We start from the raw sequence: 57,671 nt of genomic DNA, 5'->3' as shown, positions 1-57,671 counted from the left end.
TTACGTTCTTTAACCACAACCGGAATTCAAGAAGGACACATGAAAATGCACATCAATAATATCATTAATCAATTTGCTGCCAATGATGATGAACGTCTTTTAATTAAAAATCATTTTAAAAGCCACACTATATCTCATAGTGCAGTAGTTGAATTCATTGAAAACTTAAGAAAATAATACGAAGCTATTCCCGCTGTACACTATATCTTTATGTTTTTAAAGAAAAAACACAAAGGATATCGCTTCCATCGGGGCTAAAAATAAATGCATGAAAACAACTTTTTACAGTAACGGAAAACTTTTAATAACTGGAGAATATTTAGTATTAGATGGCGCAAAAGCATTTGCATTACCAACAAAATTTGGACAAAATTTAGTTGTTGCCAAAGGAGAAAACCAAGAAATACAATGGAAAAGTTACGATGCCGATACTAGTATTTGGTTTGAGGATACAATAACTTTTGCCGAAATAACAAACAATCCTGAACCTGAAACCGAAACAATAAAAACAACATTAATAAATATTCTACATGAAGCTTATTTATTAAATCCAGAGTTTCTAACCCAATCAGAAGGATACCAAATAAGCACACAGCTTACATTTCCTAAAAATTGGGGCCTAGGCACATCATCGACATTATTAAACAATATTGCTCAATGGACAAAAATTGATGCTTTTACGCTTCTTAAAAACAGTTTTGGAGGTAGTGGTTACGATATTGCTTGCGCACAAAATAACACTCCTATATTATATCACTTACAACAAAATCTACCAACTGTAGAAACGGTAAACTTTAAACCTGAATTTAGCCAGAACCTAAACTTTGTATACTTAAACAAAAAACAAAGCAGTAAAGCAGCAATAACCGCTTATTACAACAACAAAAACAGTCATCTGTCAAAGATAATTGCTAATAACGATAAAATAACACAAACTGTTATACAAGCCAAAACAGGAAAAGAATTTGCTAAAGCATTAGCAATTCATGAAGCTGAAATGAGCAATATCCTAGAAATGCAAACCATCAAAGAAAGACTATTTCCAGATTTTGAAGGCGTAATTAAAAGTCTTGGTGCATGGGGAGGCGATTTTGTAATGGTAATATCAAAAGACAACCCAACCGAATATTTTACAGCCAAAGGGTATAAAACGATAATTCCTTACAACGAAATGATATTGACTTAATCAAAACTTCTAATCTTTGTAACTAACAAAAAACCTTGCTAAACTCTAGCAAGGTTTTTTGTTGTTATCTTATAAAAAACACAAACACCCTTCACCTAACTCTTGGGACTTTTATTTTTATCAGGGTAAGCGGATTCGAAACCCACGTAACTACAAAAGGTTTTAAACCCTTTTAGCATCAAAATACAATTAAGCAAAATCTCAAAACTTCTTGAACAAAAAAAATCCTGAAATATAAATATTTCAGGATTTTTAAATTTTATGTTTTATCTAAATCTTGATAAACTAGTAGCTAAAGTGAGCTCTATTATCAACGATCTTAGCATTGTCTTTTAATGCAGGAAGAATTCTGTTTACATCCTGAGCACTTTGTGCTTTTACTTTCTCAACATAAGGAGCATGGTTTGGTAAAGCTGGTGCTTTTACTGTGCTTATGTTTTTAACAACATAAACTCCAGTATTTCCTTCAATTGGAGCAGAAAGTTTACCCGCTGCCAAAGCAAATGCATTACCAACAACTTTTGGCTCTTGACCAACACCACCAGGTAAAGTTGGGTTGTCCATAGTAACATCTGTTGCTTGTTGTACAGCTACACCAGCGCTTTTAGCAATTGCTTCGATAGTAGTACCATTCATTTTAGCTTTAAGGATTTCAGCTTTTTTCTTGTTTTTAAGAATTGGCTCAACATAAGGTCTTGCAACATCTACTGAAACTAAACCTGTTTTGTTTATGCTCTTAAGTTGTGCAATTACGTGACCAACATTAGCTACCTCAAAACGCTTAACATCACCTTTGCTTGTTCCTTTTTCAAAAGCCCATCTTACGATAGTTCTTTGATTTCCTAATGGACCGAAATTTTCATCCATTGCTTTAACTGTAACTGCAGGAGAAACTGTTAATTTCATTTCAGCTGCAACTTTATTGAAGTCTTTGTCAGCAGCATCCATTTCAAATTTAGTTGCTTGAGTAAATACTCTATCAGAAGTTGCTTCTGAAGCTTCGATTTTTTGAGCTATAGTTGCTAAACGAACACCATCTTGTTTGTCTGTAATTTTGATAATATGGAAACCAAAAGGAGTTTCTACCAATCCTACTTTTCCAATTGGGTTATTGAAAACAAAATCATTGAATGGTTTCACCATTTGGTTTTGTCCAAAATATCCTAAATCTCCACCTTGTTGTGCAGATGAATCATCTGAAGCCGTAAAAGCTAACATTAAGAAACTATCTGGATTTGCATTAACTTGAGCCAAAATTTCTTCTGCTTTAGCTTTTGCTTGTTCTTTAGTTCTTCTTTCTTTTTGGTTTGGAACTTGAGCTCCTTCATAACTAATTAAGATATGACTTGCTTTTGCATTAACTCCTGCTTTTGATCCTAAAGATTTAGAAATACAGTAGTAGTTACCAAAAACATAAGGCCCATAAATTTCACCTGGAGCTAGGCTAAATAATTTATCAGCATCTACAGCTGGTAAATCTTTCTTAGCTACATAAGTTGAATCGTAAGGTACATCTGAATTTGAATTCACAAAGTCAGCAACATTCTTAGCAGATCTAAATCCAGGTAAAGTATCGTTTTTACCTGTTTTTTGGTTGTAAACAACACTTCCTGATAATAGAGAAGTAATTTTTGCTTTAATTTCTGCCTCATCTTCTTTTGAAGCTTTATCTTCAATTAAAACATACTGAACCTCACGAGTTTCATCTGCTTTAAATTTCTTTTCGTCTTTTTTCATGAAATCTACGATTTCTGAATCAGATACTTTTACATCGCTATCCTTGATAGAAGAATATAAACCAGCTACAAAAGCAAAATTAACTTTGTTTGCTTCCATTTCATATTTCAACTTCCCTTCAGCAACAGTTGTATAAAGACCTGCTTTAATCAACGTATTGTATATTTGGTATTTTGCATTCAAATCTGCATCTTTCTCTCTATCTTTTAAATATTGAGCTTGCTCTGGATTTGCTTTAAAATATTCTTTAAATTTTGCTACATCAAAAACCCCTGCTGCATTTAAGAACATTGGATTTCTTCCGATATTTTGGTCTGCTTTTAAAACTTCAAGTAAATGTTTTTCACCAACTCTTAATCCTAATTTATCAAACTCTGATGATAACAAAGCAATAGAAACCTCTTGATCCCATACTCTGTTTGCAGCTTCAGTGGAAGTTATTCCTTGCCCACTTTTTTCAACATTACTAACTTTGATTCTAAAATCTTCAAATGAAATATCTTTCCCATTGATGCTTCCTACGTCTTTTGAACTCTCACCAAAATTTCCACTACTGAAAAGATCTTGAATGATAAATGCAAATAATGCAAGTGCAATAGCGCCTATCAATAAAGCGGAACGTTGTCTAATTTTTGCTAAAACTGCCATTTTTATTGTTGTTAATTTTATATTCAGTTTGCGAAAATACAATTATCTAGCTAATAATAATACTAGTAGCAATTTATTTTCTAAGAATTTTTATTTTTCTAAAAAAAATCACTCTTTTATAGTCAATTTTACCAATTCTATTTTCTTATTTGTTGCCTCTTCTATCACAAAATGATAGTTCCCTATAGTGATTTCTTCTCCTATTTGAGGGATTTCTTTAGTATGATCTACAATAAAACCACCTAAAGTACCATAAGAATCACTTTCTGGGATATCTAATTTATAAGCCTCATTTAAATACTCAACATCAAATCGAGTCGAGAAAATATACCTACCTTCTCCCAATTCTTTTTCTATCAATTCCTCATCCGAATCATGCTCATCTTCTATCTCACCAAACAATTCCTCGACAATATCTTCAACAGTTATAATTCCAGAAGTACCACCGTATTCGTCTAAAACTACTGCTACGCTTTTTCGTTTCTTGGTAAGCAAGTTCAAAACATCTTTTATATAAACTGTTTCTGGAACAAACTCAACAGGAATCAATACTGATTTTATCGTATCTGGCTTTTTAAACAAATCAAACGAATGAACATAACCTAGAATATCATCCAATGAGTTTTGATAAACAAGAATCTTTGAATAGCCTGTTTCTACAAATAAAGCTTTAAGTTCATCTACAGCATCAAAAAGTTCTACAGCATCAATTTCGGTCCGAGGAGTCATTATATCCCTTGCTTTTACTCCCGAAAATTCTAATGCATTCTGAAATATCTGTATCTCCGAATCAACTTCTTCATCATCTTCTACTGTACTCATTTGCTCAGAAATATAATTTCCAAGCTCTGCTTTACTAAAAAAAAACTGTACCTGATCTCCCTCTGTTTTAAAAAATCTTCTTAAAATAAAATCCGAAATCCAGATAAAAAAAGTAGAGATATAATAAAAAAGCCAATAAAAAAAATACGCTGGAAGTGCAAAAAACTTAATTAAAGAATTCGCATAAATTTGAAAAAACACCTTCGGAAAAAACTCTGCAGTGATTAAAATAAAAAAAGTAGAAATCAAAGTTTGAATAAGTAAACTGGCAACATCCGAAAAATGATACCCAAACTTAACAAGTGCACCTAAAAGCAAATCACCCATAAAAAAACTATAAACAACTATAGCAATATTGTTTCCAATAAGCATAGCAGCTATAAATTTCGACGGTTTTTGAGTAAGCTTAGTAAGGATTCTAGACAAGAAGTTTTCTTGTTTCTTCTCGATCTCTAGATATATCTTATTCGAGGATATGAAAGCAATTTCCATACCCGAAAAAAAGGCCGATAGTATTAAACATAGTATTATAATACTAATCTCCATTTTGGTTATTTTTTATTACGATTTTCCATTTTGTTCGCAAATTTCCTTCTAAAGAAGAACATAAAAATCCCCACTCCTGCAATTAAAAAGCTCAACCAAGGAGTCGGTTCACCAGCGCTCATTTTCATTATTGCTTCATAAATAAAAAGAATTGCAACTATCAGATAAGCGTATTGTGTATATTTTAAGTAACCCATAATTATTATTTTTATTCTTCAGTTTCTATCTCTCCAGTTATTCGTTGAGAGTTTATTATTTTAAAATCTTTACTAAAATCAAGTCCTTGCCCATACGAAACTCCTTTTGCATCTGTAAATTTAAACTTTCTTTCGGTATAAAACCATTCGTTTTTTTGATCAAAATACAATTGTTCCGTTTCTAACATCTGCCCATCATCTGTAGTAATTTTCACCTTTCCTTGTAAATCTATAACAGACGTTTGCTTATAAGAAATAGCATAATTAGCTACTACATAGGTGCGCTTACGCTTTTTATCATACAAAGTAACATCTATGCCTTTTGGAAAATCGGTAAAAGGAAAACTAACATTGGAATAATCCAACATTTTAGGACTTATTAAAATTCCCGAAATAAGGCCTGAATCAGTATACTTTATATTAACATTATCAGCATCACTGGCAGGAACAAACTCTATGAAATTACTTCTTTGTACATCTTTAAAATTACTTTCACATCCTAGAAAAAACATCGCAATAAAAATTACGAGTCCAAGAATTACACTATATTTTTTCAGTAAATTCATTCGTTAAATAAGGTATTAAACTCTAAAATAGAGTTTACAATCGGGAAATTAATTAAACTTACTTCTTTCGAACCATTTATCGTTTAATGAAAAACCTAGACTAATATTAACATAATTCTCTTGAATTAAGCCAGCCGATGTTGTTCCTCTTTTTCCAAACTCCATTCCTAAATTGACTTTTGAAAATGATCCAGGAATTGGAAGTCCTGCACCAAGTGTAAAACCAATATCATTTATACGCTCTGAATTAATTATTAAAGCAGTTTTTTCATATTTAATACCAGCTCTATAAGTAACTCTATTAAAATATCCTGAAAAAGAACTATAATTAGGAATATAATACCCTCCTATACTTGCACTTGCTGCTTTTCCATATCCTACGTTTGAAGCATTATTATATATAATTGACTGATTAACCGCATTTTGATACGAAAACTTTCCTCCAATTAACCATTTTTTAGATTCTCCAACACCTGCACTTAATGCTAGTTTGAATGGCATTTTTACATCAAGGTCACTTTTTACATCTTCTCCAAGATCTATAACACTAAAATAAAGCCCTGAACCAAGCATTCCTGTAGATATATTTCTTGTGTTTTCAGAATTCAATTTACCCTGAACCGTATATGTTGCACTACTAAAGAAAGATAATTTTTTATTTATCTTATACTGATACATTGCTCCAAAATTAAAATTAATTCCAGATAAATAATTAGTATTTAACTCTCTTGTTCCAACTGGCACATCGGGAACAAACTCATAACCAGTCGTTTCAATTTTACCAAAATCATATTGAACATCTGCTCCAATACTAAAATTAGGTTTGATTTTGTATCCAATCCCAAGATAAACTTTATTTAATCCGCCTGAACCATCAAATCTTTTATTATTACCTCCTGTATTTATCGAAAGAGATTCAATTTGATACCCTACAGATGAATAAGGAATCAATCCAAAACCTACTCCAAACTTTTTCCCCAAAGGCAAACCTACAGCAATATAATCTAAAGTTGTTCTTTGCGCTTTTGCCGATTGGCTATCTGTTTTTAATGTAGCCGAACTAAATGTACCTCCTACTGAGAAAGTTGTAAGCTTTAAATTTGCATAACTAGCAGGGTTTTCAATATTAATATGAATACTATCTTGCTCTATTGCAACACCCGCCATTGAACGAGTTTCGACAGTTCCTTTAAACCTTACATCACCAATTCCGTAAAAAGAATAAGGAGAAGACGTTCCTTGCTGAGCAAAAGAAACGAATGACAAAAGTAAGCAAGCGCTTATTATAATTTTTTTAATCATTGTTGATTTTATATTGAAATGTTTGGTTCAAACTTTCTAATAAGAAATTTGAATTGGCAAATATGGTATTTTTTAATCGTTTAGCCAAAAAAAGTGCATCCCCACCCGTTAAAATTATTATAAAATTTTGGCGGTCTGCTTTGTATTGATCGATAAAACCATCTATTTCATAGACGAATCCATTGACAACCCCTGAATGCATTGATTCGGGAGTTGAATTACCAATATAAGATTGAGGCTCTTTAAATGTTAATAACGGAAGTTTTGCTGTATAATTATGCAGTGCTTCATATCTTAATCGTAACCCTGGAGATATAGCTCCCCCTAAATAATTATCATTTTCATCTACAAAATCATAAGTAATGCAAGTTCCAGCATCAATAATTAATCTATTTTGATTCGGATATTGCAATGTAGCTCCACTAGCAAGTACCATTCTATCTATTCCTAATGTTTTTGGTGTAGCATACTTATTCTTAAACGGAAATCGATCTTCATTTGTCAAAAAACAAACACTTACATTATTATTAAAACTCAAAAACAATTCTTTTTCTACATTTCCAACTGATGCAACAACCAAACTTGTTACTTTTTCATAGTTTTTTAAAATTTTTTTAATTTTTATTTCAAGTTCATTCTTATCAAAAACAAAAAATTCCAAAACAGTATTATTCTCAAAAACAGCACCTTTAATACGTGTGTTACCAACATCGATTGTTAAAACCATAGTTACTTATTTACTGATGCGAAGATACGAATTGATTTTTTTCTAAAATTGTTTTGAAGAAACTAAAAAACATTCTATATTTGCACCCGCGTCAAGCACGGTACCTTAGCTCAGATGGTAGAGCAATGGACTGAAAATCCATGTGTCCCTGGTTCGATCCCTGGAGGTACCACAAAACCCACTCAAACGAGTGGGTTTTTTGTTTTTTCTTGATAAATAGAATTCTTTCTTTAAATTTACCTTGGATAATCTAAAAAACATTCTATATTTGCACCCGCAATAAGCACGGTACCTTAGCTCAGATGGTAGAGCAATGGACTGAAAATCCATGTGTCCCTGGTTCGATCCCTGGAGGTACCACAAAACCCACTCAAACGAGTGGGTTTTGTGTTTTTATCCCCTAGCTTATTGTTTTCTTACAACGATTTTGGTTTTTCTCTATTCACAAGATTGACGAGTTCCTTTGCATACTTCTTCTTTCTTCAGAAAGACAAGTTTTACCAATGTTTACGATAAATAAGTAAGCTTTTAAGAAAACCAATACAATCGACACCTTGATTTCCAAACTACTTTATGCATTTTACTTAGTCAGTTAAGCTATCATTTAAGCTCCATCCCTAAAAAAGGCGGCTTTCACTTTCTACCTCCTAATATTACTCACAAAAAAACAGGAAATAATAAATCAATTTGTTTTTGTTAAAAAAATATAAAATAATACGATTTTTATATTCTATTTTAGTAAAATAATAATCATATTGATTTTTACACAATACATCAATAGAATACGGATACATGAGTAATACATCTACAAAAGGAATCTGGAAAGTTATTTCAGCCTCCTCCATGGGAACAATGATTGAGTGGTACGATTTTTATATTTTTGGAAGTTTAGCTGTGGTAATCTCTACTAAATTTTTCCCATTAGACAATCCGACAGCATCTTTCTTAGCTACTTTAGCCACTTTTGCGGCAGGATTTGTTGTTAGGCCATTTGGAGCTTTATTCTTTGGACGCCTCGGGGATTTAATTGGAAGAAAATATACCTTTATGGCAACCTTGTTATTAATGGGATGCTCTACTTTTTTAATAGGATGTATTCCGAGCTATGAAACAATTGGTTACTTCGCCCCCATATTAGTCTTGATTTTACGCTTACTACAAGGGCTAGCTCTTGGTGGGGAATACGGAGGCGCCGCAACTTATGTAGCTGAACATGCCCCTGTAGGCCAACGTGGCTATTGGACATCATGGATTCAAACTACCGCAACGATTGGCCTTTTTATTTCTTTAATGGTCATATTAATTACAAAAAATTCTCTTTCAGCAGAATCATTTGATTCTTGGGGCTGGCGTGTTCCTTTTTGGGTATCTATTGTAATGGTCGGTGTTTCTTACTTAATTCGAAAAAACATGGACGAGTCTCCTGTTTTTGCTAAAGCAAAAAAAGAAGGAAGCATAAGTACAAAACCTCTAAAAGAAAGCTTCGGAAATAGATATAATCTAAAATTTGTTTTACTTGCTTTATTTGGCGCAACAATGGGACAAGGTGTAGTTTGGTACACGGGACAATTTTACGCCATGAGTTTTATGAAAACAGTAATGAATATCGAATCTTCTCAAGTAGATGGCTTACTCGGTATTGCATTATTGCTTGGAACACCATTTTTTATCTTTTTTGGATGGCTAAGTGATAAAATTGGAAGAAAATATATTATGATGGGTGGCATGTTACTTGCCATCTTGCTCTACAGACCGATTTACAAACAAATGTATGAAACTGTAAATCTTAACAATAAAAGCATTTCTAAAACATATAAAACTGAATCAAAAAATAATGACAAAAAAGAATATTACGTTATTACTAATAACGAATATTCTGACGGCACCTTTGCCACTAAAAAACAAATAAACCATACTGAAACTGGGAAAGCTGATTCAGAATTACAAACATTAATTACTATTAACTTTAATGATAAATGGACTTTGATTTTTCTAGTTTTTATTCAAGTTTTATTTGTCACAATGGTTTACGGCCCTATAGCAGCATTTTTAGTTGAAATGTTTCCGGCAAAAATCAGATATACATCCATGTCATTACCCTATCACGTTGGAAATGGAATCTTCGGGGGGTTACTTCCTGCGATATCAACTTATTTTGTAACCCATTCTAAAGAAGTTGGCAAAGCTGATTTTTACCTTGATGGACTCTGGTACCCAATCATTATATCTACGATATGCTTTGTTATCGGAATGATCTACATTGACAATAAAAGCAAAAACACTCACATATAATCCTTCAACGATGAACTTACTAAAACGAATATTGGGAATACTATGGATAATATTATCCATCGCTGCAGCTTACTTTTGCATTTTCGAATTTGGATTACCTAAACTTGTATCAGACAAACAAGAAGATATCGTTTTTGGAATTATAATTCTGTTTATTCTCACTCCGCTAATTGTTTTAGGACTAGGAGCATTTGGATATTTTTCGTTGGTAGGAGAATACGACAAAAGAAAATAAACCTTTCTTTTTCTATTTCATCTATTTGAATTAAAACAAAAAAACTGCCTGTTATAACAACAGACAGCTTTTCACACTAACTAACCAATAATTTATTTTTTCAAGAACTTCAATACTTCTGTATTATTGTTTTCATCTGTTGCTTTTACGAAATACAAACCTGAGTTTAGTTCACTAACAGAGTATTCTGAACTCAAATTTCCGTTACCTGTAAAACTCTTTACCAATTGCCCAGACAATGAATAAATGGCTACTTTTGAAACCGATGCATTCAAAGTAAAATAATCAGTTACTGGATTTGGATATAAAGTAATCCCGTTTGGTTTTTCGAAATCTTCTATAGCCAACAACGCTCTCTTATTTCCGTAAATTCGAAATTCTCCAGCTGGAATTGTTATTGTCGTGGCTACATTGGTAATATTAATCGATGTATTATCCATTAAATCATACCAAACACCTGCATAAGGAAAACCCGTTGCTACAGCTTTATCTGTAACATCAAAATTTGCCAGAATCAACACATCTCTTAACTCGGTTGCTGGCAAAGTACTGTTTGTGATTTTTATATTTGGAGATAATGAATTTGTATTAGAAACTGTTACTGTTCCTGAGAAAACAGGTTCAACAGTTTTCATTGTAATCATTTTTGCCCAATCGTTATATATTTTACTTCTACCAGAATTCCCTAACCAATCTCCTGCCCATTGTGGTTGCTGTTTAGTATCTAACTTACAATCCCCAGAAATTGTTCCCGACTCATCATTTACAACACCGTTTTTACATGCAAAAATAGAAGCGTCCCAACCCAAATCACCAAAATGCCATATCATTTTAGGACCAGGAATCAATAAAGACACCGCCCCAATAGCTGACATCCTAGACAATCCTACATTTAAATTCTTTACATTATGATTTACATTGTTACTATTACCATATTGAATGTTTTTATACATCAATCGTTCTTCATCATGACTCTCAGCATAACCCATTAATCGATTTGCTGTAAACCCACGACTACTGCTTGTCATCCTAGAAATATTGCTATCTGAATCATACCCCATTGATAATTGATTGTATGCTTGCGTCATTTTACCCCACATCATAACGCCTTTACTTATAGGATCGGTAATTCTATAATTTGCCCATTCTTTTTCTTCAGCATCACTTCCCAAATGTTCAAAAATTGTATAATGTGTAGGATCAAATCCCCAAGAATAATCAGCATATAATTTTAACACATCTACTCTATCTTGTTGTAACCTATTTGTACACGCTTCATCGCCTGCGGTACAATTTTGTGTAAATCCTTTGGTTAAATCCCAACGAAATCCATCAATTTTATATTCCTCAATCCAATGCTTAATTACTCTTTTTACATAATTCTGAGTTAAAGCCTTTTGATGATTAAAATCTTCCCCAACACTATAACTATGTTTTGCTACAGTATTAAAATAAGGATTATCTGTCGATGGCGAACCCCAGCCATCCTTATCTGGATCATTCATCCACATTCTTACCATTGGATTTCGACCAAAAGCATGATTTAAAGCTACATCTAAAATAACCGCAATTCCGTTTTGATGACATAAATCAATAAACTCTTTAAGCTTATCCGAAGTTCCATAAAACTTATCTAAAGCCATATGAAAGGAAGTATTATACCCCCAGCTTTCATTGCCTTCAAATTCCATAACAGGCATTAGTTCGATAGCATTTACTTTTAAGTTTTTAAAATAATCTATCTTATCTATTAAACTTTGATAATTTCTGGCTGCATCAAAATCACGCACTAAAACTTCATAAACTACTAATTTCTCTTTTTCAGGTTTAACGAAATTTGCTACTTTCCAAGGATACGATATTTGCCCTGTTTTTAAAACAGTAACTTCACGCTCTTGCCCTACTGGATAAACAGGCATATTAGGATAAGTTGTAGATGGAATTCCTGGGTCATCAAAAGGAGATAAAACCAAAGTAGAATAAGGATCAGCAGTTTTTACTAACGATGGTGAATTGGCAATTGGCGAATTAGCAACAACCCAATATTGATACGTATTATTTTCTCCCGAAACTAATCCTGTTATCTCTAGCCAGAACTTACCCGAAGTTGGGTCTTTTTTCATAGCATAAGAACTAGTAGGTGTCCAATTATTAAAACTTCCTGCCACATACACAAAATCTTTTAACGGAGCATCTAGAACTAGTGTTGCTTTTGTAACGTCAGTAGCATTATAATTTATCCCATCTACTAATCCCACTGGCATCGCTGCCGATACAGCTCCAGGATTAACTATTGCCGTAAATTTTTTAACAATAGTTGTTCCGCTTTGGGTTATACTTAATTCATAACTCTGATTTCCTATAATATTTACATGATTAAAGACATAACTCGAAGTACTAGCATTCGAATTAATCACCACTCCATTTGATTTCAGATTATAACTTGCTAAACCATTTGTATTTGTTGCGCTAATATTCAAACTTCCTCCGCTAGCAATAATAGTATTGCTATTTTCTACAGGAGAAGCCAGACTTGCCTGAAAAACTCCTACATTGAGAAAAAAATCAGAACAAGATGGAGCAAGTTTTAATGTTTGAGAACCCGCAGCATTTCTAAATACAATTCCCATTTTAGCCGCTTCTGATTGTTGCAAACTTGTTAATCCGAAATATACGCTTGGTGTAATACTAATGCTCCATGTGCCATTTGGGTTTTTAGTCATTAAACCAACACCGTCATCGGCACCCCAATTCCCTTTTGTTGTTGCCCATGGATTTGCTTCTGAACCAATTCCTGAATGCATATATACTTTAGCAGGATTCGTCCCCATTTCATTACAAGTTGGTGAGACAAATGAAGCCGTAATAGTTATTGACTCATTCACCTGAAACACTGCAGGCGATACTGTTATTTGTTGTGCATTGACTACAGCAACAAAAAATAAAATCAAAAATAATTGTATAGTTCTTTTCATAATGTAGTTGGTTTGGTTGGTTAATTTTATAAAAAAGGGCTATCCGTAGATAGCCCTCATTAATTTCAATAAAAAATTACTATTGATTTGGAATCATTAAATAGCTTCCATCTAAATCATTAAAATAAATAACATATTTAGATTTAGCAACTGGTATGTTATCCCCAGTTCCTCCTCCAGAGAAAGGAGTTTTTCCTCCCCAAGAGACATCCCAGCTATCATTTGCTCTAAATTTAAGTCCACCATCATTCAATACAGTTACACCTAAACTCCAAATATGTCCGTTAAAAGTAGATTTCACCATTGGTGTAGATGAATCCCAACTACCTGGTGTACTATCTCCAATAATACCAACTGTATCATAAATCTTAGCAGCAGAAGCATTATAAGCAACCAACTCATAGGTTAACTTTTGCACATCCATTTTAAAGGTATAATAACCTGAAACTGGAATCACAAAACTAGCTGGATCTGGATCTGAATCTTTACCTCTGTAAGCTAAAGCCCCATCTGATCCACCATACATTGGAGCCCAACTACCTAAACTACTAATAGTCTTAAATGCACCTGCTTTAAAAAATCCTGTAAAAGTATATTCATTAGAGTTTGTTCCGCTTCTGAATAGAATTTGATTTCCTTTGTTATTATCCCAACCTGAAACAGTTGCATCACCCACTAAATACCAATCTGTAAAATTATAAACCACTCTTCCTGCATAAGGAGTCACACTAATCGTAATTAATGTTTTAGATATTTGAGGAACTCCTCCTGAAACACTAGATGCAATCTTTACATCAAACATTGAAGCAACTTCTGTTTGCGCTCCAAGATCAATAACAGCTTGATTCAAATCCTTAACAAGCACTGAAGCTTCTGTGATATTGTTTGTAGTTGCAATCGTTTTAGCTTCTTTAAAATCACCACCTTTTTTATCAATTAACAAAGTGTACCTTACCACTACGGTAGTCGAATATTCCGCTGCGGTCCAAGTAAATTTTCCAGCATCACTTGCAGCTTCATCAGCATCCAAGACAAACTCTTTTCCTGTTGCAGGACCAGTGATTTCAGGTGTAGTAACAGCTTCTACAATTGGTCTGTTATCTACAGCATCAGCATTACACGACACCGCCAATACACCAATAAATGCGATTAAAATTTTATATATATTTTTCATTTTACTGTTTTATAAAGGTGTTAGTATCCTAAATTTTGCTTCAATGTTGGGTTTGCTTGAATATTCCTTGCAGGAATAGGCATTAAATCTCTATAAGACTCAGTTGAACTACCATTTTCGGTTCCACCTTTCCATTGCCAAGTTTTAGATCCACCTGTAAATTTTCCAAAACGAATTAAATCAGTTCTTCTATGACATTCCCAAAACAACTCTCTTCCTCTTTCATCCAAAAGAAAATCAAGAGTTAACTCAGCATTTGAAATAGCTTTTGCGTTTGCTCTCTTTCTAATTTTATTTACATAATCTAAAGCTTTTACCATGTCCCCTGAAGATGCTCCTCTAACGGTAGCTTCCGCATACATTAAATAAACATCTGACAATCTAAACATAGGAAAATCTGTATCTGGAATATCAGGTCTTTGAGCTTTTGTACCATCAGAATTAACATTAATAAATTTAGTAACGGCATAACCATCAGTAAAAACTCCTACATTACTAATATCTAATGATTGACCATCTGTATAAAATGTTCCTCTTTCATCTGCTGTAGCATTTACATCAGGAAAAAGCTTAACAAACTCTCTACGGGCTCTGGTTCCTTCCCATCCACCGTCCATTCCTTGATCAGCGGCTACCATACTACCTCCAATAGAAGCATGAATAATAAAACTCATTCCTCCTCCAGTAGCTCTAATAGCGTTACCGTCTCCAATAATTGGAAAAATAAACTCCCTTTCAGCACCATTTCTGTCATTATTTGCTGAGAACAAATAACGGTACGGAACATCCGCAAATGTATATGCTGAGCCATTAATAATCTCATTACACAATACTGCTGCTTCATTATTTCTATCTACTCCTGTATACACTTTAGAATTCAAATAAATTTGTGCCAATAAAAATTTAGCAGCTGTCTTATCTATTCTCCCATATTCATTAGCTTTAGAATCAACTAAAGTCTTATCCATATCTTTTAACTCAGATTCAACAAAAGCGAAAACTTCTGCTCTAGTTTTTTGTACTGGATAAAATAATCCAACTGGATCTGCTTCAGTCGTGATTGGTACATTACCAAACAAGTCCATTAAATTATAGTATGAAAAAGCTCTTAAGAAACGAGCTTCTGCTCTAAAGGCAACAATTTCAGCTTTCAAATTAGCATCAACACCTCTAGCAGTTAATTTATCATCTGTAGTTTGTCTCAAAAACTCATTTGCAACACTAATTTCATAGAATGCTCTTGAAAATATTCCTGATAAAAATTCGTTAGCAGGTGACCAATTCTGAGTATTCAATGTTGGTAAATCTCCATCTGCCCAAGCAATAATAGCTTCGTCAGTTGGAAGTTCCTGAGTTACAAAAAGCAACCTTAGGTAGCTACTAAAATCTCCACCAAGTCCAGCAATATCTGGTTTACCATCTCCGTCATTACCTCCTACATATAGACCTGCGTATAATTTAGCCAATACTTGTTTGTAGGAAGTTGGATCTTTAAAGAAATCCTCAGATAAAAATTCATTTTTATCACGTGGCTTAACATCCAGATCACTCGTACACGAAACCAGTGCCATATTTACTCCTAAAATGAATAGGAAAAAATAAGATATATGTTTAAATGATATTTTCATTTTGTTTATTTTAAAATTTTATTTTTCAGTATAATTTTAGAAATTCGCATTTACCCCAAACAAGAAAGTTCTGGCTCTTGGATAAACGTTATTATCGATTCCATTAAATTTTTCAGGATCTAGACCATCATATTTTGTAAGAACAAAAACATTCTGAACTCCTAATGTAAATCTTAAAGAAGCTGCTTTTAATATTGATTTATCAAAAGTATATCCAACAGTAACATTATCCAGTTTTATAAAAGATGCATCTTTTACAAAGTAATCAGACAAATAACGTCTTGTCCCATTATCTTCATATGTAAATCCTGTATTAAAATAATCTGTACTTACATTAGACAAATCTGTTTGTCTTCTTAAACCTGCATCAGAAAATCCTAAATTAGAACTCACATTGTCAAAAATGTAGTTTCCTAAACTTGCTCTCCAGTTCATTGTAAAGTCAAACTTTTTGTAATTCAAAGTAGTGAAAAGTCCAAAAGTATAATCTGCTGTTGGTTTTTTATATCTATAACGATCTCCATCATCTATTTTTCCATCACCATTTCTATCTACATATGCCCCAGCAATTGGTCTTTTATTAGCATCGTATAATTGCTCAAATACTAAAAATGAATTTGGTGCAAATCCTACTGAATTAATTTGGATTTTGTTACCTCCTCCTCCTGCAATATTATCTCCTGATAGGTACCCTTGAAATCCTGAAACAGTCGTGCCTAAATCACTGATTTTTTGATCTAAATAAGTTGTATTAAAAGCAACATTCCACGTTAGGTTATCATTTTTAATAATGTCTGATTGAATATTAAACTCAATCCCTTTAGTTCTAACACTACCAACATTATATATTCCTGAGTTTCTTATATTCGCCCCATCTGGAACCAAAACTTCTGCCAATAAATCACTTGATTTTTTATCGAAATAGTTAATTGACCCTGTAATTTTATCATTAAAGAAACCGTAGTCAACACCTAAATTCATCTCCGTTAACTCTTCCCATTTAATATCTGGATTATACCCTTCAGGTCTTGCTGTTTTGTAAACAGTATTTCCAAAAAGATATTGAGAATTAATAGTTCCAAGTGTTACTCTTCGTAAATAATCATATTGAGCTGAGATATCCTGTTGACCAGTTGTACCGTATCCAAATCTTAATTTTAAACTTGAAATAGTTTCATTTTCTTTCAAGAAATCTTCTTCTGTAACATTCCATGCCAAAGCAGCTCCTCCAAAATTCCCCCATCTGTTTTCTTTAGAAAAACGAGAAGTTCCATCTCTTCTATAATTTAATGTTATTAAATAACGGCTATCATAATTTAAAATGAAACGACCAAAATAGGATTGTAAATTAACATCTGGATCAAGTACAGTTAAGACTTTAGGATTTGGCTGTCTAGTCTCTCCTGATTCGTATTTTTCTTTTTGAAACATTTGGTAGTTATACCCTGCAGTTGCATCAAGTTTAAACTTTCCTAAATTCTTAGTATAATTAAAATAGGCGTTTAAGTTTTTATTTTGAAGAGACTCAGTATAGCTATTATAATTTCCATAATTTACCCACTTTCCAGAACTAAAAGCTTCTGGTTGATAACCTAAAACACTTTGTGTACTTTGTTCATTATAACCATTACTATCGAATCTATCAATACCAGCTTCTACGATAGCTTTCAAATCTTCAAGGAAATGAAATTTATAGTCTAGTCTAATATTTCCCCATTTTCTAGTAGAAGTAGCTCTCTTCTCTTCTTGATTTAATCTAGCAACAGGATTTCTTGCTGGCAATAATGGCAAATTCTCATTAGGCCCTAACCATTCGAAATAGCCTCCATAACGAGAACCTGCCTGATAAACTGATTGTGTAGGATCAAAACTAATTGCTCCACCAATAACTGCTCCTTCGTCTTGAAATCTATTTTTACCAAAAGATAAGTTTCCATTGATATCAATTTTTAAATGATTGTCGAATAAAACTGGATTTAACGATATCGATGTCGTAGTTCTTTCAAAAGAAGTGTTTCTTAAGATCCCTGGATTATTAACATTACCAACAGATAATCTTACTGGTAATTTATTAAATAATGAACCACTTGCAGATATATTATTATTAGCCGTTAAAGCAGTATGAAAAATTTCATCTTGCCAATTTGTATTCGCAGTTCCCAATAATGCTTTTTGCGCAGGAGTACCTTTTGCATTTACCAAAGTTCTAAATTGATCTGCATTCATTACATCAACTGTATTTGCTACAGTATTAACACCTACCTGAGAGCTAAAATTAACTTTCACTCCGCCTTTAGTACCTTTTTTAGTAGTAATAACAATTACACCATTTGCAGCTCTAGAACCATAAATTGCAGCTGCAGAAGCATCTTTCAATACAGTAAAAGATTCAATATCGTTAGGATCTATTGTAGATAAAATACTAGTTGCCCCATTAGGAACGGCATTACTTAAAGGAAGACCATCTAAAACTATCAGAGGCTCATTAGAAGCTGTTAAAGAAGATCCTCCACGAATTCTAATATCCGCTTTAGCTCCTGGAGCACCACCTCCTGTAACGTTAACACCCGAAATACGACCACTAATTAAACTCTCTGGAGTTACATTAATTCCTTTATTAAATTCTTTTGCAGAAATTTGCGATACAGATCCTGTAGCATCTTTTTTCTTAACAGTACCATAACCTACTTGTACTACAACTTCCTTAAGCTGATTTGCATCTTCATCTAAAGAAATACTCACTGTTTTTTGTCCATTAAAACTGATAGTAGAACTAACATAGCCTATGAAGGAAGCGGTAATTTTATCACCACTCTTCAAATTAGTTAGCTTAAATTTCCCATCAAAATCTGTCGAAGTACCATTGGTACCACCTTGTACATTTACGTTTACCCCGGGAATTGGTTGCCCTGTTGCTTTGTCTAAAACAACACCCTCTAATGTGCTCTGAGCAAACACACTAAACGGAAGGAGTAAGAATAAAAATAACAACTTTTTATAAATTGCTTTCATACTTTTTGTTTAAATTAAAATTGAGTTTTGGTTTATTTATTAACTTTTATTTTTACTTCGAATCTCAAAATTAAGGATTTATTAACGTGCCCGACACATACCAATTTTTAATGGTTTACGAAAACGTGATAGTGTTGAAAACTTTCTATATAATATAAGTTTTTAGGCAGAATACTGTGATTTTTAAAAATAAATCATACCTTTATTATCAAAACAATTTTTTCCATATCAACAGTATGAAACGCAAAATAACTCTTAAACAGATTGCTAAGGAGCTTGACGTATCAATTTCTACCGTATCAAAATCACTACGAAACAGCCTGGAAATCGGAGAAGATACCCGATTAAAAGTTCAGGCTTTTGCCAAATTCTACAATTACAAACCTAACAATATAGCGCTCAGTTTAAAGAATCGTAAAACCAAAACAATTGGTATTATTATTCCCGAAATTGTGCATCATTTTTTCTCGACCGTTATTAATGGAGTAGAACAAGTAGCCAACGAAAATGGCTATAGTGTTATCATATGCTTATCTGATGATTCATTTGATAAAGAAGTACTTAATATGGAAATGCTAGCCAACGGAAGTATCGATGGCTTTATCATGTCTTTATCTAAAGAAACCCAATTTAAAGGAGATTTTCACCATATAACCGAGGTCATCAATCAAGGAATGCCAGTTGTTATGTTTGACCGAGTTACCAATGACATTTTATGCGACAAAGTGATCATCGATGACAAATCAGCAGCTTATGGAGCAGTTCAGAGTTTGATCGATAAAGGTCGCAAAAAAATAGCCTTAGTTACTACTGTTGACTATGTTAGCGTTGGAAAACTAAGAACAGACGGATATACTAAAGCGCTACTAGATAACGACATTCCTTTTAACGAAGACCTTATCATAAAGATCGAAGATGTAGATACTTGCGAAATAATTATTAGTCAATTATTAGAAGACCGAGCAATAGATGCTGTCTTTGCAGTTAATGAACTTTTTGCTGTTACTATAATAAAAACTGCTAGTAAAATGGGACTTCGAGTTCCCGAAGATTTAGCTGTAATTGCCTTTACAGACGGAATCATCTCCAAATATTCAACTCCAACTATTACAACAGTAAGCCAAAGCGGCAACAAAATGGGGAATAAAGCTGCAAAAATGCTAATAGATCGTCTAGAATCAGAAACCGAAGAAGGAGAAGAGGAAGAGGAAAACTACAAAACTGAAGTCATTGAAACTCATCTTATAGAAAGAGAATCTACAGATTAATATTCTTACAATCCTAAATAAAAGAGCCCATTATTAATTTTAATGGGTTTTTTATTTGCTTCGTTAGAAAAATAATTTATAAATTTACGCCAGCTCAAAACTTTTACTTTTACTTCGAAAATTAAGTTAAGTTTTGATAAGCAAAGCGCTTATCGTACATTCATTAAATTACGATAATGGAAAAGCGTAAATTAAGTTTCTGGGAAATTTGGAACATGAGTTTCGGTTTCTTAGGAATACAAATGGGGTTTGCTTTACAAAATGCAAATGCCAGTAGAATTCTTCAGATTTTTGGTGCCGACGTACACGAACTTTCATGGTTTTGGATAATTGCTCCTTTAATGGGACTAATTGTTCAACCTATCATTGGTCATTATAGTGATAAAACATGGGGGAAATTTGGACGAAGAAAACCTTTTTTTCTTGTAGGTGCCATCCTAGCTTCAGTTGGATTAATATTAATGCCACAGGCAAACATTTTCATTTCCGTATTACCCGCATTATGGGTTGGAGCAGGAATGCTTATGATTATGGATGCTTCATTTAATATTGCCATGGAGCCATTTCGTGCTTTAGTGGGCGACAATTTAAGAACAGACCAGCGTACAGCAGGATTTAGTATTCAAACAGCACTTATTGGTTTTGGAGCCGTAATTGGTTCGGCATTACCATATGTGTTAACTAAATGGTTTGGAGTTTCTAATAGCAGCGTTCCCGGAAGCGTCCCATTAAACCTTACACTTTCCTTTATTTTAGGAGCTGTTGTTTTAATTGGATCTATCCTAGTAACCTTATTTACAACCAAAGAATATTCTCCCGAAGAACTAGAACTTTTTGAAGATCCTCAAAGTGAAATTGATATTCCTTCTGAAGAAAAATCAAAACTTACAGACATTTTTACAGACTTTGCAAAAATGCCAACCACTATGCGCCAGCTTAGTTGGGTACAGTTTTTCTCTTGGTTTGGACTTTTCGGTATGTGGGTATTTAGTACTCCAGCAATTGCACATCATATTTACGGACTACCATTAAACGACAATTCAAGCCAAACCTATCAAGATGCTGGGGATTGGGTTGGAATCCTTTTTGGAGTTTATAATCTTGTTTCGGCAATTATAGCCTTATTTTTTCTTCCAATGATCGCGAAGAAAATTGGTCGAAAATCAACTCATGCCCTTTCATTAGTTATTGGTGGAATAGGTTTGATCTCTATTTATTTCATGCCTGATGAAAACTGGGTTATCCTTTCGATGGTATTAATTGGTGTGGCTTGGGCTAGTATCCTAGCAATGCCATATGCAATTCTAGCAGGATCTATTGCTCCTAAAAAAATGGGGGTTTACATGGGGATTTTCAACTTCTTTATTGTAATTCCTCAAATAATAAATGCAATAATCGGAGGACCAATCGTAAAATACCTTTACAATGGTGATGCTATGTACGCCTTAATCACAAGTGGAGTCAGCTTTTTGATAGCCGCAGTTTTGGTGTATAAAGTAAAAGATGTAGATGACATAAAAGTCTAAAACTTACATCTAAGAACTTTCTCCTTCTGATGAAACAGAAGTGATTTCTTGACAATCAAAATTTAAATACTTTTTCGAAAGAATTACAAAATAAGCATATTATTAAATGAATACAAAAGCGTTTATATTCGACCTAGACGGCGTAATTGTTGACACAGCTAAATACCATTATTTGGCGTGGCAAAAAATTGCAAATGCATTAAACATTGACTTTACACACGAACACAACGAACTCTTAAAAGGAGTAAGTCGTGTACGTTCTCTAGATATCATCCTAGAATTAGGAAACATACAAGCTTCTCAAGAAGATAAAGACAAATGGCTCATCCAAAAAAATGAAGACTATCTGACTTATTTAGTAGATATGGATGAAAGTGAAATCCTTCCTGGAGTTTTACCTATTCTACAATTTTTAAAAGAAAAAAAACAAGCTATTGCATTAGGCTCAGCGAGTAAAAATGCACGTCCGATACTCGAAAAAACAGGAATCATATCCTATTTCGATGTTATTGTTGATGGAAATGATGTTACAAATGCCAAACCTGACCCAGAAGTTTTCTTAAAAGCGGCTCGATTATTAAACATAAGCCCAGAAGACGCTATCGTATTTGAAGATTCAGTGGCAGGAGTTCAAGCAGCCAATATTGGAAAAATGACTAGTATAGGGATTGGTTCTAAAACGGTCTTGCATGAAGCAAAATACATCTTTGAGGATTTTACCTTGATAAACCAAAATTTCATCGAATCATTAATCACAAAATAAATCAATCAAAAACAATTAATGAATTAGAAAATGCTCAATTAGATAACTCACAAACTGCGTAATTATCTCATTTTCTAATTAACTAATTGCCAAATTTTAAAAACAATGAATCAAGATTATATAAAACCAGACAATTGGTCAATCATAGAAGAAGGCTTTGATGTCGAAAGAGTTAAATCATCTGAAAGCCTTTTCAGTATCGGAAACGGTGCTATGGGACAACGCGCTAATTTTGAAGAAAAATACTCAGGAGAAACTTTCCAAGGAAGTTATATTGCTGGAATCTATTATCCAGATAAAACAAAAGTGGGTTGGTGGAAAAACGGATATCCAAAATACTTTGCCAAAGTACTTAATGCTCCAAACTGGATTGGTATCAATATTGAAATTAACGAAGAAGCTTTCGATTTAAATTCTTGCACCGAAGTAAAAAACTTTCGTAGAGAATTAAACATGAAAGAAGGCTGGTACAATCGCTCATTTGAGGCAACATTAAAAAACGGAACAGAAATCGCTGTTAATGTACGTCGTTTTCTTTCTTTGAATCTGGATGAAGTTGGTATTATCAAATACGAAATTACCCCATTAAACAAAGACGCAAAAATTCTTTACAAACCGTATTTGGATGCTGGTGTTACCAATGAAGATGCTAACTGGGAAGAAAAATTCTGGGAGCCTCTTGAAGTAAAAAAAGCTACAAACGAAGCTTATGTAACAGCTCAGACTTACAAAACGCACTTTAAGGTTACAACTTTTATGCACAATAGTATTTTTGCTAATAACGAAAATATAAACATATCACCTTCTACAATAGATTCTTCATCAGATAAAGTAGAATATACTTATGGTGTAATTATCGCAAAAGGACAAACTTCATCTATACAAAAAGTTGGTGGTTATACCGTTTCATTAAATCATACCAACACACTTGCTGCTGCCGAAAAAGCAATTAAAGAAGCATTAAGCAAAGGGTACGACCAATTATTACAAGAACAAATTGATGCTTGGGCAAAAGTTTGGGAAATGTCAGACATTACCATCGAAGGTGATGTAAAAGCTCAACAAGGAATTCGTTTCAATATTTTTCAGTTAAACCAAACCTACTCAGGAAAAGACAATCGATTAAATATTGGACCAAAAGGTTTTACCGGAGAAAAATATGGTGGATCAACCTATTGGGATACCGAAGCATATTGCATTCCGTTTTACATGGCTACCAAAGACCAGCAAGTTGCCCGAAATTTATTGACATATCGTTACAACCAGTTGGACAAAGCTATTGAAAATGCTAAAGACAATTTAGGATTTAAAGATGGAGCTGCTTTATACCCAATGGTAACTATGAATGGTGAAGAATGCCATAACGAATGGGAAATCACACATGAAGAAATCCACAGAAATGGTGCGATCGCTTTTGCTATTTTTAATTACAACCGTTACACAGGAGATTACTCTTATATTCCCGAAAAAGGATTAGAAGTATTAATCGGAATTGCACGTTTCTGGCACCAAAGAGCCTCATTCTCTACAGACAAAAATCAATATGTGATTTTAGGAGTTACAGGTCCAAATGAATATGAAAATAATATCAATAATAATTTCTACACAAATTATGTTGCCAAATGGTGTATTGATTATGCCGTAGAACAAATTACAAAGGTTGCTACCGAATATCAAACTGACCATAAACGAATAATCGAAAAAGTACAACTTACTGAAAAAGAAATTCAAGAATGGAAAAAAGTAGCCGATAATATGTACTTCCCTTTCTCTAAAGAGCTTAATGTTTATTTACAACAAGACGGATTCTTAGATAAAGATTTAGTTCCCGTAAAAGATTTGGATCGCTCACAGCGCCCTATAAACCAAAAATGGTCTTGGGATCGTGTATTGCGTTCACCATACATCAAACAAGCCGATGTTTTACAATGCTTTTACTTCTTCGAAGAACATTTTTCTAAAGAAGAACTATTGCGTAATTTTGAGTTTTACGAGTCGTTTACTGTACATGAAAGTTCACTTTCACCTTGCGTCCACTCCATTCAGGCGGCTGCTTTAGACAAAATGGATATGGCATATACATTTTACTTAAGAACGTCTCGTTTAGACTTAGACGATTATAACAAAGAGGTAGAAGAAGGTTGTCATATTACATCAATGGCAGGAACTTGGATGAGTATTGTAGAAGGTTTTGGAGGAATGCGTGTAAAAAACGACACTTTACATTTCTCTCCAAAAATCCCAAAAGAGTGGACAGGATATTCATTTAAAATCAACTTTAGAAATCAAATTCTAACTGTATCAATAAACCATAACGAAACAACGTTTTCTGTAGATGGAGACCATGAATTAGCCATTGTCGTTAATGGCCAAACCGTAGTAGCTAATAAATATGTAACAGCATAAATACTAGTATCTATATCTATTTTTATAACATTTTTTTAATTTAACAACATGAAGAATTTCATTTTCACAGCCTTCATTCTGGTTGCATTTTGTAACATTACAAGAGCACAACAACTAAAATCACCAGAAGGAAAATTTGTCATGGAGTTTTCGCTACAAAGCGATGGAACTCCAACTTACAATCTTAAATACAAAAACAAAGAGGTTGTAAAATCCAGTAAGTTGGGTCTTGAGCTTAAAGATGATAAAAAATCATTATTAAATGACTTTACAGTTATTGATACAAAAACTACAACTTTCGACGAAAACTGGAAACCAGTTTGGGGAGAAGTAGCTACAATTCGTAATCATTATAATGAATTAGCTGTTACATTAAACCAAAAAGGAACAGACAGACAATTGATAATTCGTTTTCGTTTATTCAATGACGGACTTGGATTCCGTTATGAATTTCCAACACAAAAAAACCTTACGTATTTCATAATCAAAGAAGAAAAAACACAATTTGCAATGACGGGTGACCATACTGCATTTTGGATTCCTGGTGATTATGACACACAAGAATACGATTATACAAAATCGAAATTATCTGAAATCCGTGGATTAGCTGAAAAAGCATATACTGCAAACGTTTCTCAAAAATCTTTTTCTCCAACAGGAGTACAGACTTCGCTTATGCTAAAAACTGCCGAAGGAGTATATATTAATCTTCACGAAGCAGCATTAATTGATTACTCATGTATGCACTTGAATCTGGATGATAAAAACATGGTATTTGAATCATGGTTAACTCCAGATGCAAAAGGAGACAAAGGACATATGCAAGCCCCAAGTCATTCGCCATGGAGAACGATTATTGTTAGCGATAATGCGACAGAAATTCTTGATTCAAAATTGACATTAAACTTAAATGAACCATGTAAAATTGAAGATACGTCTTGGATAAAACCTGTTAAATATGTAGGGGTTTGGTGGGAAATGATTACAGGAAAAAGCTCTTGGTCATACACAAATGATTTTCCAACAGTACAACTTGGTGTAACAGATTTTTCAAAAGCAAAACCAAATGGTACACACGGAGCAACTAATGCTAACGTAAAAAAATACATCGACTTTGCAGCTGAAAACGGTTTTGGCGCTGTTTTAGTTGAAGGTTGGAATGAAGGTTGGGAAGACTGGTTCGGACATTCAAAAGATTATGTTTTTGATTTCGTAACTCCTTATCCAGATTTTGATGTAAAAGGATTACATGCGTACGCAAAATCAAAAGGTGTAAAAATAATCATGCACCATGAAACTTCAGGTTCAGTTCGTAACTACGAGCGCCATATGGACAAAGCATACAAATTCATGAACGACAATGGATATGATGCAGTAAAAAGTGGTTACGTAGGAGATATTCTACCTAGAGGTGAAAATCATTACAGCCAATGGATTGTAAACCATTATCAATATGCGTTAGAAAAAGCAGCTGAATACAAAATTATGGTTAATGCTCACGAAGCAGTACGTCCTACAGGTATTAGCAGAACATACCCTAACTTAATCGGTAACGAATCTGCAAGAGGAACAGAATACCAAGCATTTGGAGGTTCAAAAGCCAATCACGTAACAGTTTTACCATTTACAAGATTAATTGGAGGACCAATGGATTATACTCCTGGTATTTTTGAAATGGATATTAGCAAACTTAATCCAGATAACAAATCACATGTAAATAGTACAATTGCAAATCAACTAGCATTATACGTTACTATGTACAGCCCATTACAAATGGCAGCAGACCTTCCTGAGCACTACAACAAATTCGCTGATGCTTTTCAATTCATCAAAGATGTAGCTATTGATTGGGATGAAAGTAAATACCTTGAAGCAGAACCAGGAGATTATATCACAGTAGCTCGTAAAGCAAAAGGTACTAATAATTGGTTTGTAGGTAATGTAAATGGAGACGTAAGCCGTACATCAAACATCAATTTTAACTTCCTTGAAAAAGGAAAGAAATACACAGCAACGATTTATGCTGATGCAAAAGATGCACATTACAAAACAAATCCACAAGCATACACTATCAAAAAAATAGCGGTAACAAATAAATCAAAACTATCACAGTTATCAGTTCCAGGTGGTGGTTATGCAATTAGCATAATCGAAACTAAATAATTTTTAAAAAAGACAAGTAATTCTCTAAATTGCTTGTCTTTTTTTTCAAAAGAATCAAAATATTTTATCTCTCAGAGTTTTTAGAAAACCTATAGAAAAATAAAAATCAACATAAATCTGGTTAATCTGTAAAAGTTGCGTGCTAAAAAAATTGCACCCAAAATAAGTTTTAAACAGACAAAGCCATTGAGTTGAGAACATCCCAACAAGATTTAAAAGTCTTGCAGAAAAAATCGATCTTGTTTTAATCGAATATAAAAAAACAAATTATGAGAATACCACTTCAAACAAACCAAACATTATATAGAATCCTCTTAGTGGTTCTATTATTTTCTGCTTCTGTAAAAGCGCAAATCCAGAAGACAGAACCTCCATTTTGGTATGCAGGCATGAACAATCCTGAACTTCAAATCATGTTCTACGGAAAAAACATTGCACAATATGAACCTTCTGTTTCTAACAATGTAGTCATTAAAGACATTAAAAAAACCGAAAATCCTAACTACATTTTCGTAACAATCGACACTAAAAACATACCTGCTTCAGAGTTAGTTTTTTCATTTAAAAACAAAAACAAAGTAGCATACACACAAAAATATTCTTTAAAAAAGAGAAGAGAAAATTCAGCTCAACGCAAAAGTTTCGATGCATCAGATATGATGTATTTAATCATGCCTGATCGCTTTGCAAACGGAAATCCTAAAAACGACAGCGATCCATCATTAGTAGAAAAAGCAAATCGCTCAATTCCTGGCGGACGTCATGGTGGTGATATCGAAGGAATCATCCAGAATTTAGATTATATATCTTCTTTGGGAGCAACAGCAATCTGGAACACGCCATTAAACGAAGACAACGACAAAGAACACTCGTATCATACGTATGCTCAATCTGATGTTTATAAAATCGATCCACGCTACGGAACAAATGAAGATTATGTGCGTTTATCAAATGAAATGCATAAAAGAGACATGAAGTTGGTTATGGATTATGTAACCAATCACTGGGGAATCACACATTGGATGATTAAAGATTTACCAACAAAGTCATGGATTAATCAATTTGAAAACTACACACAAACGCATCACAGACGTGAAGTAATTACTGATATTCACGCTTCAAAATTGGATAAAGAAGTTTGTATCGATGGATGGTTTGTTCCTTCAATGCCAGATCTAAATTTAAAGAACCCTCTAGTTGCAAAATACCTAACTCAAAATGCTATTTGGTGGATTGAATATGCAAATCTAGACGGATTCAGAGTAGATACTTACAATTATTCTGATCCTACAGCAATGGCAAATTGGGCAAAATCAGTTACAGATGAATATCCAAACTTTAATATTGTTGGAGAAATCTGGATGCACAATCAAGCTAATTTAGCCTATTGGCAAAAAGACAGTAAAATTGGAGCAATCCAAAATTACAATTCAAATTTACCAAGTGTAATGGATTTCACTTTACACAATCAAATCGGGTCTGCTTTTAATGATGACGAAGCAAACTGGGATAATGGTATGATCAAATTTTACAACAATTTTGCATTAGATTATCTGTATCCAAATACAAACAACATTATGGTTTTTGCAGAAAATCATGATACAAGCAGGATCAATGATCTTTACAAATATGACATCGCTAAATACAAATTGGTAATGACATTAATGGCAACCGTTCGTGGAATTCCGCAATTGTATTATGGTTCAGAAATTGGAATGGGCGGAGACAAAAGCCAAGGTGATGGTGGCATACGTCTAGATTTCCCTGGCGGATGGAAAGGTGATACAAACAATGCTTTTACCGCAGCAGGCAGAACAGCTAAACAATCTGAATATTTTGATTTCACATCAAAACTATTCAATTGGAGAAAAACAAATGAAGCGGTTCATTTCGGAAAAATGACACATTATATTCCAGAAAATAACACTTATGTTTATTTCAGATATACAGATGCTAAAACTGTAATGGTTGTTTTCAATAACAATGCAAAAGAGCAAACCATTCAAACAAATCGTTTTAAAGAAAACATCAAGAATTTTAAATCCGGAAAAGACATCCTTACAGGAAAAACATTCGATTTAGCATCAGAAATTACTTTAGAACCAAAATCTGCAATAGTATTAGAACTGGAATAAAAAGGTAAGTTTTACATTCTTTGTAGCTAAACCACAATATATTTAGCCACAGATTATAATGATTAAACGGATTTTTTAAATCTGTACGAGTTATTATAATCTGTGGCTTTTCTTTTTTTAGTTATGAGTAAAATAAGTCCCAGCGGGACGTTATATTTATAGAAATTTATTAATCCCACTAATAGATTAACGTGTCTTTATGGTTCACTTTTAAAATCGACATCATTTTGTTTACTTTTGTAAAACTATGAGTGAAATTCTTAAAATAGCACATCGTGGCGCAAGAGGTTACGAACCCGAAAACACCTTAAAAGCATTCCAGAAAGCATTAGACTTACATGCTGATGGTATTGAACTAGATGTACACCTCAGTTCTGATGATCATATTATCGTAATTCACGATGAAACTATTGACAGGACTACTAACGGAAAAGGTTTTGTAAATACATTATCTTTGCAGGAATTAAAAGAATTCCGAATAGAAAACAAACTACAGATTCCAACATTACCAGAAGTCTTTGATCTAATAAACCAGCAATGTTTTATTAATATAGAATTAAAAGGTCAAGGAACTGCTGATGCTGTAGTTGCATTAATTGAATTATATGTTTCAGAAAAGAACTGGAATTACAATTCTTTTATTGTATCCAGTTTTGAATGGGATTTTTTACAACGAATTAATAATCTAAATTCGGAAATTTCTATTGGCGTTTTAACCGAAACTGATATTGATTCGGCTATTACTTTTGCAGAAAGCATAAAAGCAAAAGCAATTCATCCCGATTTTAATTTGCTAAACAAAGAGAACGCAATACAAATAAAAGAAAAAGGCTTTCAAATTTTTCCTTGGACAATCAATGAAAAGGAGGATATTGCAAGAATAAAAACATACAACATAAACGGGATTATTAGTGATTTTCCTGACAGAATATAAAACCAATTCTTATAATCTTTGTCAAAATTTAGAACTTTGACAAAGATACTTAGAGGTTAAAATAAAAATATGACTCAAAATTTTGATATAATAATAGTAGGTGGCGGTGCAGCAGGATTTTTTACAGCAATAAATATTGTAGAGAGAAACTCAAAATTAAAAGTCGCTATTTTAGAACGAGGATCAGAAGTACTTACAAAAGTTCGTATTTCAGGCGGAGGTCGTTGTAACGTAACGCATGCTTGTTTTGAACCCAATGAATTGGTTAAATTTTATCCGCGTGGTGAAAAAGAACTACGAGGTCCTTTTCATCAATTTTGTTCAGGAGATACTATCGAATGGTTCGAAAAACACGGAGTAGAACTAAAAATCGAAGATGATGGAAGAATGTTTCCTGTATCTAATTCTTCACAAACTATTATTGATTGTTTTTTAAAAGCTACTGCAAAATTAGGCATTACCGTTCTTACAGGACAAAGCGTACAATCTATCTTTAAGAAAGAAAATTTCTGGAAAGTCGAAACACAAAACCAGAATTACATAGCCGATAAATTAGTTCTAGCAACCGGAAGCAATCCTAAAATATGGGAAATGCTACAAACTTTTGGTCATGCTATCGTTAGCCCCGTCCCTTCCCTATTTACTTTTAATATAAAAGACCCAAGAATAAAAGAATTGCCAGGTGTTGCTGCACAAGCAACTGTAAAAGTAAAAGGCACCAAACTAGAATCGACTGGCCCTTTATTAATTACACATTGGGGAATGAGTGGCCCTGCAATCTTAAAACTTTCGGCTTGGGGAGCACGCATTTTGCATGACAAAAATTATCAGTTTACAATTTTTGTAAATTGGTTAAATGATGTTGACACCGAAGATGCCGAAAAAATACTAAAAGAATTAAAACAAGAACATGCTAAAAAAGCTGTTTCTAAAAAATCCCCTTTTGACTTCCCAAACCGATTATGGGAAAGTTTAGTTTTAGCATCTACTATCGAAGCTGAAACCAAATGGGCTGATTTATCTAAAATTCAACTTCAAAACTTAGCGAATCAATTAACAAATGGAACTTTCCAAGTAAACGGAAAAAGCACTTTCAAGGAAGAATTTGTAACTGCAGGCGGAATTGATTTAAAAGAAATCAATTTTAAAACCATGGAAAGCAAATTACATGAAAAATTATATTTTGCTGGAGAAATTGTAAATATTGATGCAATTACAGGAGGCTTCAACTTTCAGAATGCATGGACAAGCGGTTTTATTGTAGCTAATGCAATTTAAGATTTAGTATTCTCTCGCAGTTTTCAACACTGAACACTGCGACTGGTACTAACTACTGTAAACTGCGACTAAAAAGCGAATTAACAAGAGTTTACGAATTCTATAAGTTTTACTTAAGACAATTATAATAATTTTACTTTCAACTAATTAACCATACATGAAAGTAAAATTACTTACAACAATTTCGTTACTTACCTATCAACTTAGCATTTCTCAAACAGAAAAATTACTTCACGGAAAAGTTTTTTCCAACAACAATCCTCTTAAAGAAGTAGAAGTTATTAATAAAACAGCGAAAACCAGCACCAGAACAAATACTTTGGGAGAGTTTTCGATTCCGGTAAAAGTAAAAGATAGTCTGCTATTTTTCTCTAAAGATTACTTTTTTACAAGACTAAAAATAACTCAATCCGATATTGATAAAGATAATATTATTGTTAATATGGTTATCAAAGCCGAAGAATTAGATGAAGTAGTAATAACGACTATGAAATTTAATCCTGTAAAAATTTCTCAAAAAGATATAGACAATGTAAAACTCTATAAAGAAGTTGGATCTTTGCAAAAATATACTGGCGTTTACGACGGAACTATTCCAAATGGTATGGACTTCACCCGAATGGGAACTGGGCTTTTAAATTTATTTAAAAAAGATAAAGAGGAGCTCAAAAAGAAAACTTCGGAAACTGATTTCAAAAAACTTATAGCAAAATCAATTCCTTCAGATTTTTTCACCAAAGATTTAAACTTAAAACCCGAGGAAAAAGACCTTTTTATTGAATTTTGCGATGCTGATCCAAGATCTAAGAAACTTTTAGAGGACAATAATATATTAGCTACAATGGATTTTTTGTATGCAAAAAACGGAATGTTTAAAAAACTGTGAAAAAAGCTTTAAGTATTCAGTAACAGTCTCAGTTTCTTGATTGAGACTGAATAGCGCAACTGTAAACTAAAAACTGAATTAACAAGACTTTAGAAATTCCATAAGTTTTACTCAAGACAACTCTAATAATTTCACTTCTAACTTACTACTTATAGATGAAAACAAAATTACTTACTACAATTTCTTTATTTACCTGCCAACTTTGTGTTTCACAGACAGAAAAGCTCTTAAAAGGAAAAGTTTCATCAGAAACTACACTCCTGGAAAATGTAGAAATAATCAATAAAACATCTAAAACTAGTACTACTACAAATGAACAGGGAGAATTCGCGATTTTAGTAAATGTAAAAGACAGCTTAATATTTTTCTCCAATGATTATCTTTTTAAAAGGCTAAAAATAACTCAGGAAAATATTGAAACGAACAATCTTACTGTAAAGATGCTTCCAAAACCAGAAGAATTAAATGAAGTGGTTATTTTATCTAAAAAACTAAAACCGGTATTTATAACCAAAGAGGAAATCAAAGAAATTAAATTAAATAAATCCAGAGCCAAACTAGGGATGAAAATTGATGGCTATAAAGATGGCACAGCACCAATTGATCTTGGAACTGATTTTGTTCGTCTTGGTAAACAAATCTATAACATATTTAAAAAAGAAAAAGAAAGAAAAATCGAAACACCAAAAATAGATTTTATTCAACATGCAAAAACGACCTTGAATCCAGATTTTTTCACAAAAGATTTAAAACTAAATCCAGAAGAAAAGGAACTTTTTCTTGAATTTTGTGATACAGACCCTAAGTCGATAAAAATCCTTGAACACAGTAATATTCTTTCTACAATGGATTTTTTATATACTAAAAACGAAGAATTTAAGAAAGTAAAAAGCAACGAAAATAAAAATTAATTCCAGTATTCAAAATAATATTATTCTGAATACTGAAACTGTAAACTTATTTGTTAAGCCACCAAATACTAGCATTTAAAATTGTTGCAAAACTTACCCAAAGCAAATAAGGAACAAGAAGATATCCAGCGACTTTATTAATTTTAATAAACTTCAAAAGTGTTTCATAGATCATCAGCCAGAGTACAAAAATTTCTATAAGGGCCAATAATGGATTCATCAACCCAAAAAACAAATACGACCACAAAGCATTCAGAGCTAATTGTATGGCAAAGAAAACCAATGCATTCTTAACTGCTTCTTTTTCATACTCAATTCGATCCCAAACTAATCCAGCCGCGACACCCATCAAAAGATAAAGCAAACTCCAAGCAGGGGCAAAAACCCAATTAGGAGGATTAAAACTTGGTTTAATCAAAGTGGGATACCAAATATCAATACTAGATCTTGTCACTATTCCAGAAAAATACCCAATAGCAAGACAGGTAACAACAACCGCTAAAATTCGAGTGATTTTATTCATTTTATACTATATTTTTGAGTTAATAAAGGTAAACATTTTTATAGGCTATCAAAAAGTGTAAAAGGTATAATTCAAAAAAAGTATCTTTGCGTAAATTTTTTATTTTATGTTTACAGCAAACGATTTTATTCCAAAAAAATATACTTCAGATATAACAAAAGGCAACTTCGAGTGGAGCGCACCAAGTAACATTGCTTTAGTAAAATATTGGGGTAAAAAAGACAATCAAATTCCGGCTAATCCGTCAGTTAGTTTCACATTAAACAACTGCAAAACGATTACTAAATTGAGTTTTTTAAAGAAAAACACTTCGACTCCGCTCAGTGAGACAAATGATGGATTTTCATTCGATTTGCTTTTTGAAGGAAAACCAAAGGAAGACTTCAAACCTAAGATTCAAAAATTCCTAGAGCGTGTTTTTATCTATTTGCCTTTCTTAAAAGACTATCATTTTACAATTGACACTCAAAATACATTTCCACATAGTTCCGGAATCGCCTCTTCGGCATCTGGAATGGCAGCTTTGGCAATGAATTTCATGAGCCTGGAAAAAACATTAAATCCAGAAATGACAGAAGAATACTTTTATCAAAAAGCTTCTTTCCTAGCACGTTTAGGATCAGGAAGCGCTTGCCGAAGTGTAAAAGGAAGTGTTGTTGTTTGGGGAAATCAAGCCAATATAAAAGGAAGCTCTGATTTATTTGGAGTAGAATTTCCAAATGCAATTCATAAAAACTTCAACAATTATCAAGATACTATTTTATTAGTTGATAAAGGCGAAAAACAAGTTTCGAGCACCGTGGGACATGATTTAATGCACAATCACCCTTATGCAGAAAGACGTTTTGCACAAGCCCATGAAAATCTAGATAAACTAATAACAATTTTTGAAAATGGAAATCTGGAGGAATTTATCAAAGTAGTCGAAAGTGAAGCATTAACACTGCATGCTATGATGATGACCTCTATGCCCTATTTTATACTAATGAAACCAAACACATTACAGATTATCAATGCAATTTGGAAATTTAGAGCCGAGACTAAAATCCCAGTTTGTTTTACGCTAGATGCAGGGGCAAATGTTCATGTTTTATATCCCGAAAACGTTACAGAGAAAGTACTGCAATTTATTCAAGACGAATTAGTTGTATTTTGCCAGAATGGTCAGTACCTTTGCGACAAAATTGGAGATGGTGCAATTGCATTATAATTTTACGTATCTTTAATTAAATTTTTAGATTATGGACATTCAATTAGAAAAACTCGAGTTAATAAAAATGTTAACCGAGATTGACAATCCTGAAATCATCGAGTCAATAAAAAAGATTCTGACGAAAGAAAAAAAAGATTGGTGGAATGATTTAACTGATCGGCAAAAAGAAGATATTACTCAAAGTGAATTAGAATTTGAAAAAGGAGAATTCACAAGCTTTGAAGATGTGATGAAAAAATACAGGTAGTGAATCTTAAAGTAAATATTTCAAAAACAGCTGAGAAAAATTTAGATTCTGTTTTAAATTTTATTGAAGCCAGATGGTCCAAAAAATCAAAAGAAACATTTTTATTGAAATTTCAAAAAGCAATTTCGATAATAAGTATGAATCCTGAAATTTTTCCAAAATCATCAGTAAATAAAAAATATCGAAAATGCGTTATAACAAAACAATCAAGTTTCTTGTATAGTTTTGGTTCAAATGAAATAAAGATTTACACCATTTTTGACACACGACAAGACCCAAATAAAATTAAGAAAGACATTAAATAAATATATGAAAGGACCATTATTTTACTCAAAAATATTACTTTTTGGAGAGTACGGAATAATCCGTGATTCAAAAGGACTTTCTATTCCTTATAATTTTTACAATGGCGCATTGAAGAGAACCGAAAATCCTTCGGCAGAAGCCATTGCCTCTAATTCAAGTTTACGCAAGTTTACATCATACCTTGAAACATTACAAGCAGAGCAACCAGAATTGGTAACTTTTGACTTAACTACTTTAAAGAATGATGTAGAAACTGGAATGTATTTTGATTCAAGTATCCCTCAAGGATATGGAGTTGGAAGTAGTGGAGCGCTTGTTGCAGCTATTTATGATAAATATGCTCAAAACAAAATCACAGTTTTAGAGAATTTAACTCGTGAAAAATTATTACAGCTAAAAACTATTTTCTCTCAAATGGAAAGTTTTTTCCATGGAAAAAGCTCTGGTTTAGACCCATTAAATAGCTACTTAAGCATTCCTATTTTAATCAATTCAAAAGATAACATCGAAGCAACTGGGATCCCGAATCAAAGTTTTGACGGGAAAGGTGCTGTATTTTTATTAGACTCAGGAATTGTTGGAGAAACTGCTCCTATGGTAAACATTTTCATGGAAAACTTGAAAGATAAAGGTTTCCGTACAATGCTAAAAAACCAATTTGTAAAATATACTGATGCTTGTGTAGAGAATTTTTTACATGGCGACATGAAGTCATTATTCAGTAATACCAAAAAATTATCAAAAGTAGTTTTGAATAATTTTAAACCAATGATTCCAGAACAATTTCATGGCATATGGCAAAATGGTATTGACACTAATGACTATTATTTAAAATTATGCGGTTCAGGTGGTGGCGGTTATATTCTTGGTTTTACACAAGATTTAGAGCGCGCTAAGCAATCGTTAAAAGACTACAAACTTGAAGTAGTTTACCAATTTTAAACACATTCAAATTCTATAATTTATAGAATCACATATAGTTACTTTTTTAGAGCCGATAAAATTCGGCTCTAAAAATCAAACAAACAAAATTCTTAATTTCAAATAGGAATTGACATCTTAAATCTTACTTTATTTCCGAATTTTCATCTCACGAAAACAGTAAAGGAATTTAAAAAAACAAAAGATTAAAAAAACTAACACATATTGACAACAAGAGTATTTTAGTATATTAATACCAAATGGACCTAAATTATATAGCGTCTTCTATTTACGCTGTAGAAAAGAAAACACAAAATAGATTACAGTATCATAAAAAAAGGATTTACTACAGATGATAAAATCAAGATAAAGTTCTTAAAGACTATTAAAAGATGTACTTTAGTCATTTTAAATACCGAAGTACAACTCTAACAACCTATAATAAAAGAAATGTTAAGCCGTCAGAATAAAATTTTAGCGATGAAAGTTATAAGTTTGTTCTCAGTAGTGAGAGGCTACAACATTCCTATTATAATATTAGCCCAATACTTATCTGCAATATTTATACTAGCTCCCGAAAAAAGAGCACTCGATATTTTATTAGACTTTCATTTGTTTTTAATTGTATTCGCATCGGCAATTACGATTGCATCAGGTTATATCATAAATAATTTTTACGACAGTCAGAAAGATTTAATTAATCGTCCAAACAAATCAATGTTGGATCGATTGGTAAGTCAAAAAACGAAGCTGAGTGTTTATTTCACGCTCAACTTCATTGCTGCATTAATGGCATTAATTGTTTCCTGGAGAGCTTTTTTATTCTTTTCTGTATATATTTTTCTGATTTGGTTTTACTCACATAAGATCAAAAAATTCCCATTGATAGGGAATCTTATGGCCGCACTATTAGCCGTTTTACCATTCTTTGCCATATTACTATATTTCTACAACCAAATTTCATTTAATGATTTAGAAAACCAAAGAGGTCATTTTGCAGTTATATTTGCTCATGCTATCTTTTTATTCTTATTACTACTAATACGTGAAATGATAAAGGATTTAGAGAATTTAAAAGGAGATTTGATTAACAACTACAAAACTATTCCGATTCTTTATGGTGAAAGAGCTTCAAAAAAAATCATCACCTTTTTAACTTTCCTAACCATAGTCCCTGTATACATCTTAATCGAAATATATGACATTGGCTACATGGACATTTATTTTTATTCCTGCTTTATAATTTTAATATTTTTCTTACTATACCTATGGAAGTCAAATTCTAAAACACAATTTTTATTATTACACAATGTATTAAAATTTCTTATCGTTTCTGGTGTATTTTGCATTGTACTTATTAATCCAAGTGTTTTGTGGCACGGAAAAACTTTACTTTTAAAAATCTAATTACTTGAAAATTTTCAGCTTTTTTTGATAATTTTCATATTTAAAGCTAATAATAGTATTAAAAGCTAGTAATCTAACAACAATCAAGTTACTGCTATTAACCAATAATAAACTATCTTTGCACAAATTACAGGATTTATGAATAACAAGGAAGGCAATAATAAAGGAAAAGGGCCAAGAGCAAATAGTTCAAGACCCAACTCAAATAAGCCAAAACCTGCCATGCAAAAGCGTGCACAAGGGCCTAAAAAAGCGAAGCCGAATACTAAGATAGCGGAAGAAGCTGCTGAAAAAGCTACTAAAAAACCGAATCAAGCACCAAAAAGACAAAAGGCTGCTGATGAGATTCGTTTGAATAAATATATTGCTAATTCTGGCGCGTGTTCTCGTCGTGATGCAGATATTTACATCCAATCTGGAAATGTAAAAGTAAATGGCGTTCCTGTTACAGAAATGGGATACTTGGTTAAACCAGGTGATGTCGTTAATTTTGACGGAGCAGTTTTAACTCCAGAAAAGAAAGAATACATATTATTAAACAAGCCTAAAAACTTTACAACTGCTTTTGACGAAGGTCAAGAATTCCGTAATGTTTTAGAATTGGTTCGTGGTTCTACAAATGCCAAAATTGCTGCAGTAGGTAGAATGGACAAAAATACTACTGGTTTGTTGTTGTTTACAAATGATACTGATATGCTTCGTAAGTTTACTTTACCAAGCCAAAAATCATCTAAAATATACCAAGTTTCATTAGATAAAAACTTGAAATTTGAAGATTTAGAAAAAATAAACAAAGGGCTTGTTCTTGATGGACACCGTGTTTTTGTTGAAGATATAAGCTATATCGACAATGAACCAAAAAGCGAAATTGGGCTTAAATTACGTTCATCAAATGTAAAAGTCGTTCGTTCAATTTTTGAGCACTTTGATTACGATGTTTTACGTATCGACCGTGTAGCATTTGCAGGTTTAACCAAAAAGAATTTACCTAGAGGAAACTGGCGTATGCTAACAGAACAAGAAATTATCAATTTGAAGAACGTATAAAACTTCAAATTATACATAAACAGAAAATCCTATTTTACACATTTGTAAAATGGGATTTTTTTTTTAGACTTCAATGAAAGTTGAAGTTTAAGAATTGCTATTTGAAAAAATATGGTTGAAAATGGAATTTGAAAACTTAGATTTGCTTTTCTCCTCGACAACTTCGTATGATGAAAATCCTAAGATAATTTTGATTCCGAGTGGAATGCTATTTAGAATACCTCTCTTTTGCTCTTCTAACGTAGATTGAAGACTCTCTTGTACTTGTTTTTTGAAATTGAAATAAGAAAAAACCAAAAGAGCAGAAAAATTTAATACTTCGCGGGCAGTTTCGCTCTTAATTCCTATTTCGTTAGAAACCATTTCAGTAATTCTTGATTTTTTATTATCAAAAATTCGTTTCAACAACTTATTCCCTTCGTTTTTATAACAATCATTGACAGATAATAATCGCCCTGACTCAAAATCTATTTCTTTATAAAATTCGGTAACCTCAACAATGTCAATTAACTCATTATATAAATCACCATCGTGTATTTTATTATGTGCTCCTATTAATATAGTTCCGATAGATGCATCAATTGCTTTAATTAATAAAGCATCATTTTCAAAGTAAAATTTATTCAGTTTAGAAACAACATTTGAAGAAATAAAACGCCTAAGTTCAATTTGTAGATTTGGATTCATGAATACTGGATTTCTTTAATTAAATAATTTTTATCGATTATAAATAATCGATAAAGTGTGGTATTTCATCGTTTATGTGATAAATATATATAAAATAATATCATATCCAAAAAAAACGTTAAAAAAAAATTTAACATTAACCTCAAATAAACCATATAATGTATAAAAAACCCAATAATAGCCTTAACTGACTAAATATCAAGAATTTTAAAGAAATCACACTAATTTTAAAAAGAATGACAAATACTACATTTATTTCAAAATAATATAGCTTTTTTTTTACATTTATTAAACACAACAGGACATTAATGGATTTACTCTTATTAACTTTTATAAAAATAAAATAAGTATTAAAAACTGCATAATACAGTTTTACATGTCATTCATTAATACATTGACACTCAATGATGCAGACTGACAATAAATAAAAGTATCCTTTTAACAAAAAACTATAAAATCATATTTTTCAAAAGTAAGAAAGTAGCTTCTAAGCAAATTACGGAAATACGTATTTAAGAATAGTTAGTATTAGTATGTCTACTGAATCGACAGATAATTTTTAACAGTAACACCTCAAACAGAAACATTATAAAAGAGTACTATTAAAGAATAAAAATAATAACAGATTGTTACAACAAAATAAAGACAAATAAAAAAGCTATTTTAACTAATTTAAAACAGTTTAATACAAAATATATTATATTTTTATCCTTTTAAAACCAATTATATTCTAAATATCACTATGGCAATTAACTTACAGAAAGGGCAAAAAATAAACATTGGCTTATCAAAAATAACAATAGGTTTAGGTTGGGATCCAAACGAAGGAACAGGAAATGATTTTGACTTGGATGCATCCGCAATAATGATTAATTCAGATAGAAAACTTTTGGGTGAAGATTACTTTGTTTTTTATAATAATTTAAAATCTCCTGATGAATCATTAGAACATACCGGTGACGATCCTGATGGAAAAAGTAGTGATGGAGATGACGACGAAGCTATAAAAGTTGATTTAACTAAAATTGACCCAAGAGCTAATGAAATCTTATTTGTTGTAACAATTGAAGACTTTGAAAGAAGAAAACAAAACTTTGGCCAAGTAAGAAATTCATATATTAGAATAGTTGATAATGCAAGCGGAGAAGAAATTGCTAAATACGAATTGGACGAAGATTTCTCGATAGAAACAGGTGTAGAATTTGGAAGACTTTATAAAAAGAATGACCAATGGAAATTTGAAGCTTCTGGAATTGGATATAGAGCCGATTTAGGTTTCTTTTTAGAGAAATACTATTCAGGTGAAATCATTAAATAATGACTTTCTCAAAATCAAATCAATTCATTACTAATCCAAAACAAATTAGTATTTAAGAAGTATCATGAACTCTACTTAAAATTAATCTGTTGCTATCAAACTTGTAAACTTGAAAATAAATCATTCAAACCATAGTCATCTATCATTCGATTTATGGTTGACCCTCATAAAATCAAATCCTGAATTTAAAAGTAAAAGAAATCTATTATTTAAAAATTTTTTTGATGTAGATTCTACAATCGAAAAAGTGAATGAGGTAGTTCGCTATTATGATGTTTTATGCAATAATATAAACGAAAGAACGGGATCTAATATTGATACTTATGAAATTTATTATTTAATCTTAAACGCATTAAATTTAGACATAAATAAGATCTCAACAGATAAATTAGAATTATTTTATAAAGAGACTGAATTATTATTCTTGAAATATAAACCAGAGCTTCTATATAAAAATATCCCAGCCCTTTTTGATGAAATTACTAAACAAGGAAAAACAATCAACTTACTTAGTAACACTGCTTTTATTAAAGGGAAAACATTGAGAAAAATATTATCTCATTATGAATTAGAAAATCATTTTAATTTTCAGATATACTCCGATGAAGTCGGAATTTCAAAGCCAAATAGTCAAATTTTTCAATTAGTATTTGACCAAGCAAATGAGATAAAAAAAACAACCAAAAAAGAAATACTGCATATTGGAGACAACATAGTAGCCGATTATAATGGAGCTATTAATTTTGGATTTGATGCACACCTATTAAAATTATAAAAGTGAATAAAAATTTTAGTTTACATAAAATTCTTGAAAAAGATAATTGCCCTTTTCAAGAAGAAGAATACAGCCGATTTAAATTTGGAGATAAAAGCTATGCAGAAAAATTTGCAAAAGAATTATTCGATGGCTTTACGGAACAATATGGTGAATTGATTTTATCAAACAAGGAAATAGTTATACTTCCAAGTCCATTTTTATCGATACCTACAGCTTCAAACTTTTTATGTTATTATTTCAAGAAACAACTCAACGCCTTTCTGTTTAAAAACAACAAAAAAGCATGTATTGAGTCAAAAATTTACAGAAATCAAACTTATGTTACTGATTATGGAAATTTAAATTTTGAAGAAAGAGTAAAATTAATCTCTAATGACACCTATTATATTGACAAAAATTTTATTGAAGGAAAACTTTGTATTTTCGTTGATGATATTAAGATCACAGGAAGCCATGAACATACTGTAAATAAAATACTAGATCAGTATAATGTAAATGGTGATTTTGTATTTGTTTATTTTGCTGAATTAATAAATAAAGAGATTCATCCAAACATAGAAAATCATTATAATTATTATTCTGTTAAGAATGTTGAAGACATCGTTAACATTATAAATAGCGATCATTTTCAATACAATACTAGAATAGTAAAGTATATATTAAGTCTCAACGAAGATGATTTTAGCTATTTAGCAAATAACATTTCGTTGCTAAAAAGTAATGATTTATTTCATCTAGCAATAAGTAATAACTACCACCAAATTTTAGAATACCAAAATAACATTAACGTAATAAAAATTGATTAAATTATGGCTATCAACTTACAAAAAGGGCAAAGAGAAAACATAAATGCCCCAAAATTTACAATTGGTTTAGGATGGGATACAAATAGTAGCTCGACAGGATCAGGATATGATCTTGATGCTTCTGTATTTGTATTAGGAGATAATAGAAAAATAATTTCTGACTCTCATTTTATATTTTATAATAATTTAAAATCACCAGACGAATCTGTTATTCATACAGGAGACAATTTAACTGGAGATGGAGATGGAGATGATGAGCAAATAAAAATTGATTTAACAAAAATTGATGCTGCTGTAAAAGAAATATGTATTGTCGTTACAATTCATGATGCTCAAAACAGAAAACAAAATTTTGGACAAGTTCGTAATTCATTTATTAGAATTGTAGATGATAGCAACAATACTGAAATGGTTAAATATGAATTAGAAGAAGACTTCTCTATAGAAACTGCAGTTGAGTTTGGTAGAATATACAATAAAGACGGACAATGGAAATTTGAAGCTATTGGTGCAGGAATGAAAGGTGGATTAGAAGATTACTTAAATAAATACAACTAAAAAATGGCTATAAATTTAGAAAAAGGACAACGTATCAATCTTGAAAAAAGCAACGGTACTAAATTACAAAACATTTGCGTAGGTGTAAATTGGGGAGCTATTGAGAAAAAAGGGCTTTTTGGAACAAAAAAAGAGCCTGTAGATCTAGATGCAAGTTGTGCCATTTATGACGAAAAGAAAAACCATATCGATTCTGTTAACTTTAGAAAACTACAATCTAATGATCAAGCTATTAAACACAGCGGTGATGATTTAACTGGAGATTTAAACGGTGATGACGGATTAGACAATGAAGTTATTACATTAGATTTTTCTAGAATATCACCTTCTGCAAACCATGTAGCTTTCTTTATAAATAGTTTTAGAGGACAAGATTTTAAAGATATTCCTTTTGCATCTATCAGAATATACGAAGGAACTCCAACAAGAGTTAACCAGGAATATGCTCGTTATGATATTGCAAACGATTCTTCTTTTGCTGGAAATGTATCAATGGTTCTTGGTGTTTTTTACAAAAGAAATGATGAATGGAAATTTAGTGCAATCGGAACACCTACAAGAGATAAAAAACTTGAAGAAACGATTCTTACTATCCAACAAAATCATTTATAAAAGACAACATGATAGACAATCAATTAGTTACTCAAGAAAACGTTGCCTTAATTGACAAAGACGGAAATGTAAACTTAGCCACAATTACTGAAACAGAAATTAACAGCTACAAATCAATCTCAAATCAATTAAATGAGAACGATGCCAATTCGATTTTAAATTACGGCGCGGAGATTCAAAATGCTATTGCGAAACAAAGTGATACTTTTTTGACCAACGTAAGAACATATAATTCTGGTGAGGTAGGAACTTTGATTAATGATTTGTTAACTGAATTAAACTATGTAGATGTTGATCAGTTAGACCAAGGACCTGTTAAGCGATTTCTTTCAAAGATTCCAGTCCTTAATAAATTAGTTGTCGATGTGAAAAAATTATTCCAACAATACGACAAAATTACTGTAAACATTGACAAAATCAGTAATAAAGTAAAAGCTGGAATGATTAATTCTGTTAAAGATAATAGCGCACTTCAAACCATGTTTGATGGTAATGTCGCTCTTATCAAAGAAATGGAAAAACACGTTATTGCAGGACAAATTCGTTTTAAAGAACTAAACGAAGAACTTGCTGTGATGGAAGCTAACACGGCACAATATCAAGATTATCAAATTTCTGATAAAAGGAATTTCATAAACCGTCTAGACAAACGTTTGGCCGACATGAAAATTGTTCGTTTTATTATGTTGCAATCTCTAGCCCAAATACGTGTGGTTCAAAACAACAATACGTCTATTGCAGAAAAAGCACAATCTATCTTAACGACGACAATGCCTGTCTGGAAAAACCAGCTTACCCTAGCTGTTGCTCTACAAAGACAAAAACAAAATATTGAAATTCAGCGAAAAGTATCTGAAACAACAAATACTATTTTGCAGAAAAATGCCGAAATGCTGAAACAAAACAGCATTGAAGTAGCTAAAGAAAATGAAAACACAATTGTTTCTTTAGAAACGCTTAAAATGACAACCAATTCTTTAATAGATACTTTAACAGAAGTAAAACAAATTCACGAACAAGGTACTGAAACCAGAAGACAACTAGATGCTGGTTTGCAAAGTCTTGAAAGCGAATTAAAAAAAGGCGTCATAAGCTAATTGAATATAAGATAAGACCAACAAATGCAAGAGGAAGAGGAACGGTTCGTTCAAATAATAAAAGATAGTAACAGAAAACTTGTGATTTTAGAATTGTTATCCAATTTCTTTAATCACAAGGATCTTGTTGGTACCTTAATAAAAACAAAAATAATCCATACTCTTTTTCAAAACAACCGTTCATTAGACATTAATAAATTAGAACTATTTCACATACAGTTTACTAACAGCCTCATTGATTTGTTTCAAAAAATCAAGAAATCAAAAGAACAAAACTATCTTTTAATTTCAGATGAAATATATATTAATGATGACATTATTTCAAAACTAAAATCAGAAATAGAAGAAACTAAGTTTACGAATCAAATGCGGGTTCATTCGCAAAATATGTCTAAAAAGATTGAGGAATTATACAACATATTTGTAGCTGATAAATCTGCTTTATTTAATTGGAATGAGATTACGATTTTTTCTGAAAGCGTTCAATCTGAATATTACAGAGAAATAAGTATTGATCAATATGAACAGCTCACTCGCTACAACAAAAGCTTGTATGAAAACTCATTTGCGAAATTTGAAAAAAAATTATTAGGCAGATTAAACATTCTAAAGTTCAAAATTAAATTTTTGTGTGGATTAGTTTGTAATAACGAGACAATTGAAGTCTACGAATTTAGAGATTCTAATGACAAATTTATTTATGTTGCCAATGATAAATCTTTCTATTTTTTAAATAGTGAAAATTCTCAAGGAATAGATTTATCGAAAAATAATTCTGCAAAAGAAGAAATTGTAATTCAACTAACAACTAAAAATGCAGATTTGAATTTAGAGCTTAGTACAATCAAATCAATACTTCCAGAAACTGTTCAGGAAGTATTAAAAGATTACTTAGACAAGATCTCTTCTGTTGATTTCCTAGATGATTTGCAGAATGTGGATGAACAAACAAATATTTTAAAAACAATGTTAAACATTAATATTAATTAAAAGAATAAAATGGCAATTAATTTAGAAAAAGGGCAAAGACAAAGTATCGATGCACCAAAATTTACTGTTGGATTAGGATGGGATAGTAATTCTAGTAGTACTGGAGAAGGTTTTGACTTAGATGCATCAGTCTTTTTAGTTGGTGCTAATGGCAAACTTCCTTCTGACAACCACTTTGTATATTATAACAATCTAAAATCACCAGATCAGGCAGTAGTGCATACTGGAGATAATTTAACTGGTGATGGTGATGGAGATGATGAAAAAATACAAATTGATTTATCAAAAATTGCTCCAGAAGTTTCTGAAATTTCATTTGTAGTTACTATTCATCATGCAGATACAAAAAGACAAAACTTTGGTCAAATAAGAAATTCATTTATCCGAATTCTAGATCAATCGAATGTAGAATTAGTTAAATACGAATTAGACGAAGATTTCTCCATAGAAACTGCTGTTGAATTTGGAAGAATTTACAAAAGAAACGACGAGTGGAAATTTGAAGCTGTTGGCGTAGGAATGAAAGGTGGTTTACAAGATTATATAAATAAATACAATTAACAAGAAACACTAAAAAAACATGGCAATTAACTTAACCAAAGGACAAAAAATTGATCTAAGAAAATCAAGTGGTGAAACATTAACAAATTTCTGCGTTGGTGTAAACTGGGGAGCAATTGAAACAAAAGGATTCCTCGGATTATCAAAAAATGTAAAAGATGTAGACTTAGATTTGAGTTGTATTCTTATTGATGACCAAAACAAACTTTGTGACCATTTATATTCTCCTTTATACAGAATTGAAGCATTACAACAATTTGGTTTACCAAAAGGTAAATTATTAAGTGTTGATGGCGCTCTAAAACATACAGGTGATGATCTTGCTGGAGATACAGGTGGTGATGATGGATTAGATAATGAAATTATAACTGTCGATTTATCAAAAGTAGATTCAAAAGTTAACCAAATATTTTTCTTCTTGAACAATGCAGGAAATGAAGATTTTTCTCAAATCCCTTATGCAAAAATCAGAATGTACGAAGGTACTCCAACAAGAGTAGTTTCAGAGTTTGCTTCATATAATGTCTCTGCTGATAGACAATATGTAAACAAGCGTTCAATAATTATGGGGAAACTTTACAAACGAAATAATGAATGGAAATTTAGTGCAATTGGAGATCCTACAGAAGATACTTTCTTAGGACAAACAGTTCACAAGATTGTACAATCATACCTATAATAAAATCTAGTATTTTAGAGTACGAAAATGCATTATTTGCGTACAAGCGCATTCCATAATTAAAATTGTAAAAAAATTGAGTCTTCGCTCATCAAATGAGACAAGATCAATAATACACTTTAATTATGTTGTGATAACTTTATTAATTGGTTAGTGGAAAATTTTTCTCATGAGCCCCATTCCTATTATTGGGGCTCTTTATAATCACTTAATAAACAAAAGGCAAATACAAACACATACAATACCCAATACTATTTCATCCCTTAAAAGAAAAAAATGAGAAGACTTCCCGTATACTTATTGCTAGATACTTCAGGTTCAATGTCAGGAGAGCCAATTGAAGCTGTAAAGAATGGCGTTCAGATAATGATTAGTTCTTTGCGTCAAAATCCTCAAGCTATTGAAACCGCATTTTTAAGCATAATCACTTTTGATAGTACAGCTCAACAAATTGTGCCACTAACAGATTTAGCCTCTTTTCAGATGGTAGACATTAAAGCAACAGGAGTTACAGCTTTAGGAGAAGCTTTAAGATTAGTCGCTCATAAAATAGAAACTGAAGTTCAAAAAACAACTACTGAACAAAAGGGAGATTGGAAGCCTTTAGTTTTTATCATGACAGATGGAATCCCTACAGATAACTGGGAAAATGGCTTAAATGAATTTAAAAAATCAAAAGTCGCTTTTACAGTAGCATGTGCTGCAGGAAATGGTGCAGATACTAATGTCTTAAAGAAAATTACAGATAATGTAGTTAGTTTAGATACAGCAGACACTGCAACCATTGGTAAATTCTTTCAGTGGGTAACAGCTTCTATTGGCGTAAGTTCAACAAAACTAGAAGATTCAGGAAAGGAAATTACAAATTTCAAAGAATTACCTCCTCCTCCATCAGAACTTAATATTGTAGTTTAAATTCCTACTCTCGAAATACATCTAAAAAAAGATTTTTAGAGTCTTCTTGAGCCAAACAGAATCATATAATACAGACAAGTGTTTCTACATAAAATAAACGTAGAACAAATTTAGTAATACAATTATTAAATCATTTTTTGCAAAAAATACGATGAGAAGACTACCAGTATATTTTTTATTAGACACTTCCGGTTCAATGTATGGAGAACCAATTCAGGCATTAAATAATGCTTTGAGTGGCATGATTAACACGTTGCGTTCAGACGCACAAGCTTTAGATTCGCTTTGGATCAGTATTATAACTTTTGATAGAGAAGTAAAAGAAATTACTCCCTTAACAGAGTTAGTAAACTTTCAGCTTCCAGAGATAACCTGCCCCCAAAGTGGACCAACAAATACTGGAGCAGGACTTGAGTTTATAATTGAAAAAGTAAAAACAGATGTTATAAAAGGCTCACCAACTCAAAAAGGAGATTGGAAACCGTTACTCTTTGTATTCACAGACGGAAAACCATCAGACATACAACTTTATAGACAAAAAACACCCGAAATTAAAAACCTGAATTTTGGAGCAATTGTTGGTTGTGCAGCTGGTCATATGGCCAACGACGATATTTTAAAAGAACTAACAGATAATGTCGTTCATTTAGACTCTACAGATAGCTCAACTCTGAAACAATTTTTTAAATGGGTTTCTGAAACTATCGAACAAGGCAATAAAAGTCAGGGAACAGGAGAAAGTGTCGCTTTGCCTCCACCGCCAAGCGAAATAACTATCGTAATTTAATTTTTCTTTAAATGATAGATATAATATTTAAACTTTCAACTTCGATTATTGATGTAGCAAAATATGCAGATAACGCCTATCATGAAGGAGAACCAGACATAGACTCAATAGTTTTAAACTCAACCGAAAGATTAGAACTCATGAATATAGATAGTCTTGTTGTATGTTATCAATCAATAATAGTAAATGATTTTACAATTAAGAAGATAGAACAACTTTTGATCGATAATTATCAAAAAGAGCATTTATACATAAGAGATATTATAACACGCAAGAACTGCATTTATATAAAAGCAATGCATGCTATTCCTTTTACAGATATAAATAAATGTTACGGGGCTACTTTTTCCATTAATTATATGGAGTCCAATAATTGTATCTCTGTTTATGGGATTAAAACAAAAAATACAGAAGAAGAAGTTTTTAAGCAAATTGCAAATGAATTAATAACTACCCTATCAAAATGACACTTATCAAACTTTTCATCCAAATCCTAATAATTGGTTTATTTTTATATTCAAAGTTGCTCCCTTATAAAGATAAATTAAGTCCACAATACAAAAAGGTTTTTGACTTCTTCAATAGTATATTTTCGCCAATATTTAATTTTTTGAGAACCATCGTAAAACCTTTTCAAGTTGGTATTGGATTATCAGTTGATATGACACAAATTGTACTTTTAATTATTTTTTTAATGCTACTAAATTTCCTTTAAAATGAGAAGATTACCTATATATTTTTTAATTGATATATCCGAATCAATGGTAGGAGAACCTATTCAACAAGTTGAAGAGGGGTTAGCTACAATCATTCAAGCTTTAAAAACGGACCCTCATGCTCTAGAAACTGTATTTGTTTCTATCATCGTTTTTGCTGGACAACCTAAAACATTGGTCCCTTTACAAGAAATAGTTAGTTTTTACCCTCCTAAATTCCCAATTGGTAGCGGAACCTCATTAAGCAAAGGATTGGGGCATTTAATGCATGAATTGAGAACAAATATCGTTAAGACTACTTATGAAATGAAAGGCGATTGGAAACCAATTGTATTTTTATTTACAGATGGAGTTCCTACAGATGATAGTAAAGCGGCGATTAATGAATGGAAACTTAATTGGCAAAAAACGGCTAATCTAATTGCAATTTCTTTTGGAAACGAAACAGACACGAACCTGTTGGGTGAATTAACAGAGAACGTTTTACACTTTAAAAACACAAATGTTCAATCCTATAAAGAATTCTTTAAATGGGTTACAGATTCTATAAAGACAAGTAGTATAAGTGTCGAAAGCAACTCGACAGGATTCGAATTAGCAAAATTAGATGGAGAAACACTTTCAAAAATAGATTTAACAAAATCAGAACCAAATCGTCAGTATGTAGATGATAATTTTGTGGTGTTAAACGGAAAATGTCAAAATACCAAAAGACCTTATTTGATGAAATACCGCAAAACAATTGCTCCGTCAATTTATGCCGGTATCGAATTATCGTCTAAAAACTACAAGCTGGTTGGAGCATATCAAGTTGACAATTCTTATTTTGAACTAGCAGACACCACTAATTTTAGCAATAAAGTAAATACCGATGAACTCATAGGAGGTCCAACATGTCCTTGTTGTGGCAATCAGATAGCGTTTGCCGTTTGTGTTTGTAGCAAAATACATTGTATTGGTGACGAGGACATAAGTACTTGTCCGTGGTGTAACAATCAAGGAACTTATGGCGCTAGTGGCGAAGGTGGTTTTGATGTAAACAGAACGCAAGGATAATTTTTTCATGGAAGAAACAAAAAAATATGTCCAAGCTTTTTTATCACAAAATAAAATTGAAGTTCCAACAAGCAAACATTCTCTATTTGATGATTTTATTGCAAATGAAACAAACATTGAATCCGTAAAAATAATTAAAGAAAATCAACAGATGATTATGGCAAACTGGATGCTAAAAACTAGAATTGATGACATTATTCAACAATCGGTATTATTACCAAACGGTACGGTGAACAAAAATTATGAATCAGAAATTGACTTTATTAAATTAGGCTGGAACGATATTGTTTATTCAGAAATTAAAAACTTAGACGATACTGGACTTTCTTTTAACGATACTGAAAAGTTACTTCATGGAAATCCAAAAATAAGTGGTGATTTAAAAATAAAACTACTATTCAGAGTTGAAGGAGAGGAAGAAAATTCAACACTAAATGAAAAAACAATTACAGTAATTATAAATCCTGATCCAAAATCGTTGTGGAAAAACATTGAAAGCAACAAAACGGATCCTTTCTGGAAAGAAGACAACATTGCTTTTTCGGGAAAATTTTTAGACAAAAACATTGTTATAGCTTCTAAAAGAGGAAGAAGTCATGCAAATGTTGGCTCCTTTAGAGATGATGATTATGCTTTTAAAAACATCAATGAAACAGGTTGGTGCGTGCTGGCAGTTTCAGATGGTGCTGGTTCAGCAAATTTATCAAGACAAGGATCTAAATTGGCCTGCGATTTAGTGATTGAATATTTTGAACAAAATTTAACCCTAGAATATTTAAAAGAGTTTGATGAGACACTTTTAAATCATTATAACAAATCAGATGAAAGCACATCAAAAAAAATAAGCCACTTTGTTTATAATACCTTGTCAAAGGGAGCCCACTATACACATAAAAAAATAGAGGAGTTTGCAATACAAAATGAAAAAGAGCTTAAAGATTTTCATTCGACTTTAATATTTACGTTAGTCAAAAAATATGATTTCGGGTACGCCATACTAACCTTTGGAGTTGGCGATTGTCCTATTGGTTTATTAAATAAAGATTTAACCGAAATAAAACTAATGAACTGGCTAGATGTTGGAGAATTTGGTGGAGGAACCAGATTTGTTACCATGCCAGAAATATTTCAAAGTGACAGGTTCTCGTCCCGATTTGGTTTCAAATTAGTTGATGATTTCTCTTATTTGATGTTAATGACAGATGGAATTTACGACCCTAAATTTATTGTTGAAGTTAATTTAGAAAAAATAACAAAGTGGAACGAATTTTTAGGAGATTTGCAAGGAAATAACGAAGATGGCCATAAGGTCGATTTTAATCCGGAAAATACCGAAATTGCAAACCAACTTTCGGCGTGGATGGATTTTTGGAGTCCAGGAAATCACGATGACAGAACCCTAGCTATAATTTACTAAATCATGAGTATAGTTACCGTAAAATCAATTAATGACCACACAAAATCATATCAATTTGTTGATAATGGTGAACCAATGCGTGGTGGTGTAAAAGATGTATATTTTAGTCCTGATAAAAAATATGTAGTTGCTATTTTTAGAGATAAATTAGACTTTAATCAAAAGGAAAGACTCCAAAAAATAACTAATTATTATTTGCCACAAATTCAAAACAAGGAAGCAGGCGATTATTATTTAAATGAAGTTTTTAGATGGCCAACAGATGTTATCGAATATAATAATCTAACTGGAATAATTGTTCCCGTTTACAATTCAAAATTCTTCTTCAAAAAAGGATACGCAACAAGCGATTTAATTCAAGGAAAAGAAAAAAATGGAAAATGGTTTGCTGGACCCAAATTCAGGAACCCACAATTTCCGCTTAGAGTTGCAAATTCAGAGTTAGGAGATTGGTTAAGTTACTTTCAGGTTTCGGTTAATTTAACTCGGGGAGTAAAAAAAATGCATGCCATGGGATTGGCGCATTCTGATTTATCATACAATAATGTACTAATAGATCCTATCGAAAAATCTGCCTGCATGATTGATCTAGACGGATTAGTAGTTCCAGGATTATTTCAGGCAGAAGTAATAGGCACTGCCGAATTTATTGCTCCCGAAGTACTAGCAACTAAACATCTAAATAAAACAGACCCAAACAGAAAATTACCAAACAGATTAACAGATCTGCATGCTTTGCCTGTGCTTATTTATATGTTTCTATTACATCGTCATCCATTAAAGGGAGGTAAAGTTCATGATTTAGACACCGAAAAAGATGATTTATTGTCTATGGGCGAAAAAGCAATGTTTATAGAACATCCTACAGACAATGCAAATAGACCAAAACTTAATCAAGTATCAAAATGGGATTTGCCTTGGGCAGATATCACCAAACTACCCTACACGATTACGGGGCCGTATCTAAAAACATTATTCGATAAAGTATTTATAGATGGATTACACAATCCGATGCAAAGACCAACGGCAGAAGAATGGGAAATAGCGTTGCTGAAAACATCCGATTTAATGCAGAAATGTCATAACACATCCTGCGAGCAAAAATGGTATGTTTTTGACAATACAAACACACCAAGATGCCCATTTTGTGGAACATCCCACAAAGGGACACTTCCTGTTTTAGACCTTTACTATCAAGCCCAAGAATCGGTATGGAAACCCGAAAATCATAGATTAATGGTTTATAACGATCAATACTTGTTTCAATGGCACGTTAATCGTAATATTGCCAGAAATGAAAAACTAACCGCAGAGCAGAAAATACCTGTGGGATATTTTACATTTCATGATGATAAATGGGTATTAGTCAATCAGAAACTAACCAATTTAAAAGATTTAACAGAAGACAAAGAAATTCCAATCGGTACAATGGTAGAGCTTACTGATGGAAAAAAACTACTCCTCTCGAGAGAAGAAGGAGGAAGAGTAATCGTAATTACAATGGCTAATAAATAAAAACAATTAAAAACAAAAATTAATTTAATAAACAACAAATGAACGAACATCCCATTTTCTCCGAACATCCTGGATTAATAGCAATTTTTGCAATCGCAGTAGTAATCATGCTATTACTAGATTTAGGAATTTTCAACAAAAAAAGTCATGTCGTAAGCAATAAAGAAGCTATTTCCTGGTCATTAGTTTGGATCAGTTTAGCAATGGGTTTTAGTGGTTTAGTTTACTATTACGCAGGTTCTGCTAAATTTTACGAATTTCAATCAGCGTATTGGATCGAGAAAGCACTTTCTGTAGACAACCTTTTTGTTTTTATACTTGTATTCAAGTTTTTTGATGTACCAAATACCAACAAACACAAAGTCTTATTTTGGGGTATTATTGGAGCATTGGTCCTAAGAGCTATATTTATATTCTCTGGAGCTTTTTTAATCGAATTAACTTATTTAAATAAACTTTTAAGCCTAGTTGGTGTAGAAGGATTTAAATACGACATTAACTTAATCATGACAGCCTTTGGATTGTTCTTAGTTTATGCTGGAATAAAATCATGGTCTGCAGGAAATGAGGACGAAGACGAAGATTACAACAATACAAGAGGAGCCAAATTAATTAGAAAATTCTTTAGCGTAAGCGATAAGTACGATGGAGATAAATTCTTTACATACGAAAACGGAAAAAAACTAGCAACACCTCTTTTAGTTGTAGTAGCAGTTATAGAATTTACAGATTTACTTTTTGCAGTAGATTCAATCCCAGCGATTTTTGCAATCTCAAGTGATCCGTTTATTCTTTATACATCAAACATTTTTGCAATTTTAGGACTAAGAGCATTATTCTTCTTACTTGATAATTTCATTCATTTGTTTAGTAAATTACAATATGGTTTGGCAATAATTCTTGCTTTTATTGGGGTTAAGATGATTATCTCACCATTCTATCACATAGAATCAATGTACTCATTAATTGTTATTGCTGGTGTTTTAGTAATATCTGTTATTCTTTCAGTAATGTTCCCAGAACCAAAAGAAGAAGCATAAAATCAATATTTAAAATACGAAAAAAGACCTCAATTGAGGTCTTTTTTTTATGCATAATAGTTTCGATCAAACAGTTATTTTGCTGTTTTAAACCCCTACCCTTTTCTATTTTATGGAGAAATCAAGTAATTCTTTAGGCTCAACATCTAGAGCATTCGCGATTTTCACAAGAGTTTTTACACCAGTATTTATTTTAGCAACTTCTATTCGTGCTATTTGGGATTTGGTAACATTACAGTCGTCTGCTAAACCTTGCTGGGACAAGCCTTTCTTTTCACGTAATTGCCTTATGTGAATTCCAAGATTAACAATAAAAGTTTCTTCTGAAATATTCATATTTCAAAAGTGATAAGATTTATTTTGTTCACATAGGCAAATTTGCCTACAATTTATTATATTTGATGAATCAAAAAAATAAAACAATGACTATGGAAGGCTTTAATAAAGAAACAGAAATCAGACTAATAAATTTTTTCAATAATGCTATTGAACCCGAAGAAATGGCAAAATTAATACGTCAAGTAAATTATGCGCTCTCTTTATGCTCAATGAGAAGATGCGAAACAACAGAGTCTCAAATAAGAACTATTGAAGATAATTTTTATTGGCTCAATAAATTAGCCGAAGCTTTAGATCCTTATTTGGATGTGGAGTAAAGAAAGTTTTTTTTGCGTCCCGTTTGTCATTTCGAAGAATGAGAAATCTCCGCAAGTAACTCGACAATCAAGAAAAACTTTGCGTTAATTTCTTGCGGAGACCCTTCCTGCGTTAGGGTGACAAGATTGGGCAGAAACAAAAATTATCTATATACAAGTTTACACGCAAAACAACCACAAACTTGTCAGGCTGAGCGGAGTCGAAGCCCCGCTAGCAACACGACAATCAAAAAACATTTTATTCTCTAAATATTTTTTTTTAAGGAGTTATCCCGATAGCTATCGGGACTTGCTATCATTCCAATCTTTTTTATTGAGAAAAACAATAAAAAAGGATTTTCCCTTCTATCAGGGCTAGAAATACAACTTCCTGGATATAAAGTTTATAGGTAACAAAAAAAAATCTGCACTCTCACCTTAAATATGGAAAACCGTAAAAGAAAGTAATTAATATTAACTAAATTTAATCATTATTAATTTTACTTTGTTATTTAAGACGAAAATTCGAGAACTAATTAAAAATATTTAAAAATTTGATAAAAGTTTATATTGATTGGAATGTTATGTCTGGAATGAAAAATGGCTATTTTTCGGAACTGCAAGAAATCTTTAGCAATAAGGAAAAATTTAAATTAATGTATTCTACTTCACACATAGGAGATATTTTAGCAAGCAATAGAGATGATCAAGAACAACAAGATATAATACAACAGGATTTAGACTTTATAACTAATCTTACAGGTAATTTGTGTTTAGCAAATAGTGGGGAAAAAGTCTATTTCGATTATATGATCCCTAGAGAATTATTTGAAGATCAAATTCAAAGCAATAAACTCACGGATAATTTAAGTATAGATAATCTATTTGATACAAATGACCAAGACGAGTCATTAAAGCAAATTTTAGAATCTGTTAAAGAACTAATAAAAGGTATCGATATTGATTCTGCCTTTAAAGATATGTATAAAACTCCAGAGGGTGCAGAAGTTATGAATAAATTATTTCCAGGATTAGAAACTGATCTCACAATGGATGGATTTTTTAAAAGCTTTGGTGTAATGTATCAAAATTTGAATGAAAGAGAAGGAGTGAAAGATTTAAGAGCAATTGTGCAAAGTATCGGGATAAATAGTGCCCATTTTAATCCAGATAAAAATCCTTTTGACCTTATTGAAACAACATATAAGAATAATGGCTTATCTGATTATAAAAATAACTATGTAGAACAAGGTAAAAATGCACCTGTATGGTTTGACGAAATTACAAACGAATATATTTTACTTGATTTACATGGATTTAATTCCGATAAGATAAAGGTAACTAATAAAGAAAAAAATACCTTCAGAAATACGTCTGAAGACGCTTCACATACTGCTTTTGCAACTTTAAGTGATTTTTATATTACAAATGATACAAAAAACTTTAAAAAAACAAAAGCCGTTTATGAAAAGCTAGAGATTTCCACAAAAGTCTTAAGGCCAGACGAATTTGTAGATTACTATAAGCTGTATCTGAATTTTGACAAAGTTTCAGATCATTTTGAGACTATTTCAAAAGCATTAGGACAGCGTGATTTATTTCATTTAGAGTATGAAGATGAAAAAATGATTTCATTAACACAATTTACAAACTATTACTTTTTTAATTTTTTTAATAAAATAATCTTAAGCATAAATAAGGTTGAAGAAAATATAGGAGGTTTTGTTTTATGCAAAGATTTACCATCGAAACATTTTCAAATTGCTTTTATTGAAGTAGAAAAACTTGTTAAAACTTTTGTAGAAAATTATGGCGTTGATAATGACGGTAAAGGATATTTAAAAGAGGATGAGTTCCTTAATGGAAATTGGGATGGGAGGTATTGGCTGTTAGAATTAAATTATATAAAAATAACTCAGAAAAATTATTGGTTTCATTTGTATTTCTATCCCATAGAAAAAAAATAATGCGATCGCGCAGAAATACTTTCCGTGTCCACAACGATAAAACACAATACAAATATTATCTATAATAACAATTTTATCATTAAATCCACATTTCTATTTTAATACCCTGAGAATTCCTATTTTTAAATAATATTATTTAACTCTAGAGCCTAAACCAAAATTGAATCTATAAAACCAATAAATAATGTATCAATGGGAAAGAAAAACAAAAAAATATTATTTATATCGGTCATTGGAATAATAGCAGGAACATTAATTAAATTACTAGGATATAAAACCTTAGGAGATACATTTCTTGGTCTTTCAACACTAATCTGGCTCATCATTATTATCCCTCTTATTTATAAATTTATGAATAGAAATCAGAAGACATAAATAATGCATGTCTGTTGTAATCAATTCAAAACAAAAAAGCTTCTGATCTCTCAGAAGCTTTTTTGTAGTCTTTTTGTGTTAATTTATAAAAATTAACACATGATTTCTTAAAAAAGCATTACTATTGTTTATTCAAAACAATATATATATGAAAAAAGCTATCTTTACTATCTTAAGCTAC

The 57,671-nt window shown here is 31.9% G+C and carries 51 protein-coding genes and 2 tRNA genes (1 of these 53 running past the window's edge); 40 read left to right on the top strand and 13 right to left on the bottom strand.

The window, feature by feature from the left end; all coding sequences use genetic code 11:
• Both LPB87_RS03330 and LPB87_RS03325 read left to right on the top strand, forming a co-directional pair.
• A protein-coding gene (locus LPB87_RS03330; protein WP_230604950.1) for a hydroxymethylglutaryl-CoA reductase, degradative crosses the window boundary here: on the top strand, positions 1 to 177 show its final stretch. It extends 1,140 nt beyond the left edge of the window; the window shows 177 of its 1,317 coding nt (coding positions 1,141-1,317); its start codon lies beyond the left edge, outside the window; the stop codon is at positions 175 to 177.
• A gap of 91 nt (positions 178 to 268) precedes the next feature.
• Entirely contained in the window at positions 269 to 1,186 is a 918-nt protein-coding gene (locus tag LPB87_RS03325; RefSeq protein WP_230604949.1) for a GYDIA family GHMP kinase, read from the top strand.
• Between the two features lie 285 nt (positions 1,187 to 1,471).
• Here LPB87_RS03325 and LPB87_RS03320 read toward each other — a convergent pair whose 3' ends face one another.
• The 6 genes from LPB87_RS03320 to LPB87_RS03295 form a co-directional block, all read right to left on the bottom strand.
• Positions 1,472 to 3,571 (bottom strand): peptidylprolyl isomerase, encoded by a 2,100-nt coding sequence (locus LPB87_RS03320; RefSeq protein ID WP_129539954.1) that lies wholly within the window; start codon positions 3,569 to 3,571, stop codon positions 1,472 to 1,474.
• A 108-nt stretch (positions 3,572 to 3,679) separates the two neighbouring features.
• Entirely contained in the window at positions 3,680 to 4,939 is a 1,260-nt protein-coding gene (locus LPB87_RS03315) for a hemolysin family protein (protein WP_230604948.1), read from the bottom strand.
• Between the two features lie 5 nt (positions 4,940 to 4,944).
• Positions 4,945 to 5,136 carry a hypothetical protein gene (locus LPB87_RS03310; protein ID WP_129539955.1) on the bottom strand — a complete coding sequence of 64 codons (192 nt, stop codon included), beginning with the start codon at positions 5,134 to 5,136 and terminating at the stop codon, positions 4,945 to 4,947.
• An 11-nt stretch (positions 5,137 to 5,147) separates the two neighbouring features.
• Positions 5,148 to 5,702, bottom strand: coding sequence for an LPS export ABC transporter periplasmic protein LptC (gene lptC, locus LPB87_RS03305; RefSeq protein ID WP_230604947.1), 555 nt, complete (start codon positions 5,700 to 5,702; stop codon positions 5,148 to 5,150).
• A 48-nt stretch (positions 5,703 to 5,750) separates the two neighbouring features.
• Positions 5,751 to 7,004 (bottom strand): autotransporter outer membrane beta-barrel domain-containing protein, encoded by a 1,254-nt coding sequence (locus LPB87_RS03300; protein WP_129539957.1) that lies wholly within the window; start codon positions 7,002 to 7,004, stop codon positions 5,751 to 5,753.
• Positions 6,997 to 7,731 carry a type III pantothenate kinase gene (locus LPB87_RS03295; protein ID WP_129539958.1) on the bottom strand — a complete coding sequence of 245 codons (735 nt, stop codon included), beginning with the start codon at positions 7,729 to 7,731 and terminating at the stop codon, positions 6,997 to 6,999. The genes LPB87_RS03300 and LPB87_RS03295 overlap by 8 nt, the downstream gene beginning before the upstream one ends.
• Positions 7,732 to 7,830: 99 nt before the next feature.
• Here LPB87_RS03295 and LPB87_RS03290 point away from each other — a divergent pair.
• The 4 genes from LPB87_RS03290 (at position 7,831) to LPB87_RS03275 (ending at position 10,258) form a co-directional block, all read left to right on the top strand.
• Positions 7,831 to 7,903, top strand: a tRNA-Phe gene (locus tag LPB87_RS03290).
• Between the two features lie 115 nt (positions 7,904 to 8,018).
• Positions 8,019 to 8,091, top strand: a tRNA-Phe gene (locus tag LPB87_RS03285).
• 432 nt (positions 8,092 to 8,523) lie between these two features.
• On the top strand, positions 8,524 to 10,023 hold the full coding sequence (locus tag LPB87_RS03280; RefSeq protein WP_230604946.1) for an MFS transporter: 1,500 nt from the start codon (positions 8,524 to 8,526) through the stop codon (positions 10,021 to 10,023).
• A 10-nt stretch (positions 10,024 to 10,033) separates the two neighbouring features.
• Positions 10,034 to 10,258, top strand: a complete 225-nt coding sequence (locus LPB87_RS03275) for a DUF6814 family protein (protein ID WP_129539960.1) — start codon at positions 10,034 to 10,036, stop codon at positions 10,256 to 10,258.
• Between the two features lie 92 nt (positions 10,259 to 10,350).
• Here LPB87_RS03275 and LPB87_RS03270 read toward each other — a convergent pair whose 3' ends face one another.
• The 4 genes from LPB87_RS03270 to LPB87_RS03255 form a co-directional block, all read right to left on the bottom strand.
• Entirely contained in the window at positions 10,351 to 13,233 is a 2,883-nt protein-coding gene (locus tag LPB87_RS03270; protein WP_230604945.1) for an alpha-amylase family glycosyl hydrolase, read from the bottom strand.
• Positions 13,234 to 13,312: 79 nt separating this feature from the next.
• Positions 13,313 to 14,407 (bottom strand): SusE domain-containing protein, encoded by a 1,095-nt coding sequence (locus LPB87_RS03265; protein ID WP_129539962.1) that lies wholly within the window; start codon positions 14,405 to 14,407, stop codon positions 13,313 to 13,315.
• Between the two features lie 20 nt (positions 14,408 to 14,427).
• Entirely contained in the window at positions 14,428 to 16,035 is a 1,608-nt protein-coding gene (locus LPB87_RS03260; protein WP_129539963.1) for a RagB/SusD family nutrient uptake outer membrane protein, read from the bottom strand.
• A 36-nt stretch (positions 16,036 to 16,071) separates the two neighbouring features.
• Positions 16,072 to 19,047, bottom strand: a complete 2,976-nt coding sequence (locus LPB87_RS03255) for a TonB-dependent receptor (RefSeq protein ID WP_230604944.1) — start codon at positions 19,045 to 19,047, stop codon at positions 16,072 to 16,074.
• A gap of 236 nt (positions 19,048 to 19,283) precedes the next feature.
• Here LPB87_RS03255 and LPB87_RS03250 point away from each other — a divergent pair, with 236 nt between their 5' ends.
• The 10 genes from LPB87_RS03250 to LPB87_RS03205 all read left to right on the top strand — a co-directional run bounded on the left by LPB87_RS03250 (position 19,284) and on the right by LPB87_RS03205 (position 33,317).
• Positions 19,284 to 20,315, top strand: a complete 1,032-nt coding sequence (locus LPB87_RS03250) for a LacI family DNA-binding transcriptional regulator (RefSeq protein ID WP_129539964.1) — start codon at positions 19,284 to 19,286, stop codon at positions 20,313 to 20,315.
• A 176-nt stretch (positions 20,316 to 20,491) separates the two neighbouring features.
• Complete coding sequence (locus LPB87_RS03245) at positions 20,492 to 21,841, top strand: MFS transporter (protein WP_129539965.1); 1,350 nt, start codon at positions 20,492 to 20,494, stop codon at positions 21,839 to 21,841.
• Between the two features lie 106 nt (positions 21,842 to 21,947).
• Entirely contained in the window at positions 21,948 to 22,604 is a 657-nt protein-coding gene (gene pgmB / locus LPB87_RS03240) for a beta-phosphoglucomutase (protein WP_230604943.1), read from the top strand.
• Positions 22,605 to 22,709: 105 nt separating this feature from the next.
• The gene (locus LPB87_RS03235; protein WP_230604942.1) at positions 22,710 to 25,010 is read left to right on the top strand and encodes a glycoside hydrolase family 65 protein; all 2,301 of its coding nucleotides are present in this window, start codon (positions 22,710 to 22,712) and stop codon (positions 25,008 to 25,010) included.
• Between the two features lie 48 nt (positions 25,011 to 25,058).
• Complete coding sequence (locus tag LPB87_RS03230; RefSeq protein WP_230604941.1) at positions 25,059 to 27,173, top strand: glycoside hydrolase family 97 protein; 2,115 nt, start codon at positions 25,059 to 25,061, stop codon at positions 27,171 to 27,173.
• A gap of 269 nt (positions 27,174 to 27,442) precedes the next feature.
• Complete coding sequence (locus LPB87_RS03225; RefSeq protein WP_230604940.1) at positions 27,443 to 29,308, top strand: glycoside hydrolase family 13 protein; 1,866 nt, start codon at positions 27,443 to 27,445, stop codon at positions 29,306 to 29,308.
• 247 nt (positions 29,309 to 29,555) lie between these two features.
• Complete coding sequence (locus LPB87_RS03220) at positions 29,556 to 30,242, top strand: glycerophosphodiester phosphodiesterase family protein (RefSeq protein ID WP_230604939.1); 687 nt, start codon at positions 29,556 to 29,558, stop codon at positions 30,240 to 30,242.
• Positions 30,243 to 30,311: 69 nt separating this feature from the next.
• The gene (locus tag LPB87_RS03215) at positions 30,312 to 31,520 is read left to right on the top strand and encodes an NAD(P)/FAD-dependent oxidoreductase (RefSeq protein WP_230604938.1); all 1,209 of its coding nucleotides are present in this window, start codon (positions 30,312 to 30,314) and stop codon (positions 31,518 to 31,520) included.
• 157 nt (positions 31,521 to 31,677) lie between these two features.
• On the top strand, positions 31,678 to 32,406 hold the full coding sequence (locus LPB87_RS03210; protein WP_129539973.1) for a hypothetical protein: 729 nt from the start codon (positions 31,678 to 31,680) through the stop codon (positions 32,404 to 32,406).
• A 155-nt stretch (positions 32,407 to 32,561) separates the two neighbouring features.
• Positions 32,562 to 33,317, top strand: coding sequence for a carboxypeptidase-like regulatory domain-containing protein (locus LPB87_RS03205; protein WP_230604937.1), 756 nt, complete (start codon positions 32,562 to 32,564; stop codon positions 33,315 to 33,317).
• Between the two features lie 46 nt (positions 33,318 to 33,363).
• Here the strand turns inward: LPB87_RS03205 and LPB87_RS03200 are convergent, their stop codons facing one another.
• Positions 33,364 to 33,840 carry a TspO/MBR family protein gene (locus tag LPB87_RS03200; RefSeq protein WP_230604936.1) on the bottom strand — a complete coding sequence of 159 codons (477 nt, stop codon included), beginning with the start codon at positions 33,838 to 33,840 and terminating at the stop codon, positions 33,364 to 33,366.
• Between the two features lie 106 nt (positions 33,841 to 33,946).
• Between LPB87_RS03200 and LPB87_RS03195 the strand changes: the two genes are divergently transcribed.
• The 6 genes from LPB87_RS03195 (at position 33,947) to LPB87_RS03170 (ending at position 38,981) form a co-directional block, all read left to right on the top strand.
• Entirely contained in the window at positions 33,947 to 35,050 is a 1,104-nt protein-coding gene (locus tag LPB87_RS03195) for a diphosphomevalonate decarboxylase (protein ID WP_230604935.1), read from the top strand.
• 31 nt (positions 35,051 to 35,081) lie between these two features.
• A complete protein-coding gene (locus LPB87_RS03190) occupies positions 35,082 to 35,300 on the top strand; it encodes a hypothetical protein (protein ID WP_129539977.1) in 219 nt (72 codons plus the stop codon).
• Positions 35,300 to 35,605 (top strand): type II toxin-antitoxin system RelE/ParE family toxin, encoded by a 306-nt coding sequence (locus LPB87_RS03185; protein ID WP_129539978.1) that lies wholly within the window; start codon positions 35,300 to 35,302, stop codon positions 35,603 to 35,605. The genes LPB87_RS03190 and LPB87_RS03185 overlap by 1 nt, the downstream gene beginning before the upstream one ends.
• 4 nt (positions 35,606 to 35,609) lie before the next feature.
• Positions 35,610 to 36,548, top strand: coding sequence for a mevalonate kinase (locus tag LPB87_RS03180; RefSeq protein ID WP_129539979.1), 939 nt, complete (start codon positions 35,610 to 35,612; stop codon positions 36,546 to 36,548).
• Between the two features lie 429 nt (positions 36,549 to 36,977).
• Entirely contained in the window at positions 36,978 to 37,934 is a 957-nt protein-coding gene (locus tag LPB87_RS03175; RefSeq protein ID WP_230604934.1) for a geranylgeranylglycerol-phosphate geranylgeranyltransferase, read from the top strand.
• Between the two features lie 138 nt (positions 37,935 to 38,072).
• Entirely contained in the window at positions 38,073 to 38,981 is a 909-nt protein-coding gene (locus tag LPB87_RS03170) for a pseudouridine synthase (protein ID WP_129539980.1), read from the top strand.
• 87 nt (positions 38,982 to 39,068) lie between these two features.
• Here LPB87_RS03170 and LPB87_RS03165 read toward each other — a convergent pair whose 3' ends face one another.
• Positions 39,069 to 39,668 carry a DUF937 domain-containing protein gene (locus LPB87_RS03165; protein ID WP_129539981.1) on the bottom strand — a complete coding sequence of 200 codons (600 nt, stop codon included), beginning with the start codon at positions 39,666 to 39,668 and terminating at the stop codon, positions 39,069 to 39,071.
• A 742-nt stretch (positions 39,669 to 40,410) separates the two neighbouring features.
• On the opposite strand from LPB87_RS03165, the gene LPB87_RS03160 reads away from it, so the two are divergent.
• The 16 genes from LPB87_RS03160 (at position 40,411) to LPB87_RS03080 (ending at position 54,513) form a co-directional block, all read left to right on the top strand.
• Positions 40,411 to 40,986, top strand: coding sequence for a TerD family protein (locus LPB87_RS03160; protein ID WP_129539982.1), 576 nt, complete (start codon positions 40,411 to 40,413; stop codon positions 40,984 to 40,986).
• A gap of 109 nt (positions 40,987 to 41,095) precedes the next feature.
• Complete coding sequence (locus tag LPB87_RS03155) at positions 41,096 to 41,761, top strand: HAD-IA family hydrolase (protein ID WP_230604933.1); 666 nt, start codon at positions 41,096 to 41,098, stop codon at positions 41,759 to 41,761.
• Between the two features lie 2 nt (positions 41,762 to 41,763).
• Positions 41,764 to 42,570 (top strand): phosphoribosyltransferase family protein, encoded by an 807-nt coding sequence (locus LPB87_RS03150; protein WP_230604932.1) that lies wholly within the window; start codon positions 41,764 to 41,766, stop codon positions 42,568 to 42,570.
• Between the two features lie 3 nt (positions 42,571 to 42,573).
• Entirely contained in the window at positions 42,574 to 43,128 is a 555-nt protein-coding gene (locus LPB87_RS03145; RefSeq protein WP_129539984.1) for a TerD family protein, read from the top strand.
• A 3-nt stretch (positions 43,129 to 43,131) separates the two neighbouring features.
• The gene (locus LPB87_RS03140; RefSeq protein WP_129539985.1) at positions 43,132 to 43,740 is read left to right on the top strand and encodes a TerD family protein; all 609 of its coding nucleotides are present in this window, start codon (positions 43,132 to 43,134) and stop codon (positions 43,738 to 43,740) included.
• An 8-nt stretch (positions 43,741 to 43,748) separates the two neighbouring features.
• Positions 43,749 to 44,837: a toxic anion resistance protein gene (locus LPB87_RS03135; protein ID WP_230604931.1), complete on the top strand. Its 1,089-nt coding sequence runs from the start codon at positions 43,749 to 43,751 to the stop codon at positions 44,835 to 44,837.
• A 24-nt stretch (positions 44,838 to 44,861) separates the two neighbouring features.
• A complete protein-coding gene (locus LPB87_RS03130; RefSeq protein ID WP_129539987.1) occupies positions 44,862 to 45,827 on the top strand; it encodes a hypothetical protein in 966 nt (321 codons plus the stop codon).
• Between the two features lie 9 nt (positions 45,828 to 45,836).
• Positions 45,837 to 46,388 carry a TerD family protein gene (locus tag LPB87_RS03125; protein WP_129539988.1) on the top strand — a complete coding sequence of 184 codons (552 nt, stop codon included), beginning with the start codon at positions 45,837 to 45,839 and terminating at the stop codon, positions 46,386 to 46,388.
• A 19-nt stretch (positions 46,389 to 46,407) separates the two neighbouring features.
• Positions 46,408 to 47,067, top strand: coding sequence for a TerD family protein (locus tag LPB87_RS03120; RefSeq protein WP_129539989.1), 660 nt, complete (start codon positions 46,408 to 46,410; stop codon positions 47,065 to 47,067).
• Positions 47,068 to 47,343: 276 nt separating this feature from the next.
• Complete coding sequence (locus LPB87_RS03115; protein ID WP_129539990.1) at positions 47,344 to 47,982, top strand: VWA domain-containing protein; 639 nt, start codon at positions 47,344 to 47,346, stop codon at positions 47,980 to 47,982.
• 151 nt (positions 47,983 to 48,133) lie between these two features.
• Positions 48,134 to 48,769 (top strand): VWA domain-containing protein, encoded by a 636-nt coding sequence (locus LPB87_RS03110; RefSeq protein WP_129539991.1) that lies wholly within the window; start codon positions 48,134 to 48,136, stop codon positions 48,767 to 48,769.
• Between the two features lie 11 nt (positions 48,770 to 48,780).
• Positions 48,781 to 49,236 (top strand): hypothetical protein, encoded by a 456-nt coding sequence (locus LPB87_RS03105; protein ID WP_230604930.1) that lies wholly within the window; start codon positions 48,781 to 48,783, stop codon positions 49,234 to 49,236.
• 249 nt (positions 49,237 to 49,485) lie between these two features.
• Positions 49,486 to 50,541, top strand: a complete 1,056-nt coding sequence (locus LPB87_RS03095; protein WP_129539994.1) for a TerY-C metal binding domain-containing protein — start codon at positions 49,486 to 49,488, stop codon at positions 50,539 to 50,541.
• A 7-nt stretch (positions 50,542 to 50,548) separates the two neighbouring features.
• On the top strand, positions 50,549 to 51,958 hold the full coding sequence (locus tag LPB87_RS03090; RefSeq protein ID WP_230604928.1) for a PP2C family serine/threonine-protein phosphatase: 1,410 nt from the start codon (positions 50,549 to 50,551) through the stop codon (positions 51,956 to 51,958).
• 3 nt (positions 51,959 to 51,961) lie between these two features.
• A complete protein-coding gene (locus tag LPB87_RS03085) occupies positions 51,962 to 53,473 on the top strand; it encodes a kinase (RefSeq protein WP_129539995.1) in 1,512 nt (503 codons plus the stop codon).
• 38 nt (positions 53,474 to 53,511) lie between these two features.
• Positions 53,512 to 54,513 (top strand): TerC/Alx family metal homeostasis membrane protein, encoded by a 1,002-nt coding sequence (locus tag LPB87_RS03080; RefSeq protein WP_230604927.1) that lies wholly within the window; start codon positions 53,512 to 53,514, stop codon positions 54,511 to 54,513.
• A 105-nt stretch (positions 54,514 to 54,618) separates the two neighbouring features.
• On the opposite strand, the gene LPB87_RS03075 is transcribed toward LPB87_RS03080, so the two are convergent.
• On the bottom strand, positions 54,619 to 54,849 hold the full coding sequence (locus LPB87_RS03075) for a helix-turn-helix transcriptional regulator (RefSeq protein WP_230604926.1): 231 nt from the start codon (positions 54,847 to 54,849) through the stop codon (positions 54,619 to 54,621).
• Positions 54,850 to 54,941: 92 nt separating this feature from the next.
• Between LPB87_RS03075 and LPB87_RS03070 the strand changes: the two genes are divergently transcribed.
• Positions 54,942 to 55,169: a hypothetical protein gene (locus LPB87_RS03070; RefSeq protein WP_347348930.1), complete on the top strand. Its 228-nt coding sequence runs from the start codon at positions 54,942 to 54,944 to the stop codon at positions 55,167 to 55,169.
• Positions 55,170 to 55,702: 533 nt separating this feature from the next.
• Positions 55,703 to 57,115: a hypothetical protein gene (locus tag LPB87_RS03065; protein WP_230604925.1), complete on the top strand. Its 1,413-nt coding sequence runs from the start codon at positions 55,703 to 55,705 to the stop codon at positions 57,113 to 57,115.
• Positions 57,116 to 57,671: the final 556 nt, after the last annotated feature.

Origin of the sequence: Flavobacterium sp. EDS (genome assembly GCF_020991525.1) — a bacterium.
Classification (GTDB): Bacteria; Bacteroidota; Bacteroidia; order Flavobacteriales; family Flavobacteriaceae; genus Flavobacterium.
Note: the sequence above shows the minus strand (reverse complement) of the source record. Positions and strands in the feature narration are given on the sequence as shown.

Coding starts and splice junctions, on each gene's coding strand:
- LPB87_RS03325 (WP_230604949.1), top strand. CDS start 269: ATGAAAACAACTTTTTACAGTAACGGAAAACTTTTAATAACTGGAGAA.
- LPB87_RS03320 (WP_129539954.1), bottom strand. CDS start 3,571: ATGGCAGTTTTAGCAAAAATTAGACAACGTTCCGCTTTATTGATAGGC.
- LPB87_RS03315 (WP_230604948.1), bottom strand. CDS start 4,939: ATGGAGATTAGTATTATAATACTATGTTTAATACTATCGGCCTTTTTT.
- LPB87_RS03310 (WP_129539955.1), bottom strand. CDS start 5,136: ATGGGTTACTTAAAATATACACAATACGCTTATCTGATAGTTGCAATT.
- lptC (WP_230604947.1), bottom strand. CDS start 5,702: ATGAATTTACTGAAAAAATATAGTGTAATTCTTGGACTCGTAATTTTT.
- LPB87_RS03300 (WP_129539957.1), bottom strand. CDS start 7,004: ATGATTAAAAAAATTATAATAAGCGCTTGCTTACTTTTGTCATTCGTT.
- LPB87_RS03295 (WP_129539958.1), bottom strand. CDS start 7,731: ATGGTTTTAACAATCGATGTTGGTAACACACGTATTAAAGGTGCTGTT.
- LPB87_RS03280 (WP_230604946.1), top strand. CDS start 8,524: ATGAGTAATACATCTACAAAAGGAATCTGGAAAGTTATTTCAGCCTCC.
- LPB87_RS03275 (WP_129539960.1), top strand. CDS start 10,034: ATGAACTTACTAAAACGAATATTGGGAATACTATGGATAATATTATCC.
- LPB87_RS03270 (WP_230604945.1), bottom strand. CDS start 13,233: ATGAAAAGAACTATACAATTATTTTTGATTTTATTTTTTGTTGCTGTA.
- LPB87_RS03265 (WP_129539962.1), bottom strand. CDS start 14,407: ATGAAAAATATATATAAAATTTTAATCGCATTTATTGGTGTATTGGCG.
- LPB87_RS03260 (WP_129539963.1), bottom strand. CDS start 16,035: ATGAAAATATCATTTAAACATATATCTTATTTTTTCCTATTCATTTTA.
- LPB87_RS03255 (WP_230604944.1), bottom strand. CDS start 19,047: ATGAAAGCAATTTATAAAAAGTTGTTATTTTTATTCTTACTCCTTCCG.
- LPB87_RS03250 (WP_129539964.1), top strand. CDS start 19,284: ATGAAACGCAAAATAACTCTTAAACAGATTGCTAAGGAGCTTGACGTA.
- LPB87_RS03245 (WP_129539965.1), top strand. CDS start 20,492: ATGGAAAAGCGTAAATTAAGTTTCTGGGAAATTTGGAACATGAGTTTC.
- pgmB (WP_230604943.1), top strand. CDS start 21,948: ATGAATACAAAAGCGTTTATATTCGACCTAGACGGCGTAATTGTTGAC.
- LPB87_RS03235 (WP_230604942.1), top strand. CDS start 22,710: ATGAATCAAGATTATATAAAACCAGACAATTGGTCAATCATAGAAGAA.
- LPB87_RS03230 (WP_230604941.1), top strand. CDS start 25,059: ATGAAGAATTTCATTTTCACAGCCTTCATTCTGGTTGCATTTTGTAAC.
- LPB87_RS03225 (WP_230604940.1), top strand. CDS start 27,443: ATGAGAATACCACTTCAAACAAACCAAACATTATATAGAATCCTCTTA.
- LPB87_RS03220 (WP_230604939.1), top strand. CDS start 29,556: ATGAGTGAAATTCTTAAAATAGCACATCGTGGCGCAAGAGGTTACGAA.
- LPB87_RS03215 (WP_230604938.1), top strand. CDS start 30,312: ATGACTCAAAATTTTGATATAATAATAGTAGGTGGCGGTGCAGCAGGA.
- LPB87_RS03210 (WP_129539973.1), top strand. CDS start 31,678: ATGAAAGTAAAATTACTTACAACAATTTCGTTACTTACCTATCAACTT.
- LPB87_RS03205 (WP_230604937.1), top strand. CDS start 32,562: ATGAAAACAAAATTACTTACTACAATTTCTTTATTTACCTGCCAACTT.
- LPB87_RS03200 (WP_230604936.1), bottom strand. CDS start 33,840: ATGAATAAAATCACTCGAATTTTAGCGGTTGTTGTTACCTGTCTTGCT.
- LPB87_RS03195 (WP_230604935.1), top strand. CDS start 33,947: ATGTTTACAGCAAACGATTTTATTCCAAAAAAATATACTTCAGATATA.
- LPB87_RS03190 (WP_129539977.1), top strand. CDS start 35,082: ATGGACATTCAATTAGAAAAACTCGAGTTAATAAAAATGTTAACCGAG.
- LPB87_RS03180 (WP_129539979.1), top strand. CDS start 35,610: ATGAAAGGACCATTATTTTACTCAAAAATATTACTTTTTGGAGAGTAC.
- LPB87_RS03175 (WP_230604934.1), top strand. CDS start 36,978: ATGTTAAGCCGTCAGAATAAAATTTTAGCGATGAAAGTTATAAGTTTG.
- LPB87_RS03170 (WP_129539980.1), top strand. CDS start 38,073: ATGAATAACAAGGAAGGCAATAATAAAGGAAAAGGGCCAAGAGCAAAT.
- LPB87_RS03165 (WP_129539981.1), bottom strand. CDS start 39,668: ATGAATCCAAATCTACAAATTGAACTTAGGCGTTTTATTTCTTCAAAT.
- LPB87_RS03160 (WP_129539982.1), top strand. CDS start 40,411: ATGGCAATTAACTTACAGAAAGGGCAAAAAATAAACATTGGCTTATCA.
- LPB87_RS03145 (WP_129539984.1), top strand. CDS start 42,574: ATGGCTATCAACTTACAAAAAGGGCAAAGAGAAAACATAAATGCCCCA.
- LPB87_RS03140 (WP_129539985.1), top strand. CDS start 43,132: ATGGCTATAAATTTAGAAAAAGGACAACGTATCAATCTTGAAAAAAGC.
- LPB87_RS03135 (WP_230604931.1), top strand. CDS start 43,749: ATGATAGACAATCAATTAGTTACTCAAGAAAACGTTGCCTTAATTGAC.
- LPB87_RS03130 (WP_129539987.1), top strand. CDS start 44,862: ATGCAAGAGGAAGAGGAACGGTTCGTTCAAATAATAAAAGATAGTAAC.
- LPB87_RS03125 (WP_129539988.1), top strand. CDS start 45,837: ATGGCAATTAATTTAGAAAAAGGGCAAAGACAAAGTATCGATGCACCA.
- LPB87_RS03120 (WP_129539989.1), top strand. CDS start 46,408: ATGGCAATTAACTTAACCAAAGGACAAAAAATTGATCTAAGAAAATCA.
- LPB87_RS03115 (WP_129539990.1), top strand. CDS start 47,344: ATGAGAAGACTTCCCGTATACTTATTGCTAGATACTTCAGGTTCAATG.
- LPB87_RS03110 (WP_129539991.1), top strand. CDS start 48,134: ATGAGAAGACTACCAGTATATTTTTTATTAGACACTTCCGGTTCAATG.
- LPB87_RS03105 (WP_230604930.1), top strand. CDS start 48,781: ATGATAGATATAATATTTAAACTTTCAACTTCGATTATTGATGTAGCA.
- LPB87_RS03095 (WP_129539994.1), top strand. CDS start 49,486: ATGAGAAGATTACCTATATATTTTTTAATTGATATATCCGAATCAATG.
- LPB87_RS03090 (WP_230604928.1), top strand. CDS start 50,549: ATGGAAGAAACAAAAAAATATGTCCAAGCTTTTTTATCACAAAATAAA.
- LPB87_RS03085 (WP_129539995.1), top strand. CDS start 51,962: ATGAGTATAGTTACCGTAAAATCAATTAATGACCACACAAAATCATAT.
- LPB87_RS03080 (WP_230604927.1), top strand. CDS start 53,512: ATGAACGAACATCCCATTTTCTCCGAACATCCTGGATTAATAGCAATT.
- LPB87_RS03075 (WP_230604926.1), bottom strand. CDS start 54,849: ATGAATATTTCAGAAGAAACTTTTATTGTTAATCTTGGAATTCACATA.
- LPB87_RS03070 (WP_347348930.1), top strand. CDS start 54,942: ATGGAAGGCTTTAATAAAGAAACAGAAATCAGACTAATAAATTTTTTC.